This is a genomic window from Corynebacterium sp. HMSC08C04, assembly GCF_001807495.1.
In the GTDB taxonomy this organism is placed as follows: domain Bacteria; phylum Actinomycetota; class Actinomycetes; order Mycobacteriales; family Mycobacteriaceae; genus Corynebacterium; species Corynebacterium simulans.
In genome coordinates, this window is sequence record NZ_KV789205.1 from 172,709 (window position 1) to 227,912 (window position 55,204).

The window sequence follows — 55,204 nt, forward strand, 5'->3', positions numbered from 1 at the left end:
GGATGCTGGAGGGAGATGAATTCGGATGGGAATTGCAGCTGCCGACGAAGCGCTAAAGGTGGTGCTGGTCGATGACGAGGCGCTATTGCGCAGTGGCCTGCGGCTCATGCTGGCCAATGCCGGTATCGAGGTGGTGGGGGAGGCCTCTAATGGCAAGGATGCGATAGCAGCGGTGCTGGACGCGCTTCCCGACGTCGTGCTCATGGACATTCGCATGCCCGTCATGGATGGTATCGAGGCGCTAGGGAAGTTGCCGGCGTCGATTCCCGTGGTGATGTTAACCGCTTTCGATACCGACGAATTTATTGTCGATGCGCTCCAAGCCGGTGCCGTTGGATTCCTATTGAAATCGACGCCACCGGAAGCGCTTGTTGCTGCCGTTCGCGCGGCTGCGGCAGGCCAACCGATGCTCAGCCGTGAGGTACTTGAACGCCTGCTCTCCCCGCGGCCAAAGCGGAAGAACAGGCGGCTGGCGCACCTTAGCGACCGCGAGATGGAGATTGCGGAGCTGGTGGCAGATGGGTTAAGTAATCAACAGATTGCAGAGCAGCTTTTTATTTCGCTACCGACAGTAAAGACTCACGTGCAGAAGATTTTGAAGAAACTCGGCGGGACGAGCCGCGTTCACGTCGCGATCGCCGTACTTGGCGGACGATAAACCAGAGCGACGCGATCCAGATTGCCCCCACTACCACTAAAGTTGCAATGGGCAGCCAGAGGCTCTCCGGGAAGGTGGCATCCAGCGAGGGAAAGAGGTTCGTGAAGAAGTGAACCGTGACGCCGCCCATCCAACCGGCGAGTGCGCGGCCACGGGCCAAGCCATATGCCGCGATGCCGGTAAAGAGGGAGTGTGCGAAGGTGCAACCAATAAACCTGATGAGCACCCCAGTAGTTGCGCCCATGAGATCTGAGTCGAGGTCTTGCAGCGTTAGGTGTGCGATGAAGGTGCAATCCTCCACGATCGCAAAGCCCATGCCTACGGCGATACCGACGTAGACGAAGTCGCGAGTGCGTTGGGGCTTAATGAAGTAAGTACAGATGAGCAGAACACCAATGAACTTCAGAGTCTCTTCAGTAATTGGCGCGAAGCCAGCGGCATCTAGCCACTGCAATTGCAGTTTTTCCAAGATGGTGGTGAAGTGCGAGTTGAAGAAGACAGCCGGGCCGGTGCACGCCGCGCCCCAGAGCATGCCTAGGGCCGTGCCGCGGTGGCCTCGGAACGCGAGCCAGGAGGCACAAGTCCAGATCGCCACATGGATGAGTGCAGCGATGAGGCTGGCGGTGACGTAAGACTGGTTAAACTCGAAGTGCACGGAGTAAGCGAAACCCGCGGTAGCGAGCACATAAAATAGGTATTTCATTATTTGACCTCCATTTTGTCTGCATAGCGGGCGGCGTCAGGCCCCTCGAGATGGAAGAACAGCTTCTTATCGTCGGAGTCGTACAGGATAGTTACCTTGTCGCCTTCGTCGAGGCGATAGAGATTTTTCTGAGGCTGACGTACCGGGGCATCCGAGAGGAAAGGGGTATCGAGAATATAGCGGTGCTTTCGTAGTAACGAAGTCTCAGGTTCCCCGAAGGTCTGGGCGGGGTCAGCGCCGATGGTGGTATCCCCGCATTCCCATCGGGGGGAGTCGTTAAGATATGTCGGGCTTTGCGCGCATTCCAGATCGGTGATGGCTACATCGTGGAAGGCGACGGCGCTTGTCGGGGTAGTGGGCTCAGGCAGCAGTGCGCTTGCCGCCGGCACTGCCACGAAATACGCAGTAGCTGCGGCTAGGGCTGTTAGTACTTTCTTGTCCATGTCTTCGACGCTACGGAGAATGGCTATGCGTTAAATCCACCCCAGGGTGGATTTGTGGCTCTAGGCCTCCTACTACTGTGGGTGGAGATGAGTACGGCACAGTCGAAGATTAAGAACTGGATTGAAAAGCAGCGGCATGCCACCTACCTCAACACGTTAAACGGGGTAACGCGGTGGCGGCGTGCCGCCATCGTCGCCGTGTGTGTGTTGGCTGATATAGCCACGATGGGGGCGATGCTCCTGCGCTTCGACGAGCGCTCTGGCAATTCGTGGGATGATCGCATCCTTACTGAGGCCGTTATTGGGACGTCGGTGAGCATCCTCACCTGGGTCTTGCTGGCCTTTGCGCTGCGGCACGTGCCGCGGGAGTTTAGCGTTTACGAACGCTATCCTGGTCCGGTCTCCGCGCTGGTCAGCGCGGTGATCATTTGCGCTTCGGCGGGAGTGCATCAGTTATCACTGACAGTCTTCGTTGCCTATGTTTCTTTGGTCTCGCGTGGAAGCAAGCGCTGGACATTGGTCGCAACGGCGGTGCTCACCTTAAGTTATGGCGTCAAGGTTTATAAGCCGGACTCTTTCGAAACCGTGCCGATGGCGTTGTTCGGGTATGCCTTTTTCTGGGCCGTGTTGGTTCTATCAGGGCTGTTGATAGGCGTCGCGCGCCATAGTCGCCGGCAACGTCAGGCCACGCTGGTGGCGCGCGCGGAGCTGAATAAACAGACCCTGGAAGCAGAAAACGAAAAAGTTCGCCAGGATGAGCGCAACCGCATCGCCCGCGATATGCACGATTCGCTCTCACATCGGCTAAGCCTTATCTCTGTATATGCCGGTGGACTGGCGTACCGGAAGGATTTGCCGCCGGAGCAGGTGGCGGAATCCGCTACGACTATCCAAAAAGAGGCCGAGCAGGCAGTGACCGATCTGCGGCAGGTCATTCGCTCTTTGCGTATCGATGATCGAATTGACCCGCGCACCAGCATCGACGATCACGTAGTGCGGGCGCGCGCCGCCGGTGCCAAGGTCACGCTTGAGTACCGCGATGATTGCTTAGATAAGATTTCGACTATGGGTGTACATACGTTGAGTCGCGCCGTGCAAGAAGGCCTGACGAATGCGCGCAAGCATGCGCCGGGGCAAAAGATTGCGATCGAGGTAGCCCAAGATGGTGCTTTGGCTCGGGTGACGATGCGCAACCGGAAGGTAGAAGGGGCGTCGGCAAGCGGCGGCGAGCATGGGCTTATCGGAATGCGCGAACGCGCACGCTTGGTGGGCGGGCGCCTAGACGTAGAAGATGGCGAAGAGTTTAGCTGGAGCCTGTATTTGCCAATGGAGGAACGATGATTTCTGCAGTGCTTGTCGACGACGAGGAGCTGCTGCGCCGCGGCATCCGTCTGATTCTAGAGGGCGCAGGCGACATCGAAGTGGTGGGCGAGGCCAGCAATGGGCGCGATGGCGTGCAGCTGATTACGCAACAACGCCCGGATATTGTGCTGATGGATATCCGTATGCCGGTCATGGACGGGATTGAGGCGGTGGCGCAGCTGAAGACGGCCGTGCCCGATATTCCTGTGGTGATGCTGACGGCCTTCGACACCGACGAATTCATCGTCGATTCCTTGCACGCGGGAGCGATGGGGTTTCTGCTGAAGGCCACGGGGCCTGAGGCATTAGTCGCCTCAGTGCGGGCGGCCGCGCAGGGCCAGCAGCTGCTTAGCCCTAAAGCGCTGCAGAACCTGCTGGCGATTCCGCATACCCAGCCGCAAGAGCCGCTCGTCCTGGCGGATTTGAGTGCGCGCGAAAACGAGGTGGCGCAGCTGGTTGCGAAGGGACTGGACAATAATGAAATCGCGGAGCAGCTTTATGTCTCTGTGGCCACGGTCAAGACGCACATCAAGCACATCTTGGAAAAGATTGGCGGCACGAACCGCGTGCATATCGCGATTGCGGTGCTGGAGCAGCGCTAGCTTATCCGCTAGTATCAGGGAATCAGAGTTTCTAATGGATTGGATTGCCACGAATGCAACTGCCAAATTTTGATGATTCTTCGTACGACGTCGCAGATGCCGAGTTGCTATCGGCTTTTGAGGTCTTTGAGCGCATCGAAGAGCATGTGCTCGATAAATCTCTACTTTTCGAAGTCTATTCGAGCTAGGGATACCAGCGCGTTGATGTCACCCGGAACCTCGTCTGGGTGAATTGAGCAATAGTCCAAGATGAAATAGCCCGCATGCTGCAGGGCAAGGTGGCGCTGCCAGAACTCACCCACGTGTTGCGGGTGGTTGACTGCAATGGACTGGATAGAGCGGCGCTCAGAAAGCAGCTCGTACTGCAGGTCGCGGCGAGCGGCTAGGGACTCGTCGGGGGTCGAGAAAAGTAGTGCGCCCAGCAGGCTGGTGATTGCTTCCTGGCAGCGGACCTGCAGACGGTAGTGGTTGGTCAGCTGGGCACGCGGCTTCCATAACCAGAGCACCAGCAAGGAAAAGACCACCGACAGCGCGATCTCACTGATGCGGGAGAAGGCCGTGAACGCCAAGTGATCGGCCGTATGGCCCATGAGCAGCGCCAGGGGCGTGGAGAAGATGACGCAGATGGCGTAGTTCTTGACCACGAAGATCTCCGCGCAGAATTGGCAGGCAGCGAGCGCGAGCAGCAGCGTCCAGCTTTCTAATCCGAAGGACGCAATGAGGTAGAACACGCACACACCGAGCAGCGAGCCCACCATTCGCTGCAATCCGCGGATGGTGCCGGGTACGTGGTCCGGGCCCCACTGCAGAAGAAGCAGCACGGAAACTGCGCCCCAGTCCGGGCGGTTTAGGCCCAGTGCAAGGCCCACGAGCGTGGTGGCGATGGCCGCAAGCAGAATCTTTTCTACCGTCACCACCGCATGCGAGTTGCCCACCGACGCGCGGTAGATGCGGTAGCGCATCGTCGGCTTGGTGTGCGGGATGGCGGTGCGGTTTGGGTCGACGTAGGTCGGGGAGTCAGAAAGCTCATCCGAGTTGGCAGAGAGATCCAGCGACTGGTTGTGCTGCACGATGCGGTTCTGCGCGGCAAGGGCACGCTCCACGAGGTGGCCTTGTGATGCTTGGACGACGCGGCCGCCGCGGACGATACCGGCGTCGGAAAGCGCTTGCCACGTATTCGCCAGCGCCGTCTGTGCTTGATGGTGGCGTGCCAAGACGTCGGTTGTGGAGTTCTCAAAGGCGGCAGTGGCCTTCTCTAGGGTCGCGACAGTGCGGGTCTCCGGACCGTGCGGGGAATGGAAGCGAGGCAGCATGCCCAGGCAGTACGCAGCGATGACACCCGCAACGGACCACGCAGCGACCGCAAAGGGGGTGATGTCGGTGCGCGCGAGCATGGTGGAGCCGCCGCCGACCATCACCACGAAGAAGGAACCCGGCGGCGGCAGGCGTAGCGCATTCTGCAGGAAGGCGCCGAGCGCGCCAATGGAAATAGCAAAGGCCGCAGACAGCAAAAGCCACCAGTGTCCGTGGCCCGGGGCGAAGACGAGCTCACCCACCAGCGAACCAACGGTAGCGGCCAAGGTAAGGAGCACACCCGCAGTGAGAATCACCCAACGGCGGGTGCGATAGGGGTGCCCCTCGCCGTAAATGACGGACATCGCGCCCGCGGTGACCAACAGCACGGCGTCGGGGTGGCCGGTGAGGATGGCGAGCGCGCCGGGAATGGCGATGGCGAGAGCAGCACGCATCGCGCCCGGCCAGCGAGTCACCGAAGAGTTGTAGGCGGTGAAAAGCTGTAGCGGGCGCGGGCGTTGCGGTAGGGGATGCTCAATCAATTCGCTCATATCGCGGCATACGTTACCCCTGCGCAGCCTCTAGAAGCGACTTGGTATACGGGTGCTGTGGGGCGGACCATACTCCGCGTTCGACCAGCTCACCATTGTGGATGACAGTCAGGCTGGAACACACTTGCTTGACCACACCCAGATCGTGCGAGATGAACACCAGCGTCAGGCCGTAGCTTTCAACGAGCTTTTCAAGCAGCTCGAGGACCTGGGCGCGCACGGAGACGTCGAGGGCGGAGACCGCTTCGTCGGCGAGGAGGATGTCCGGGTTGCCGATGACCGCGCGGGCAATCGAGATGCGCTGGCGCTGGCCGCCGGAGAACTCGTGGGGGAAGCGGTCCAAGGCATCCTCGTCGATGCCGACCTCCGCCAAGATTTTCGCAATCTCGGCACGCGTGACCTGTGTGGGCGAGCCCTCAGCCACGATCTTCCAGATCGGCATGCGCGGATTGAGGGAACCTTGCGGGTCCTGGAATACCATCTGCACGCGGCCTTCCACCTTCACGGACCCGGAGGTTGGCTGCTCAAGGCCGGTGATGAGCTTGAGCAACGTCGTCTTACCGGAGCCGGAACTGCCGACGACGCCGATGCGCTCGCCCTTGCGTACTTCGAGGGAGACGTCGGAAAGCGCAGTAGTGGAGCCGTAAGCCTTGGTGATGTGGTCGAGGGAAATGACAACCTCGCCAAGCTTCGGCTCAGCGGCAGCCGGCTTGGACTGGGAGGCCGCGATGAGGTGCTTGGTGTACGGGTGCTGGGGGGTGTCCAGCGCCGCGCCGGATTCGACGATCTGGCCGTCCTGCATAACCAACGTTTCAGGGCACATGCGGCGGATGACGCGTAGGTCATGGCTGATGAACAGCAGCGCGGTGTTGTGGCGCTGGGTCAGTTCCATGATGAGGTCCAGGATGCCGTCTTGCGTGGTGGCATCGAGGGCCGTGGTGGGCTCGTCGCAGATGAGCAGCTTGGGGTTGCGGGCCATGGCCATGGCAATCATTACGCGCTGGCGCTGGCCGCCAGACAGCTCGTGTGGGAAGCGCGAGGCAAGGGCCGGATCGAGGCCCACCTCGTTGAGCGCCTCAGCAGACGCGCCGGCGTAGCGCAGCTGCTTGCCCACGCTCATCAGCGGATCAAGCGCGCTCATCGGCTCCTGGAAGACCATCGCCATGTCGGCGCCGCGCAGCTTGCGCACCTGGCGGTCGCGCAGGCCCACGAGCTCGCGTCCGCCAAGCTCGATGGAACCCTCAGCGTGGAGGTTCTTTGGCAGTAAGCCCATGATGGACAGCGCGGTCAGGGACTTGCCGGAGCCGGACTCACCGATGATGCCCAGGCGTTGGCCGGGCTCAATGCTAAAGCTGAGCGGGCCAACGATGGTCTCCTTGCCGGTGCGGATACGCAGGTCTTGTACGGAAAGCATGGGGCGGTTCATCGCTGGCCTCCTTTCAGGCGGGGATCGAGGATGTCGCGCAGGGCGTCGCCAAGCAGGTTAAAGCCCAGCACCGTGGCGGCGATGGCAAGGCCCGGCCAGAAGGCCTGCATGGGATGGCTGGCCAGCAGGGACTGGGAATCTTGCAGCATGCGGCCCCACGACGCGGTGGGCGGGGTGGTGCCGAGGCCCAGGTAGGAAAGGCCGGCCTCGGCGAGGATCGCGAGTGCGAAGTAGACGGAGGACTGCACGATGATAAGCGGGGCGATGTTAGGCAGGATATGGCGCACCGCGATGGTGGGCGCTGGAACTTTGGACACGCGCGCCGAGGCGATGAAGTCCTGCGTGACCACCTGCAGGGTGCCAGAGCGCGCCACGCGGGCGAAGGAAGGGATTCCCGCGATGCCGATGGCGATCATGGCCGAAATCGTCGACGGACCCCATACCGCGCCGGCGATGATGGCCAGCAGCAAGGCAGGGAAAGCCAGCAGCAGATCGGAGCCACGCATGATGAGGGAGTCGAGGATGCTATTGCGGCGCATGCCCGCCACCACACCGAGCGGAACGCCGACGAGCGCGGCAATGCCGACGGCGATGACGCCCACGAAGAGCGTGATGCGTGCGCCGACCATCAGTCGCGAGGCGATGTCGCGACCAAAGCGATCGGCGCCGAGGAGATGCTCAGCGGAGCTGCCCGCCAGCAAATCGGGCGAGGCGATGTTCGGGGCATAAGGCGTCCAGAAAAGGGAGACCGCCGCGAGGAGGGCGGTGATACCGACGAGAACGAAACCCAACTTCTTCATCGCTTCTCCTTCAAACGCGGATCGATTACGCGGTAGGCCAAGTCGGTGGCCAAGTTGATGGCCAATGTGAAAAAGACCAACAGCATAACCAGGGTCTGCACGGTGGTGAGATCGCGGTTGGACACGGCGTCGAGAAGCATGCTGCCCAGGCCCGGAATGACGAAGACGGACTCGATGACCACCGCACCCACAATCAGCGTGGTCAGCTGCAAGCCCGTGACCGTGAGCACCGGCAGGGCCGCATTGCGCAGGCCGTGGCGGCGCAGCGCCTCCGCATGGGATAGACCCAGCGCGCGGGCAGTGCGGATGTAATCCTGGTCCATCACATCCACGATGGAGGAGCGCACGTAGCGGGTGAGCATCGCGCCCTGCACCAAGGCCAGGGAGATCACTGGCATGATGAGGCGGGCGATAAAGCCACCGAAGTCCTGGTCCGGCGGAATCCAGCCATTGGCCGGCAGCCAACCCAGCCGCACCGCGAAGAAGGCCACCATGATGATTCCCACGAGGAAGCTTGGGACGGCGATGCCGATCTGGGTCAGTGCCGAGACGAACGTGTTGCTCGTGCGCGCCAGCCACATGCCAATCGGCACGGCGCCGGCGAGGGCCAAGAGGATCGCCAGCCCCACCAAGATCAGTGAGACCTGCGCGCGGTCAACCACCAGCGGAGTGATGTCCTGTTGGGAGGCCAGGGAGGTGCCGAAGTTGCCGCTGAGCAGGCCGCCGACCCAATCGAAGTACTGCGTCAAAAGCGGGCGGTCGAGGCCCAAGGCGGTGGTCAGCTCGGCGACGGCGTCGTCGGTGGCGTTAACGCCCAGTGCAACGCGCGCCGGGTTGCCCGGGACTGCGCGCATGAGCAGGAAGATGGCGATGGAGGCGGCGAACAAGGTCACCACGAACTTGGCGAGAGCCTTGAGATAGGTCACGGTGCCTCCTTGAGATCTGCCAGCTCGATGGCGTCGGTTACCTGGTTCGGGTTCAGGCCCTCGATGCCATCGCGGTAGAGGACGATGTTGGGCATGTTCATCAGCGTCAGCGCACCGGCATCGGCCATGATTTGGTCCACGGCCTTTTCCATGCCCGCGGCGTATTTGCTCTCCGGGGCGGAATCCGCAGTGGAAAGGAGGTCGCGGGTCTTCTGCGAGTCATAGCCCAGGTAATAGTCCGGGTTGCCGAAGAGCGTCGGAATATCGCGCGGCTCCACGTGGGAGACCAGGGACATTTGGTAATCCTTCGCGCCCATGACTTGGCCCAACCAGACGGCGGGGAACTCGGCGGATTCGAGGGTGACGTCGAAGCCGACCTCAGTTAGCTGCGAATATAAAAGCTCAGAGACGCGCTGGGCATAGGGCAGGGTCGGCGCGGTAATCGTGATGTGCGCGCCCTCGGCGCCGGCTTCTTGCAAAAGCTCTTTCGCGCGCTGCGGGGAGTAAGGGTAATAGTCCTTCTCGTTGAACCATGGGTCGGTAGGAGGTACGGGCGCGCCGCCGGTGTCCTTGGCCAGGCCGTCCCACAGAATCTGATTCGCGGCCTTGCGGTCGACGGCATAGGCCACTGCGCGGCGCACGCGTGGGTCGTCGAAAGGTGCGGCGTTGTTGTTCATGGAAAGCAGCACCTCGCCGTTGGTGGTGCCCACGGCGGTGCGGATTCCTTCGCCCAAGTTATCGAGCAGCTCTGGGTTCTGCATCGCCCAAACCACGTCGACGCCGCCGGACTTTAGGGAATTGACCGAAGAGATTGCATCGGGGAAATACTGGATGGTCACCTGCTCTTTTGGCACTTTGCCCCAGTAATTCTGGTGCGGGCGCAGGGAGATGTATTCACCGGGCGCGAATCCGGCAAGCTCAAAGGGGCCCGTACCCACGGGCTGGGTGGCCAAGTCCATGGCGTTTGGCGTCATCATCGCACCGATTGCCGTGCCCATGGACCACAGCCAGCTATTCGAGTGTTTCTTCAGCTTTACCTGCAGCGTGTATTTGTCCAGCGCCTTGGCGCTTTCTACTACCTCCATCTGCTTGGAGATGCCGTTGGTCCACTTTTCCTTCACGTTGTTGATGGAATAAGCAGCGGTCTCGGCGGTGAATTCGTCGCCGTTGCTAAATTGCACACCATGGCGCAGGTGGAAGGTATAGGTGGTGTCTTTCGCATCCCAGCTTTCGGCGAGGCCTGGCACAATCTCGTCGCCTTCGATGCGTACGAGGGTTTCGTAGACGTTGCTCATGAGTGCGGCGGGGATGGCAGCTCCACCGACGTTGGTGAAATCGAGAGAGGTAGCAGCGCCGGTTGCGGCAATGGTCAGCGAATCACTGGCGGTGGGTTTGACCGCCGTGTGTCCGGCTGAGCACGCGCTTAGCGACGCCCCGAGAACCAGCGCGCTCGCTGCACGCGCTAGGTGTACTTTCTTCATGTAAGCAGGTTAAGCGTTTCGGCTCGGTTAAGCGAATGTCCCTCGGGGGGAGGGTTAGTCAGTAAGGATGACCTCAAGTGGGGAAGTAGTGCCGCGGACGTTGGTAATGCCGACCTTCATGCGATCCGCGCGCAGGAGATTGGTGGTGTACTCCACGGGGCGGCCAGCGTGATCGGAAAGCTCAATGTGGATGCGCCACAGCGGAGTGCCAGGCTCGCAGCTAAGGGCTGCTGCGTCCTCTTCGGAGGCGCAGGTAAGAGTCAGCTCGCGGTGCGCGTTATCGAATTCGACGCCTTGGGCCATCAGATGATTGTGGATGGAGCCGGAATCGGCATCGAAGTCCAAAATGTGCTTGCCCACGTGCAGCGGGAAATACATACGCTCGATGGCAACCGGCTCGCCGTCGATGCTGCGGATGCGGTGTACAAACACCACCTGTTCGTCCTCGCTGATGCGCAGGTAGCTTGCCGCCTCCTTGGGGGCAGGGCGGCGGGCGGTCCACAGGGTCTTTTGCCCAACGTTGTATCCGCGGCCGCTCAGCCAGTTGGTGATGGAGCAGATCGCGTCGAAGTTCTCCGCGGTGAAGCTGCCTAACACCACGGAGCGACGTCCGCGGCCGGAGCTTACTAAGCCTTCGGCGCGCAGGCTCGCAATAGCCTGGCGCACTGGGCCGCGGGAGGAGTTGAACTTCTCGCACAGTTCCGCCTCGCTGGGAAGAAAGTCACCCGCCTTGATGCTCTCGTCCTTAATGAGGCCGCGTAGATAGTCCGCGATCTTCTTGTGCTGCTGCACCTCGCGTGGTGGCATGCCTCCTCCTTACGTAGCGAAAATATTGGAAGCCAAATAATGGAAATGCTAATCAAGTTAAATCGAGCGTCTTAATCGCTCGAGACTAGAATATGCACAAGTTTTTAGGGGGTGTTTGGTGGGGGTATTTCTAGCCGAGTTCCCATGCATCCGCGAGCAGGTTCATGTTCTGCAGGAGGTTGTCATGACCGGTGGATTGCAGCGAGATCATCAGCTCGTCAGCTTGGGCTAGCTCCTGGAAGTCTGCGAGGTAGTCGCGCACGTGGTCGGTGGTGCCCACGGCGCTGTATTTCATCATGCCGAGAATCTGCGCGCCCTGGTGGGAGTTCTTGATCTGTTCGACTTGCTGATCCGTTAGATACTTGCCGCGGCCGGCGAAGGCCTTGACGCGGTTGAAGCACACTTTTTCATACTCGGCGTCGGCAGCCTCCTTGGTATCGGCGGCGGTGACGTTGACGCCTGCGATGACATAGGGCTCGCTGAGCGCCTCGGAGGGCTGGAAGTTATTGCGGTAATAGGCCGTGGCCTGGCGCAGGTGCGTGGGCGCGAAGTGGGAGGCGAAGGCATAGGGCAGGCCGTACTTGGCGGCCAGCGATGCTCCGAACATGGAAGAGCCCAAGATGTACAGCGGCACGTGGGTGTTTACGCCGGGAATGGCCTGCACGCCCGGGACCAAGGACTTGCCGGAGAAGTAGCCCTGCAGCTCTTTAACGTCTTCGGGGAAGCGCTCTGCTGCGTGGGCGTCGCGGCGCAGTGCGCGGCCCAGGGTGTGCATGTCTGTGCCAGGCGCGCGGCCCAGGCCGAGATCGATGCGGTTGGGGTAGAGCTCGGCCAGGGTGCCGAACTGCTCGGCCACGACGTAGGGGGCGTGGTTGGGTAGCATCACGCCGCCGGCGCCAAGACGGATGGTGTTGGTCTTGGCGCCGATGTAGGAGATGAGCACCGCGGGCGACGAGGAAGTGATCGTCGGCATGTTGTGGTGCTCGGTGTACCAGATGCGGGAGTAGCCAGCCTTCTCTGCAACTTGTGCAAGCTCGACGGAGCGAGCCATCGATTCTGCGGCGGTCTCGCCCTCGTAGATGGTGCAGAAGTCAAGCAGGGAAAGCTTTGCGCGGTTGGTCACTAATAGTCCTTAAGTTGCAGGTTGAAGTTGCAGGTTGGAAAGTGCTCTTATTTCCAACGCTACGCCCGGACTATTTATTTCGCTGTGCGAAGTCGATGCCCATGCCGATGAGGGCTGCAATCGCCGTCGGCGCGAACCAGCCCAGGCCCACGGCCTGGCCCGGTGAGATGTCCAACAGTTGCTGGATGCCTGCGAGCCAGCCCTGGCCCGCCAGGACGGACAGCGCAGACCAGATCACCGAGGTCCACAGTGCGAGCAAGAAGGCCCAACGGAAGCGCACGGCATTCTTGACCACTGGCTGCAGCAGCGTTAGTGCAATCAGGGTGATGGCCGGCGGGTACAGGAAGGTGATGAATGGAACTGCGATGGCCAGGACGGTCTCCAAGCCCTGGAAAGCAAAGGCGATGGACAGCAGGGTAAAGAGCACGGCCCAGAAATGGTAGGTGGTCTTTGGAACCAGCTGCACGAAGAACTCAGAGGTGGCGACGATAAGGCCGACCGCGGTGGTCATGCACGCCAGGATGACGATGGCTGAGAAGACTGCCTGGCCGATGTCGCCCATGGTGGAATTCGCGGCGTCGGCAAGCAGGGTGGCGCCGGATTCATAGCTCTGACCGTTCGGGATGGTCTGGCCGATCCAGCCCAGGCCGAGGTAGATGGCGGCCAGCAGGCCGCCAGCGATAACGGCTGCGGTGATGGTGCCGGAAACCACCGGCTTGCCTTCCTTGAAGCCCTTGGACTTCAGGGAGGTGACGATGACGATGGAAAAGGCCAAGCCAGCGATGGCGTCCATGGTGTTATAGCCTTCGAAAAGGCCGGTGACCATGGCGGAAGAAGTGTAGTCCTCCGAAGGGGTGGCCGGGACGCGTTCGGCGCCGAAGGAGGCCAGGGTGATCAGGACGAAGAGCAAGATGACCAGCGCAGGGGTCAGGAACTTGCCCAGGGTGTCGATGATGCTATTCGGCTTCCACGACAAGACGAGCGCCACGAGGAAGAAGATGATGTTGTAGGTGACGTTGGCGCCGAAGCCTTCCCAGCCGAACAGCGGGGTGATGGCGGTTTCCATGGAAACGGCACCGGTACGCGGCAGGGCGTAGAAAGCGCCGATGGCCAGGTAGGCCATGGCGGAGAATACGATGCCGAAGAACTTGCCGCCGTGGTTTCCGATGTCGCGCACGGATTGGCCGGAGATGGACACGGCGACGACCGCCAGGACCGGCAGTAATACGCCGGCTGCCAAAAAGCCCAGGATGGCTGGCCAGAAGTTGGTGCCGGAGGCTACGCCGACCATGGGTGGGAAGATAAGGTTGCCGGCGCCGAAGAACATCGAAAAGAGCATCAGCGAGGCCACCACGATGGTGGTGACGGAGCCGCCCTTTTTGCCGGTCGGAGTCGCAGGTGTTTGTGTTTGTGTTGTCATATCTTCCCTCTGGTTTCCCACTATTTGGGATAACTGTCTCATAACACGTTATACGGTGGAGGGAAGTCTGGCAAATTTCTAATTGCTATTAGAAAACCTTCTCCAAACGGTCTAGTGCTTCTTCCAAGATCTCGCGAGAAGTCGCGAAATTCAAACGAGCATGGTGGCTGCCGCCGGTGCCAAAGGTCTCGCCCTCGTTGAGGGCCACCTTGGCGTTCTCGCGCAGCCACTTCGCGGGCTGGGGGTTATCACCAATCGCGGTGTCCCGGAAATCGAGCCAAAGCAGGTAAGTTGCCTGCGGAACGGTGGTTTTCAGCCCCGGTATGTGCTTTGGCAGCTCCTCGACGAGCCAATCGCGGGTCTGCCGTAGATACTCAATCTCCTGGTTTAGGAACTCATAGTCGCGGTAGGCGGCCTCGGCTGCTAGCACGCCTAAAGTTCCGGTGCCGTCCTTGGCCACGCCGCTCAAGCTATTCCAGGTGGCAACGTCGCCAGCGTTAGAGAAAATGATCTGCGCGCACTTTAGCCCCGCAATATTCCACGCCTTGGACGTAGCGGTCACGGTGATGGTGCGCCGTGCGCCGGCCTCGCCCAAGGAAGCGACCGGAATGTGCTTGCCCTCGTAGACCAGAGGAGCGTGGATCTCGTCAGCGAGGATGCGCGCGTCATATTTCTCCGCCAGCGCCACCAACTTAGTGAGATAGTCTTCCTCAAAGACGGTGCCCAGTGGGTTGAAAGGATTGGCCAGCAAGATGGAGCCAGCACCCTGCTGGAAGGCGCGCTCGATGTCTGCAAGATCGAGGGTGGTCTCAATCTTTTCGCGGCCGGCGGCTTCTGGCAATTCCAAAAGCGGCGGGTAGGAAGGAACCGGAACCACCACTGGGGAATCGGGCCGCGTGAAGTAGTTCAGCGCCAAGAAAAGGCCCCGGACTACATCGCCGATCCAGAAAATCTGCCGCGGGTTGGGGCGCCAGCCGTAGCGCGTCCCATAAAAGTCAGCCACGGCGTCATTAAGCCCGGCCGACTTCGGCGAGGGGGTGTAGCCAAAGGCCTCGGCATCCACGGCGCGCTGGATTGCATCCTTGACCGCAGGAGAAGTTTCAAAATCGGACTCTGCAATCCACAGCGGCAGTACGTCATCGCCGTACACCGTCCACTTCCGGGTGCCGCGGGCTTGTAACTTTTCTAGTGATGGAAACTGCATAAGCCCCACACTAGCGCGGGGCAAAAGCAGGCAACAGGTTTATTATTCTTCCGTCTCAGCGGCGGTGTTTTCGACGAATCCGTAGCGCTTCAAACGCTCACGGTCTGCACGCGAGCTGGACTGGGTAAGGCGCAGCAGCTCGGCATAGATGCCGCCGGACTGGGACAACTGCGCCGGCGAACCAATCTCATCAATGCGGCCTTTATCCAGGGTGATGATGGTATCCACGTCGGCGATGGTGGACAGGCGGTGGGCGATGATCAGCGTGGTGCGATTCTTCATCAGCTCATCCAGGCCTGCTTGCACGGCGCGCTCGGCCTTGGTATCCAGCGCGGAGGTGGCCTCGTCCAGGACCAAGATCGGCGCGTCCTTGAGCATCGCCCGCGCCACGGCAACGCGCTGTTTCTGTCCGCCTGAAAGCTTTAGGCCGCGCTCGCCAATGACGGTGTCGTAGCCCTGCGGGAAAGCCTCGATGAAGTCGTGAGCATTGGCGCGCTTGGCGACGTCGATTATCTCCTGCTCGCTCGCACCGGGCTTGCCGTAGGCGATGTTTTCGCGGATGGTGCCCGAGAACAGATAGGACTCCTGGAAGACCACGCCGACAGAGGCGCGCAGGCGCGCGGCCTTGAGCTCGTCGACGTCGTGGCCCAGCACGCTAAGGCGGCCCGCGGTGGGGTGGTAGAGGCCGAGCAGCAGATTGACCAGCGTGGACTTGCCGCCGCCAGATTCGCCGACCAAAGCCACCTTGTGGCCTTTCTCGGCAGCAAAGGTGATTTCTTCGACCACGGGCTTGTCTTCTTCATAGGAAAAGGACACGTCCTGGAAAGCAAAGACCGGCTTGCCCGGCGTCGGCTCCAAAGGCTGAACCGGTTTGAGGTCAAGCACCGGGGCGTCGGAAGCCGTGGTGGCCTCGATGAGGCCCTTGTTCGCCGTCGGCTCGAAGTTTTCCTCCATGACCTTGAAATAGTCCTTGGAACCGGCGATGGCGCGCTGGGCCGTGTCCACAATCCAGCTCATCATGAACACCGGCTGCTTGGCCAGGTTGACCAGCTGCAAGATCATGACCATATCGCCGATGCTGAAATGGCCATGGAGGGTGCGCCAGAACACGATGGCGTAGATGCCCAGGAAGATGAGGGACATGGCCACGCCGCGCAGGGTATCCATGGAGTGCCACCAACGCGACTGCGGCTTGGTGGTATCGACGATGCGGCGGTAGAGCTTGCCAAAGCTATCTAGCTCGCGCACCTCCGCCACGAAGGACTTGGTCACCTTAACCTGGCCGATGACCTCAGCAAAGCGGCCATTGGCCTGGTCCACATCGGCATTCTTTTTCCCCTCGTATTTTTGCCAACGCGTCGAGGTCATGGCGGTAAGCCACATGTACAGCGGAAACAGCAGCGCGAGCAGGATGGCCAGCGGCCAGTAGTAAATGCCCATGATGACCAACACCGCGATGGCCTGAATCAGCATGGTGAAGAAGTTGTTGGAGAAGGACTGCACGAACTGCGTGATATTGGAGATCGAGCGATCCAGCCGGGCGATGATGGTGCCGGTGACCTGATTGTCGTAGTAGGCCTGCGGCACGGAAAGCAGCTTGGCAAAGTAGCGAGTGGACAGGATCTGACGCAGGCGCGCCACCATGACGTCGCCGATATAGCCGCCGACGTTTTTAATCAGGTTGCCCAGGGCGTCGGCAGCAAACAATGCGATGACGAGCCACATGACGGTGCGCAGGGCGCTTTCGGCCGGGGTGTCGCCCTGCAAGGACTCAACGATGGCGTCGGTTGCCTCGCGGACCAAGAAGGGCGAGATGAGCGAGAGCACCGCGGTCACCGTGGCGGTGGCAAGCACTCCCAAATAAAAAGGCCACAGCGCAGAAGCACTGCGAGTAATGCGCAAGATGGAATTCATAAAGCTAGCTAGCGCCTCTCAATTCTGAGGTAGGGGTGAGAAGGATTCGAGAAGGGACAGTATGCCACCTGTACGGCAATAAACACTGACTAGGTTAAGGTATTAAAGAAAAGTTTTGATCCGTCCCAAAAAGCAAAAGGAATTCGCGGTGAATAGGTCTCTGAAGTTGATTGCTGCTGTGGCAGCAATCGGTACCCTTGCCTCCGGTTGTGCCATCCTGCAGCCAGAGGAAACCGGATTGGGCGAAGACATCGTGGTTTCTAGCTCGGAAGAGCCGCCTTATGAGCCCAAAGATGTAGACAACAAGGAGATCTCCTCCGACTTGGGCGCCAAGGTCAAAGACGATGGTCTGAACGTCGAGTGGGATCTGCAGGGCGTATACAGCGACTCCGTGCAGGGATCCGTGGTGACCGTCCGCGTGCACAACCTGAATGACACCGCATTGCCGCCTGATGCCATCGAAGAGCCCGTCCTAGAGCGCGCTGACGGCAATGGCGGTTGGTCCAAGATTGAGCTTTTGCCTTATGACCCAGAGGCCAACGCCGACGTAGCCGCGCCGGGCCTGGACCTGCCTCTGGGCGCGGGTGCTTCGACGAACCTGCAGTACCGCTTCAACGTCACCCCGGGCAACCTCTGGAATGCCCGCTTTAGCATCGGCAACGTCACCTACGTGGGAGACCTCAACCTATGACAGAACTCGTAGTCCTCGCCGGCCCCGACGGACTACCTGCCGGAACAGCTGATAAAGCGGCCGTTCACACCACGGATACCCCGCTGCACTTCGCGTTTTCTGCGTGGGTTATAGCAGGCGGCAAGGTGCTTGTGACCCGCCGCGCGCTGGCAAAGCAGACCTGGCCTGGCGTATGGACCAATTCTTTTTGTGGCCATCCAGCGCCGGGGGAGGACAACGTCTCGGCGGTGCTGCGTCGGGCGCACTTCGAGCTGGGCATCCACGCGGAGGCGGACCAGGTGCGCGAGGTTCTACCAGACTTTTCTTATCGGGCCGTTGATTCCTCCGGCATCGTCGAGCATGAGATCTGCCCGGTCTTCGTCTTGGAGCTCCCGGAGGATGTGCAGCTGCACCCGAATCCTGATGAGGTGGATTCCATCGCGTGGGCAGCACCCGCCGCGCTTATCGACGCCGCGGTTGCCACTCCGTTTGCTTTTAGCCCCTGGATGGTTGAGGAAATTGCAGAGGCCCCGCTGCGCAAGGCCATTTCTGCGCTATAGCAGCCCGCCGGGGCGGGTGTCCTCGCTGAAAGCGGCGGCCACGTAGTCGAGGCTGGCGTAAGCAACTCGCTGCTTGCCGCTATCCATCTCGTATTCCCAGATGGCGTGGTCGGGGCGATACTCCGGAAAACCGGTCTCGCCGGTGCAGGTAAATTTTTGCAGCCAGCGGTTGAGCCTTTTCGTGGAGTCGTTGTTGTGCACGCCGAAGAGATAGCGCAGCTCGGCGCAGTGGAGTGCCGGGCCATCGGCGCGGGTGAATTCGATCATCCAGGTAGGGCCAGGGGCGTCGGCGCCTGCTTGTGCCACCCAGCGGCGAATATTGCCATCGCCAATCATGCGGCCCAGCGGGCGGGTTTCGTCCAAATAGTTGGCCACCTGCATCCAGGTATCTACCGAGTTGCGTGGGAAGCCGAACTTGGGCGCGAGATAGCGCGCGATAAGCCTGCGGAACGGGCTGGCGTCGGCCTTCTGTGCGGAGGCTACGTCGTAGAACTCATCGCGGGTAGAGCCGAGCACCAGCGGGATGTCGGCGAGCTCGCGGGCGTCGAAAGGCGCGGGGCCCAATGCCATGCCGTACTTGTACTTCTTTGCAAACTTGCGGTAGCCCGCCTCGAGCTTTTCTTGTGGCAGGCTCTCTAGCGAGCCGCGGGTAATCGCGGTGCCCATGGCTTGGCGCAGCGTGGCCTTGCGTTCCTCGAAGGGCTGCAACGGGAAGGCCGGGGAAAGCGCGACAACGCGGCGGAAAGCGCCACGGTAGTGGTCGCGGCGCATCAGCCACAACGCGGTGGTGGCGCCGGCTGATTGGCCGATGAGCGTGACGTTAGTGGGGTCGCCGCCGAAGGACTCGATGTTGCGCTGGATCCATTCGAGCGCCAGCTGGCAATCATCGATGCCGCGGAAGCGGAAGGCCTCGTCGTCGCGGAAGCTCGCAAAGCCTGGCAGCCCCACTCGGTAGCCCACCTGCACCTGCACGATTCCGGCCTGCGCGTTGGCGGTGCCTTCGGCGCGTGGATCCTCGTGGGTGCCATGCTCGTAGCGCCCGCCGTGGATGTAGACCAACACTGGGGCATCCGTGGTCTCGGCAGGCGCGGTGATAGTCAGCGCAACCGCCTCCGGACGCGGAACACGTGCGTCCTGGTTGCGCGGTGTCTGAAGCGGCCGCGCATCGGCGAAGTCGCTGGGGATCTCCGAATAGTCCACGGAGTGGAAGTAATTGACCGTATCAGTGGTGTATCCGGTGATCGTGCCTGCCGGGCAAGTGACGTGAACTGGCGTGTTAGTCATACGGGCTAGAGTACTCGGCTAAAATCCCGCTTTATGGAATGGTGGACAAATTTGACCGGTGCTCTATCGCAGGCGATGGTGCAGGCGCCGGTGTGGCTGCAAATGCCGGTGCTCATCGCGGTGGCGGTGCCGCTGCTTGCGCTCGCAGCCTGGGCATTGATGTTCGCCATCGACTTCACGGCCCGCCACCTGAAGGGGCCGAAGAAGACTTCCACTTCCGCCACCCGCTAAGCTTGGAAACCATGTCAACGCCCGAAGATCCGCGCGAAGGCCTCTGGGATCCCGAACGCAATCAAACTCCCGCACCCCGCAAGCGCGCCCTGCCAAAGTCACGCGTCAGCCTGACGCTGTGGACGATGATCGCGCTCGTCGTTGTGGTGGCAATCATCGGCCTGTTTATTTAATCGTCTTATTTAATCGCCGCGGCGGGCGCTAGCGCGTGCCATTTTCTGGAAGAACTCGTTGCTTTCCAAGTCCTCAATGAGCACGGGCGTGCCCGTTGAATCACACAACGGCACGCACCAGTTGGGGTAGAGATCCTTCGTGGTGCCGGGCTGGTTCTGCGCGCGAACGTCGCCCACCATGTCCACCAGGCTCGTACTTGTTAGCGCCGAAGGCGTGCCGGCGATGTAGCGGTGCAAAGCCAAGACAACCTCTTCCTCTGGCTCGCGCCGCGGCAGCAGCCCGGTGCGCTCCACCTCATTCAGAAGCCGTGCCTGCCACTTGCGGTCATCTGCTACTTCCTCGGCCACGGAGCGGGTGAGCACGCCCAGCCGTGCACGCAGCGCGATATGCTCGCCGCGCAGATAAGCCAGGGTCGGCGGAAGATCATGCGTGCCCACGGAGGCAAGCGCCAAGCGGCGATATGCGTGCTGCGGCAAGGGCGACTCGTTATCCTCGGCGCGCTCGAACCACACGATGGAAGTTCCCAGCACCCCGGTCTCTGCCAGCACATGCTGAATCCACGGCTCGAGAGTGCCCAAGTCCTCGCCCACGAGCACCGCTCCTGCCCGCTGGGCCTCCAGTGCGAGAATGCCGAGCATGGCCTCGTAGTCGTAATAGACATAGGTGCCGTTCTGCGGCGACGTCATGCGCGGAATCCAAAACAGGCGGAACAACCCCAAGATGTGGTCCACCCGCACGCCGCCCGAGTGACGCAGGATGGTCTGCAACATCTCTCGCCACGGCCTATAGCCCGACTCCGCCAGGCGCACCGGGTGCCACGGCGGCTGGGACCAGTCCTGGCCCTGCTGGTTGTAATCATCAGGCGGGGCACCCACGGAACTCTGCGGCGCGAGGTACTCGGCGAGGTTCACCGCGTCCGCGCCACCCGGGTGCACGCCCACGGCTAGGTCGGTGACCAACCCGATGCGCATGCCCGCCTCCTTGGCGCGACGCTGCGCGGCAGCCAACTGCTCGTCGCACAAGAACTGCAGCCAGGCATAAAAACGCGCGAGTTCGCCGGCCTCTTCCTCCACCGCGTGACGCTGGCCCGTGCGCAGCGAAAGCTCTTGCTCGGCACACCAGCGCGCGAAGTCCTGTAGGCCTTTTCCTTCTGCCTGCTGGAATTCCAAGAACTTATTTTGGCGCTCAGCAGAAAATTCCTGGTTATAGAGCTCTCTTAATACCTGGAGCTTGGCTTCGTAGATGCAATCGCGCTCAATTTCAGCGGCACTGCGGTTGCGCTCGCGGAACTCGGCAGCGAGCTCGTGGACGTCGTCAAGCAGCTCCGGGGAAAGCTGCTGCAGCTCCGGAATGGACTCGATGTTGAGGTAGAGCGGATTGATAAAACGCCGCGTGGTGGGAAGATACGGCGAATCCTCTACAGGCGGCACCGGCTCGGCGGCATGCAGGGGATTAATCAGCAGAAAATCGGCGAAAGGCGCCACGGTCTGTGCCAGGCGCCCCAAATCCTGGAAGTCGCCGATGCCCCAGGAATTTTCCGAGCGCACCGAATACAGCTGCGCCATCACGCCTGCGGCAGGGCGCTCTAAGTACGGGTCAGCAGTGTTAAGGCGTGCCGGGGTGATGATCAGCGGGCATGAATGCGCGCCTATGCCCGGCGAGGACATTTGGATTTCGTGAAAGCCCAGCGGCAGATCACCCGGAATGTGGAAGGTGGCCTCGCCCCAGTGGGTACCGGCGACGTCGGCAGGCGGGGCGTTGTTTTCGTCCTGATAGACCTGGCGGAGCTGCCCATCTTCGAGCTCTACCTGGATATCCACCGGCTGGCCCGCATGCACGTGCACTAGGAATTGCTTCTCGACGCCCTCTTTGGCCACCACGCACGGCGGCAACGGGCGCGATGCCCGCTCTAAGTAATCCTCGTAGAGCAGGTGCGTCAGGCGCTCCTCGCTCGCGCGGTCTTCCACCGCCACGCCCAATGCGCGCAGGGTATAGGCGATTGTTTCATCCGTTACATAAATCGGGTAGCCGGATTGGGAGGAGTACTTAGCGGCAACGCCATGGCGCTGGGCGAGTTCTTCGAGCAGTTCACGCGTAGTCACAGGCCACATTCTGCCACGGTTTTAGGCCACACGCCGGGGGATCGGTTGATAGAGTGGGCTGGAGTTATATAGATGTGCGAAAGGATATCCAGTGACTATGCAAGAAGCGCACACTCCTGCAAAGTTTGAAATCGAAGACGGTGAAACCTGTCTAACCCGCATGATGGCCACGGCGAAGGCGCGCCCACACGGCGTGATGTTTACCCGCCCGGCCAGCTATGAGTGGGTTAACGTCACTGCCAAGCAGTTCGTCGAAGAGGTCTATGCAGTTGCAAAGGGCCTTATTGCCGCTGGCGTGGAGCAGGGAGATCGCGTGGTCTTGCTGTCAAACACCCGCTACGAGTGGTCGCTTCTGGATTTCGCAATCTGGGCTGCCGGCGCAGCTTCGGTGCCCATCTACCCATCCTCCTCGCTGTCCCAGGTGCAGTGGATCGTGGAGGACTCCGGCGCGGTGCTGGCGATTACTGAATCGCGCGAGCACTCTGAGCTGGTGGCGCACCTGAAGCTGCAGGAGGACGGCAAGCCGGCGCTGAAGAATTCGCCTTCGCAGCTGCGCCGCATCCTGGAGATCAACTCCTCGGCCATCGATACCTTGATGTTTGAGGGCCGCGAGCTTTCCGACGACGTCGTTGACGCCCGCATCGCTGCCACCAAGACCGATGACCTCGCGTCTTTGGTCTATACCTCCGGTACCACCGGCCGCCCGAAGGGCTGCATCCTGACCCACCGTAACTGGCTGGCGGAGACTCTCGGCCTGCTGACTAACCCGATTGGCGGCATCGCGGTGCCGGGCAACCACGTGTTGACCTTCCTGCCGCTGGCCCACGTGCTGGCGCGTGCAGTATCCCTGGCCGTTGCCATGAGCGGTGCTTCGCAGAATCACTGGTCTGACTTCAGCACCATCACCATCGAGTTCCAGCGATCCCGCCCGAACCTGATTCTGGGCGTGCCGCGCGTATTCGAAAAGGTGCGCAACGGTGCGGCTGCCAAGGCCAAGGAGGGCGGCCCAATTAAGGCGGGCATCTTCCGCGAGGCCGAGAAAGTGGCCATTGAGTATTCCCGCGCGCTGGATACCCCGGAGGGGCCGGACCGCTTCCTGCGTGCAAAACGCCAGCTCTTTGACCGTTTGGTCTACTCGACCATCCGCAATGCCATGGGCGGCGAGGTGCGATACTGCATCACCGGTGGCTCCGCGATGAGCCATGACCTTCTGCACTGGTTCCGCGGCATCGGCGTGACCGTCTACGAAGGCTACGGCCTTACCGAGGTTGCGGCAGCTGCAGCCGTGAACTTTGAGGATCTGAAGATCGGCACCGTTGGCCCGCCACTGGAGGGCACCACCATCCGTGTCAACGAAGACGGCGAAATCTTGATCAAGGGCGACATCGTCTTCAAGGGCTACTGGAACAACCCGGAGGCCACCGCGGATGCGCTGGAAGATGGCTGGTACAACACCGGCGACTTGGGCGAAATCATGGATTCCGGCCACGTTGTCATCACCGGCCGCAAGAAGGACCTCATCGTTACCGCAGGCGGCAAGAACGTCTCTCCAGGGCCGATGGAGGACATGTTGCGTGCACACCCGCTTATTTCCCAGGCGATGGTCGTGGGTGACGGCAAGCCATTCATCGGTGTGCTGCTGACCCTGGATGAGGACCAGCTCAAGCGATGGAAGGCTGACCATAATATCCCGGCCAACCGTTCCATGCGCGAGGTGTCTACCGACGCCACGCTGCGTGCGGAAATCCAGGACGCTATCAACCAGGTCAACACCACTGTCTCCCATGCGGAGGCTATTAAGAAGTTCTACATTCTGGAATCTGACCTGACTGAGGAAGACAACGAGCTGACCCCAACGATGAAGGTCAAGCGCTATGTTGTGGCACAGCGCTACGCTAACGCGATTGACCACATCTACTCGAAGAAGCAGTAGGCATCTAGGGCCGGCGGGTGCTTCGCCGGCTCCCCGCAATTTTCAAGTCTGTGAGTTTGTTCGGAGTGTCGCGCAGATCGTTCACAGGATCTGGAATAAAGTCAGCACTCGTTACAGAGAAGTCTCAACCTCAACTAGAGGTTAGTTTGCGGAAAGGACCGGCATGCACAAAATCGCCGCCGAGCTACGTCACCGCGAGCTGACCCAGGAGATTTACAACATCGGCGACGAAGTTGTCGAGTATATCGAGCACCTCATCGAGGCGATTGAGGATTGGGACGATGAACTCGCACTGGACTGCCTGGCGGAACTCGGCGACATCGTCGAGGACGCCCGCATTGATTCCGGGCGCTGCGTAGGCGAACTGATTGGCCTGCGCCACGCGCTGGTCTCAGGGGTGCGCTCGGGCACTATCTCCGCCGCCGCATCTGGCAACAACGATATCGCCGAGCCAGAGCAGCTCACCGCGCGCAGCCTGGATGCCGCCTTTGCGATTGATTCCCCGACCATCGTGGTCTCCGAGCTCGCTGCCACGCTGCGCGGCCGCACTGGGGCGGTGGCGGATTACCTGCGCGAGCTGGTGGATTATGTGCTCGGCCAAACCGACGCCGTGGCCCGCAACTTGGACATGATTTCCCTGCCGCACCTGTACAAGCGTGCCGGTCAATCCGCGCTCATTGCGGTGCAGGCTTGGCGCCATACCGTCGTCGAAGCCCACCCGGCCTACGTGCGCACGATGCGTGGTCACAACCCGCCGCCGTTCTTAGAAGAGCGTGCCCGCGTTAACGCTGTGGTTGCCCGCGTCCGTGCCAAGCGCGAAGCCGCGCGACAGGCCGCGACTACCGCTTAAAAGCCAATAAATAGACTTCCTTGTTGCCAACACACAAGGAGACACCAACACCGCCGATTCCCTCGTTCGGCGGTGTTTGTCTTTTCTAGCTCGCCTTAACCGCGTGCGCCTGCGCCAGCATGTGCAGGGTCCTCCGGCAGGTATCCGGATCTATGGCTAATTGCTCGGGCGTAAATTGAACTACTCGGTATCCCAAGGAGCGCAGGTATGCCGTGCGGCTCGAGCGCCGAGATAGGACCGCTTGCGGGCCAATCTCGACGATGATGGCCTCTTCGATGAGCAATGCCTCGATGCCAGGGGCCACGCGTTGCCGCGGCTTGGCGTCTAAGCCCAGCTCCACAGCCAGTGCGCGCACGAGTGACTCGAAAGGCGAGCGCGATAGGGAGCTGGCGCAGGCAATTGCCTTGCGGGCTGCTGCGGCATTATGTACGCGCCCTAAGTCATCGACCTCGGCTTGCAGCCGGGCAGGGCTAATACCCATGTTTAACGCCGAGTCTGCGGCGATGAGGCCGTGGCGGAAGCCGTGGTAACGCGCGACGTCGGCAACCGCGCGGGCAATGCTAACCACGCGCGCACCGTCGATGGTTTCTACGTCCCCGACCATGGTCTTGCGGTAGCGGCGTCCCGGCGCATGGCGGTTGTGGCGGGGCAGGCTGCCGCAGGGAAGCGCTAGCTCGACCGGGTCTTCGGGGCAGGGGAGCAGCCAAAGGTCATGCAGGAGTGCGGCGGACTTGCTAATCAGTACCGCGGTATAAGAGCTGCGGGCTATGGCTATGCATTCGAGGCGCTGGCGTTCGACGGCGGATAGCGCTAAGTATTCCTCGCGGTCTACGGCCATGCGCGGTGCTAGCTGTAAAAGTGTGCCGGATTTAAGGTCGTTGGACGTGGCGGGTTTGGCTGGGTGGATGGTCTCAAGAGTGGTCATGGCACTAGTTTCGCCCGCCGCGGGTGTGTAGCTCTAGAGACAATTTTGAAAGCTGTGGATAACTTGTTGGCGGCGTCAACAACTGGGTGTGAAATCTTGTGGCTGAACCCCCAGCCCTAGAAAACCAGCCCTGGAAACCCAGACGCCGTGGTCGCGAAAAAATATTTTTCAACTCTGAAAATCGCGACCACGGCGTCTGGGCTTCCAGGGCTGGGTATTTGCGGGGAAGGGGTAGAGGAAGCGGGAAGGGGGGGCAGGAAGGAGGGCTGGGCGCTAGTTGGCCAAGTCCAACTGCTCCGTAATCTGCGGCCATAGCTGGCCCATGATGTCATCCCACGTCAGAATCCACATCGCTTTATCCTTGTCCGCCTTGCCCACGGCCACGAGCTGCTCGTTGCGAGCGCGCATGTGGTCCAAGGTCTTCTGGACAGTCAACGAGGAGGAAACCGTCAGCGCGGGGCGGGAGAACTCGAGCACTGGAGTGTCCGGTTCGGCGAGGAGCGTATCGCGCACGTGCACGATGCGCGGCACGCGGGAATCCTTCGGGAAGACCAGCACACGCATGATGGACTTGCGGGTGACCAAGTCATGGAGTTCAGCCACCGTAGCGTTGGGGGACAGCGGGACGACCTGGGAGCCGTGCTCGCGAGCCAGCGCGCCAACGGTAGAGGCCTCCAACTCAATTACGCCGGTGATCTGGTTCGCCGAATCATCGTCCAGAGTGCCCGTCTCGCGGGAATGCTCCACCAAGTGGCGCAGGGTATCTGCGTCGTAGCCGGCGGCACCGGCCCTGTCGACGGGCTCCTCGCCAGTCCAGCGCACCATCGCATTCGCCATGTGGTTAATCCACTTCAGAAGCGGGCGGAAGAGCCAGATGAAGCCGCGGGCAGGAACCGCGATGAGCTGCAGCGCGGTCTCCGGGTGGGTAATCGCCCAAGACTTCGGAGCCATCTCGCCGATGACCAGGTGCAGGAAGGTCACGATGAACAACGCCAAAATAAACGAGACCACGTCGGCCACGCCCAGCGGCAGGCCGAGTGCCTCCAGCGGGGTCATGAGCAGGTGGTGGACCCACGGCTTGGTCACTGCACCCAGCACGAAAGTTGTCGCCGTAATACCCAGCTGCGCGCCGGCGAGCATGATGGTCAGCTCGTTCAAAGAGCGCAAGCCCGAGCGCGAGGTGCGGGAGGTCTCAGCGGTTTCTTCCAAACGGTTGCGGCGCGCGCCCATCATCGAAAACTCGATGATGACGAAGAAGGCCGAGGCGGCGATGATGACAAGCGTGATGAGGAGGTTAAACCACCAAGTATCAGTCATTAGCTCTCCTCCTCCGTTTGATCGGCGTATTCCTCAACGAGCTCCAGTGCCAAGGTCGCCGGCACGTGGCGGTCAATCTCCTCGACACGCAGGTGCAGCTTTCGCACTGGGGCGTCGTCGCGCTCTACCCAGTCATCCGGCTCCGCCTCGAGCTCGATCGTGTACTCCTCGCCCTCCTCAGGCAGCGCGCCGGAGTGGGAAATCAGCAGGCCAGCCACGGTCTCGAAGTCGCCTTCCGGCAGATCGTGGCCGATGGCGCGCTCGATTTCGTCAATCGGTGTATCGCCATCGACGAGCCAGTGGGACTCATCCTGCTCGGTGATTTCCTCGGTCTCTTCGATGTCGTGCTCGTCGCTGACATCGCCCAGGATCTCCTCGGCTAGGTCTTCCATGGTCACGATGCCGACGAAGCCGCCGTACTCGTCGATGACGCAGGCCAGCTTGTCGTTGGCGTCGCGCAACTCGGTCACGACGTCGGGAAGCGGCATGAGCTCTGGCACCACAACGGCGGGCTGCATGATCTCGGTGGCCGCGGTGGCGTCGGGAAGTTGCGTTCCCAGCACGTCGAACAAGTGCACCACACCGATGGGGTTGTGTTCATCGTCGATGATGGGGTAGCGCGTGTGATCCGTGGACATCATCTCGCGAACCTCGCCGATGGTGGTCTGCGGATCGATGACGTCGACGCGGGAACGCGGAATCATCGCGTGCTCGACGTCGTGTTCTGGGAAGTCCAACAGGCGGTCCAACACGAGGTAGGTTGCCTCGTCGATGTCGCCGGCCTCGTGGGAGGCATCCACGATGGACTCGAGATCATCGGTGGTGGCGGAAGAATCCACGTCTTCTACAGGCTCGATGCCGAAGACCTTCAAGATCGCATTCGAGGCGTACTCAAAGAAGTGAATAAGCCAGCCGAAAATGCGCAGGTACCACATGGTGGAGGTGGACAAGAACAACGCCGTCTTCATCGGAGCTGCGATGGTGTAGTTTTTGGGGAATAGCTCCGCAAAAAGCATCGTGGCGATGGTGGAGATGAAAAGTGCTGCCACCGTGCCGATGGTGATGGAAACGCCGGCGGGAATGCCCACGCCGCCCAGCAGCTCACCCAAGCCGCGGCCCACCAGGGGTTCGGCCACATAGCCAATCAGCAGGCCCGTGATGGTGATGCCCAGCTGGGCACCGGAGAGCATGAAGGAGGTGCGCTGGGTAATTTTCAGGGCACGCTCAGCTGTCTTATTGCCCTCGGAAGCCATGGAGCGCAGTTGTGCGCGGTCCACCGACATGAAAGAAAATTCTTGCGCAACGAAGTACGCGTTCGCGACGATAATCAGGCCAATGACCAGAAATCCCGCCAAAATCATAAGGATTGCTTGCACCATGGCCTACCCCGCCTGCCATTCGGTGAGGCGGGGACATCGACTCGGAGGTTCCACTGAAGCTGCCTTTCTATTTATGGGAAACTGCAGAATAGATTACATCCTTCAACGTACCGGTGGGTTATTTAGTTCCTGGCCCAAGCTAGCCTAGAGGGCATGTCTCAAGACTTTGGCCTCTATATCCACGTTCCCTTTTGCTCTTCGCGGTGCGGGTATTGCGATTTCAATACCTATACCCCAGGTGAGCTGGGCGGCGATCTGACCGCCGCATACCTGGACGCCCTCGAGTGCGAGCTGGGCATGGCGGCGCAGCAGGTGGGAAGGCCGGCGCAGACCGTATTCATCGGCGGCGGCACGCCTTCGATGTTGGGCGCCGAGGGGCTTAGCCGCATTCTGGCCCGCGTGAAAGAGACTTTTGGTTTGGCCCCAGGGGCGGAGGTGACCACGGAATCGAATCCGGAGTCGACGGACCCGCGCTATTTCGAGCAGCTGCGCGAGGCGGGGTTTACGCGCATTTCGCTGGGCATGCAGTCGGCGTCGGATAGCGTGCTGCGAGTGCTTGAGCGTGCGCATACCCCGGGCCGGGCTTTCGACGCCGCGCGTGAGGCCCGCGCCGCAGGTTTCGAGCACGTAAACCTGGACATGATCTATGGCACGCCCACGGAGACTGACGACGACGTGCGGCTTACCCTTGACCGCGTTCTCGAAACGGGAGTCGACCACGTCAGCGCGTATTCGCTCATCGTAGAAGACGGCACCCGGATGGCGCGCAAGGTGAAAAAGGGAATCTTGCCTGCACCCGACGAGGACGTGCTGGCAAGGCGCTATGAGGCCGTCTCTGCGACGCTCGAAGCGGAAGGCTTCGAGTGGTACGAGGTTTCCAACTGGGCCAAGCCCGGCGGCGAATGCGAGCACAACCGCATCTACTGGGTCGACGGCAACTGGTGGGGCGCGGGCCCTGGCGCGCACTCGCATTTGAACGACGAGCGCTTTTATAACGTGAAGCTGCCGCGCCGCTACATCGAGATGCTAGGCCGCGGCGAGTTGCCGGTGAAGGAACGCGAGGTTTTAACCGAGGTCGAGCGGCACACCGAAAAGATCATGCTCGGTTTGCGCTTGCGCGAGGGCATTCCGGCTGGCTGGCTGGCTCCGGGTGCGGAGCCGGTCATCGCGGACTACATCTCCCGTGGGTTGCTGCAGCGCGCCGGCGACCGGCTGTGCTTGACCAAGCCGGGGCGCCTTTTGGCAGACGGCATCATCACCGACTTGTTGGTTGCCGAGGAAGCTTAAAGGCCACGGCGAAGGTAGGTAACATAGGGCGCATGTCCAATTCCACTGATGCTCGCCGCCGCGAGGTATTGCGCGCCATTGTGGCGGACTATATTGCCTCCCAGGAACCCGTGGGGTCCAAGACCCTGCTGGAGCGCTATCACCTGGGCGTTTCCTCCGCCACCATCCGCAACGATATGGCGGTGTTGGAATCGGAGGGCCTGATTGCTCACGAGCACACCAGCTCCGGGCGCGTGCCCACGCAGAAGGGTTACCGCCAGTTCGTCGATTCGCTGCACGACGTAAAGCCTTTGTCTGCGCCGGAGCGCCGTGCCATGCTGACCTTCTTGGAAGGCGGCGTCGACCTGGAGGATGTACTGCGCCGCAGCGTGCAGCTGCTTGCTCAGGTGACCAAGCAGGCGGCGGTGGTGCAGATGCCCAACCTCAAGGTTTCGCGCGTGAAGCACTGCGAGGTCGTGGCGCTTTCGCCAGTGCGCCTGTTGTTGGTGCTCATCACGGATAACGGGCGCGTCGATCAGCGCAACGTCGAGCTGGACAGCATCATCGACCCACTGCAGACCGCACGCCTACGCGACGTCCTCAACAACGCCTTGGAGGGCAAGACGCTAACCGACGCCTCGGTGGAACTTGCCAGCCTCGTCGAAACCTCCCCGCTGGACATCCGCCCGCACGTGCTCAATGCCGCCACGACTCTCATCGAGACGTTGGTGGAGCGCCCCTCCGACCGCCTGATCATGGCTGGTACCTCTAATCTCACGCGTATCGCGCGAGACTTCCCAGAAGGGCTGCCCTCGCTCATCGAGGCTCTCGAAGAGCAGGTCGTGGTGTTGAAGCTTTTGGCTCGCGTGCCGGATTTGGGCAACGTCTCCGTCGTCATCGGTGAGGAGAATGAGGAGGACAAGCTGCGGCAGGCATCCGTCGTCGCCACTGCGTACGGCGCCGGCAATGAAACGTTGGGCGGCCTTGGCGTTGTAGGCCCGACCTATATGGATTATTCGGGAACAATCTCGAAGGTTGGCGCTGTTGCACGCTATGTAAGCGAAGTTCTGGCCGGCGAGTAAGCTGGCACGGAAAACTTTTCCCAGTGACTCTAATTTTAGATAAGGACTTTCATTAAGTGGCTCGTGACTATTACGGCATCCTTGGTGTAGAAAAATCCGCAACCGACGCCGAAATTAAGAAGGCCTACCGCAAGCTCGCCCGCAAGTATCACCCGGACGTTAACCCGGGCGATGAAGAGGCGGCGGAGAAGTTCCGCGAGGCCTCCCTCGCGCAAGAGGTGCTCCTGGATCCGCAGAAGCGCCAAATCGTTGACATGGGCGGCGACCCAATGGAAGAGCGCGGCGCTGCCGGCGGCGGCTTCGGCGGTGGTTTCGGTGGCGGCGGCCTAGGCGACATCTTCGCTGAGTTCTTCGGCGGTGGAGCAGGTGGCTCCCGCGGCCCGCGCTCGCGCGTGCAGCCGGGCAATGACGCCCTGCTGCGCACCACCATTAGCCTGGAAGAGGCCTATTCCGGCCTGAAGAAGCAGGTCACCGTCGATACCGCTGTGCTCTGTGACCGCTGCGAGGGCACGGGTTCTGCCTCCAAGTCCAAGCCAGTTACCTGTGATGGTTGTGGCGGCATGGGCGAGGTTCAGGAGATGCAGCGCAGCTTCCTGGGCAACGTTATGACCTCCCGCCCGTGCCCGAAGTGCCAGGGCTTCGGTGAAGTCATTACTGATCCTTGTAACCACTGTGGTGGCGATGGCCGCGTGAAGAAGCGCCGCGATCTCACCGTAAATATCCCGGCCGGCATTGGTGATGGCATGCGCATCCGCATGGCTTCCCAGGGCGAGGTCGGCCACGGCGGCGGCCCGGCGGGCGATCTTTATGTGGAGGTTTCCACCAAGCCGCACGCCGTCTTTGAGCGCAACGCCGACGACCTACACCTGACCGTGCGCGTGCCGATGGTCGATGCTGCACTGGGCACCAACTTCACCATCGATCAGCTAGATGGCGAGGAGCTCAACATCGACATCGAGCCAGGCACCCAGCCGGGCGAGTCCATCAAGGTCGAGGGCAAGGGCATGCCGCGCCTGCGCACCGATGGCTTTGGCAACCTGTTTGCCCACGTCGATGTCGTGGTTCCGAAGGAGCTCGACAAGAAGACCCGCGAGCTGCTCGAGAAGGTCCGCGATTCCCGCGACGAGGGCGCCCGCGTGCGCGAGTCCGGCGACGGACAGGAAGAATCCTTCTTCTCCCGTATCCGAGATAGGTTCCGCCGTTAATGTCTCTGCCCGTCTTCATTCATCCTGATCTCTCGTTGGCTAGCGTTGGCGAGCCGGTGGGGCTCGAAGGTCCCGAGGGCCGCCACGCGGTGACGGTCAAGCGCCTTAGCGTAGGGGGGCGGCTCAAACTCATCGACGGCACGGGCACCGCCGCCCTGGCCACCATCCAGTCCGTTTCGGGCAAGGATCATTTGGCCGCGCTTGTCGACGCCGTGACTTTTGCGCCCGAGCCCAACCCCCGCGTTGTGGTGGTTCAGGCCATTCCGAAGTCGGAGCGCTCGGAGCTCGCGGTGGACCTTGCCACCCAGGCAGGCGCCGATGAGATCATCGCTTGGCAGGCAGATCGCTGCGTGGCCAAGTGGGATGGAAAGAAGGCGCCGAAGGCGCTCGCGAAGTGGGAGTCGGCGGCGGTTGCTGCCGCGAAGCAGTCCCGCCGCGACCGCATCCCGCAGGTTACTGGCCCCCTGACCACCCCGCAGCTGGCCCAGCTGATTTCCGGGCAGACCGCCTACGTGCTGCACGAGGAAGCCACCGACTCTATTCGGGATGTTCCGCTGGAGGGCACCATTTATCTCCTTGTCGGACCCGAAGGCGGAATCGGTGCCGAGGAGCTGGAGCGCCTGCAAGCCCATCCGGTTAAGTTGGGGCCGGAGGTGTTACGCACGGCGTCGGCAGCCATGGTGGCCCTTGCCGCAATCGGCGTGCGCACCGCACGCTGGTAGCCTGTTGGGGTGCCTATTATCACCAAGAAGTTTGAGCTTGACTCCGTCTACGTCGCGACCGTACTCGGCAACGCTGACGATAACCTGCGGGTGCTCAACAACCTACTGGACGCAGACTTCTTCGCGCGCGGAACCACGGTCACAGTAACCGGACCTGACTATGAGGTGGCCCGCGCCGCGAAGGTGCTCGACGAGCTCGAGGCGATTGCCCGCCGCGGCCATCACGTCAGCACCGATACCGTGAAACACACCGTGGACATGATTGCGGTGGAAGCGCCGCAATCGGTCTCCGCGGCGATGGCGGCGGACATCGTGCGCCGCCGTGGCAAGTCCGTGCGCCCAAAGACGGTGGGCCAATCCGAGTACGTCCAGGCCATTGATGACAACACCGTGGTCTTCGGCATCGGCCCCGCAGGCTCTGGCAAGACCTACCTGGCGGTGGCGAAGGCCGTGCAGGCCCTGCAGGCCAAGCAGGTCTCGCGCATCATCTTGACCCGCCCAGCAGTTGAGGCCGGCGAAAAGCTGGGCTTTCTGCCCGGCACGCTAAATGACAAGATCGACCCGTACCTGCGCCCGCTTTACGACGCTCTGCGCGACATGATGGATCCAGAGATGATCCCGAAGCTCATGGAAGCCGGCATTATTGAGGTCGCCCCGCTGGCATACATGCGTGGCCGCACGCTCAACGACGCCTTCGTCATCCTCGACGAGGCCCAAAACACCACGCCGGCGCAGATGAAGATGTTTTTGACCCGCCTGGGCTTTGGATCGAAGATCGTGGTCACCGGCGATGTCTCGCAGGTGGACTTGCCGCGTGGCCAGGTCTCTGGCCTGCGCTTGGTGCGCCGCATCTTGGACGGCGTGCAGGATATTCACTTTGCGGACCTGGGCTCGAGCGACGTCGTCAGGCACCAGCTGGTCAGCCGTATCGTGAATGCTTATGATGCTGCTGAAGCCGCAGCGCAAGCGGATAAGGAGAACTAAATGTCCATCGAATTCATCAACGAGTCCGGCTTCGACGGCGTCAACGAGGAGATGCTCATCGACGTCGCCTCTTATGCCTTCGGCGCCATGGACATCAACCCGGATGCCGAGTGCACGATCACCGCAGTGGACTTGGATACCATCGCGGACCTGCACGTGCGTTGGATGGACCTCGAGGGGCCAACCGATGTTATGAGCTTCCCGATGGATGAAATCACCCCAGGCGCACTGGGCGCGCGTCCCGACGCCCCCGAGATGGGACCGTCCATGCTGGGCGATATCGTGTTGTGCCCGGAGTTCGCGCTGCGCCAGGCCGATGCCGCCGGCCACTCTCTGGGCCACGAGCTTGCGCTGTTGACGGTGCATGGCTGCCTGCACCTTTTGGGCTATGACCACGCCACCCCGGCAGAGGAAAAGGAAATGTTCAGCCTGCAGAACGAGCTGCTGGCGGACTGGTACGACAACCTCGCCGCCCGCGGGGTGAGCTACCAGCCGAAGCCGTCTGGCCCCAAGGCCTTCCCCGACGCGGCCGAGCGCGCCAACCTTGACAAAGAGGTCCCCGGCGGTGGAATCCCGGCGGTGGGCGAGCCACAGGAAAATTAATTTCCCCGTTTCGTTGGTGACGTGTTGCGTTACGTTGCACAATAGACGGCATGAATATTCTGTCGATCCAGTCTCACGTCACCTTCGGCCACGTTGGCAACTCCGCCGCAGTATTCCCGCTCCAGCGCGCGGGCCACGAGGTATGGCCGGTGCACACGGTGAACTTCTCCAACCACACCGGCTACGGTGATTGGGGCGGGCCGATGCTTCCGGCATCGGATGTCACCAGCATTATCGACGGCATCGAGAAGCGCGGCGCCTTTGAGAAGATCGACGCAATCCTCTCTGGCTACCAGGGCGGGCCAGACATCGCCGGCGCAATTATCGATGCCGTTAACCGCATCAAGGCCGTCAACCCCAAGGCTTTGTACGCGTGCGACCCAGTCATGGGCAACGCGAAGTCGGGCTGCTTTGTCTCAGATGAGATTCCGCCGCTGCTGCGCGATAAGGTCGTGCCGGTGGCTGACATCATCACCCCGAACCAGTTTGAATTGGGCTACTTGACTGGCCACGAGGTTGGCACCTTGGAACAGACCCTGGAGGCGGTGAAGGCTGCGCAGGAGATTGGTCCGAAGACCGTGCTGGTCACCTCGGTAAAGCGCCCGGAGACCCCTGAGGACACTATCGAGATGCTCGCCGTGGACGGTGACCGCGCCTACATCGTTGCCACCCCGCACCTGCCGTTCAAGCGCAACGGCTCCGGCGACGTGACTGCCGCGCTGTTTACCGGCCACTACGTCGAAACCCACGATGCGAAGCTCGCGCTCAAGCGCACCGCGTCTTCGGTGTACGACTTGCTACACAACACTTATGAGGCAGACTCGCAGGAGCTGCAGCTCATTGAGTCCCAGGACGTGTTTGCGAATCCGCAGCTGCAGTTCCAGGTCGAGGAGCTTTAGCGCACCCGCCCCACGCCTTTGGGCAAATACCCAGACCTGGAAATACAGCTTTCTGGTGGATTGCGGGGCGTCGGCAAGCGCGGCGAAAAGCGAACAGGAGGTCTGGGTGCCCAGCCCTGGGAATTTGACCATCTTGGCCGCAGTTGCCGCGCGCCAGCACCTACCGCCGGTTAAAAGTAAGGCATGGACAACGCATTACTTTTTGACACAATCGACGCCCACCTTATTGACCTTCGCCAACTATCCAACGAAGACCCGCGCTGGCTGCAGCTGCACCACGGCAAAATCGTGCGCGCGGCCTGGTGCTTCGCGCTGCCGAAGCAATTCTGGAACCGGCTCAAACCCTGGGAACGCGACATAGCGCGGGTGTATATCCACGCACGGACCGTGCATAAAGCCGTGTTGATCGGAAAGCCCGCCGCTCTGATACACGGCGTTCCCACCATTAGTCGCCCCACCGAATACCCAGCAGTGCTGCCCTCGGGCTCGGTGCCGCAGAAATCCAAGGGGCATTTCTTCGCTTATAAAGCCGCCCGCCTGCACGGGCAAACCACTACGGTCCACGGCATTAAGCTCACCTCGCTGGAGCGTACCGCGATTGACATGGCCCGCCTGCACGGCTTCGAAGAAGGGCTGGTCGCCGCGGATTATGTGCGTGCACAGGTGGGCCGCCGTCGCATGCAGGATACGTTGGGCGCGCTGGGCCGCGTCAAGGGCGTGGCGACGGCGCGCGCCGTGGTGGCCGCGGCCGTGGTTGATTCTGAGTCGCCGTGGGAGTCCTACGCCCGCGCGTTGTTGCTGCGTGCGGGCATAAACGTGCGCCCGCAGTACATAGTGGGCAAGTACCGCGCTGACTTGGCAATTGACGGCTGGTTGCTCATTGAAATTGACGGCGATGTCAAATACCAAGACAGGCCTGTGGAGGCGATTCGCGCGGAGCACCGCCGCCAGAAGGAGCTGCTCAACATGGGTTATGTGGTCCTGCGCTTTAGCCCTGAGGAGTTGCGCGCCCGGCCGGAGGAGTTTGTCGCGACGGTGCGCCGAATGTTGGCGATGGGCCCGAGGCGCGCGGCATAGATACCCAGCCCTGGAAACCCAGAGGTCCTGTTCGCGTTTCGCCACGCGTGCCGACGTCGCGCAATCCACCAGAAAGCTGCATTTCCAGCCCTGGGTATTTGCGAGACGAGAACGCCGGTGAAGAGGCCCACGGGCAGCCTCAAACGCGTATGTACTACTGTGACGCGGCTGGGCTATGATGACTAGCAATGAGTACCGATTTTGACGCCGCCTTTGAGAACCTTCCCGCCGATGGGGAGGCGCTGGACTATACAGAATTCACCGACACGCCACAGGGCTTCCGCTCTGGCTTCGTGTCCTTCGTAGGCCGCCCAAACACGGGCAAGTCGACTCTCACCAACGCGCTGGTGGGGCAGAAGATCGCCATCACCGCGAACCAGCCCGAGACCACCCGCCACCCCATCCGTGGCTTGGTACACCGCGAAGACGCCCAAGTTATCGTCGTGGATACGCCGGGCCTGCACCGCCCGCGCACGCTGCTGGGCGAGCGTCTCAACGAGGTAGTCAAGGACACTTATGCCGATGTGGATGTTATCGGCCTGACTATCCCTGCCGATGAAAAGATTGGCCCGGGTGACCGCTGGATTCTGGAAAACGTCCGCAAGGTAGCGCCGAAGACCCCAATCATCGGAATCGTGACCAAGCTGGATAAGGCCAGCAAGGATCAGGTCGGCGCGCAGCTTTTGGCGCTGCACCAGCTGCTCAGCGAGGAGAACCCCGACGCCGTGGTCATCCCGGTTTCGGCCACCCAGCGCGTACAACTGGATGAGCTGACCCAGGTGATCATCGATCACCTGCCAGAAGGTCCGAAGTTCTACCCCGATGATCACATCACCGACGAAGAGCAGGAAAAGCGCATCGCTGAGCTCATCCGCGAGGCCGCACTGTCTGGTTTGAAAGACGAGCTGCCGCACAGCGTGGCCGTCGAGGTTGATGAGATGCTGCCCGATGAGACTCGCCCCGACGTTATGAACGTCCACGCGGTGCTTTACCTGGAGCGCCCAGGCCAAAAGCGCATCATCGAGGGCAAGGACGGCCGCCGCTTTACCCGCATCGTGGGCACCGCCCGCAAGGAGATCATCCAGCTGCTGGGCCAGAACGTCTACCTTGACCTGCGCATCAAGGTACTCAAGAACTGGCAGTCTGACCCGAAGATGCTGGGCCGTCTCGGCTTCTAAAACCCAAGGCTTAAAAATCTAGGTATGCCAAGGGAGAATTTTCGCGACCGCGCCTTGGTCATCCGCAGCTATGACTTCGGCGAGGCCGACCGCGTTATCGTGCTGCTTACCCGCAGCCATGGCTTGGTGCGCGCGGTTGCCAAGGGCGTACGCAGGGCGAAGTCGCGTTTTGGTTCGCGCCTCCAGCCCTTTGTAAACCTGGATGTGCAGCTGTATCCCGGCCGGAATCTATACACGATTTCGCAGGCCGACACCGTGGACTTTTTTGGCGCCGCCATCATCGGAGATTATGAGCGCTATACCGCCGCCTGCGCCGCACTTGAATCCGCCGAACGCCTGGCTTTTGCGGATTCTGACCAAGACCCATACCTTTATAACGCCTTGGTCGCCACGTTGCAGCGCCTGCAGCACGACGATCCGCTCCTGACGCTGGACCAATTCCTACTTCAGGCAATGGCGCATGCCGGCTGGGCGCCGGGGCTTTTCGATTGCGCGCAGTGCCAGAAGCCCGGCCCGCATCATGCTTTCCACCCGGCCGTTGGCGGCGCGATGTGCCACGAGTGCCGCCCGCCAGGCGCCGCCGAGGTGGACCCGGAGACGTTGCATCACATGTGGTTGCTTGCGCATGGACACCCCACGAGCCCTACCTTTGAGCAGCGCGGGGAGGCGCATCAACTCATCCGCGCGCATCTGCAGTGGCATTTGGAACGCAAGGTTACCGCGTTAGGGGTCATGGACCAGTAAGATAAGGCGCGTGATTACGCCAGATCCGAACCGAGTTTTAAACCCGCCTGCCATCCCTCAGGAGTTTCTGCCCCAGCACATTGCGCTGGTCATGGACGGAAACGGCCGTTGGGCCGAGGAGCGTGGCATGAAGCGCACCGAGGGGCACCGCCGTGGTGAGGCAGTGCTTCTCGACGTCGTCGATGCCTGCCTTTCCATGAACATCCCGTACCTTTCGGCTTATGCCTTTTCCACGGAAAATTGGCGCCGCAGCCCCGAAGAAGTGCGCTTTTTGATGGCGTTTAACCGCGATGTGCTGCGTCGCCAGCGCGAGTGGCTTAACGAGAAGGGCGTGCGTGTGGTCTGGGTGGGCCGCCGCCCGCGCCTGTGGCGCTCCGTCATCAAGGAGCTCGAGACCGCACAGGAGCTGACCAAGGACAATACGCGCATGACGCTGGCGATGTGCGTGAACTACGGTGGGCGCGCCGAGCTTGTCGACGGCGTTCGCAAGCTCGCCGATCAGGTGGCCAAGGGTGAGTTGAAGCCGAGCGCGATTAACGAGGCGTCGCTAAGCGCTGCGCTTTATGATCCCACCATGCCGGATGTGGATCTATTCCTGCGCCCGTCGGGGGAGAAGCGCACGTCGAACTTCCTGCTGTGGCAGTCGGCATACGCGGAGATGATCTACCAAGACAAGCTCTTCCCAGATTTCACTCCGGAGGACTTGTACGCCGCGGTAGAAGAATACGCGCGGCGGGATCGTCGTTTCGGCGGTACAAAATAGCTAAAGCTATTTGTTACGTGGTGCTGCCTAGTTCGCGCGGCAATTGGAGCAGATGCCGAAGATTTCGGCATCGTGGCCGGTTAGCTCAAAGTCGTGCTCGGCAGCCACGTTGGATGCCCACTGCTCGATGGGGCCGCCGTCGATTTCCTCGGTGCGGCCGCACTTGGTGCATACCAAGTGATGGTGGTGGTTAGCGGATTCGCAGTGGCGGTAGAGCGTTTCGCCCGAAGGCATGTGAAGCGCGTCCACTGCATCAATATCGGAGAGGGATTGCAGGGTGCGGTAGACCGTGGTCAGGCCTACTTTGTGCTCGCGGTCTTGCAACGCCCGGTGAATGTCTTTTGCCGAGGCGAACTTATCTAGTTCACGCAGAACCTCGACGACAGCGGTGCGTTGCTTGGTGTTGCGAGCCCCAAGCTTAGGGATGCTTTCATGGAGAGCCATGACCGCTAGTTTATCAATTAGTTTCCAATAAAGTTAACGGTTAAACAGTGCTGCAGCCTGCTCCAACAAAGGAAGCACCTCGGGAGAGGCCAGCGAGTAGCGCACTTCGCGGCCTGAACGCTTGGAATCGACGATTCCGGCATCTTTTAGTACGCGCAGGTGTTGGCTGATTAGCGGCTGGGATTTGCCGGTGGCGGCCACCAGCTCGTGAACGTAGTGATCGTGGCGGTTAAGGGCTAATACCAGGGTGATGCGCAGGGGTGAATCTAAAGCGCCAATGATGCGGGTAGCGGCGTCGATGTCGAGTGTGTGAAGCGCCGTGGAGGGCTGCGTCATGCAGATCACCTTCAATCCAATTTCTGTTAATCGCTTGAAACAGTACGATACCCCACATCTTGCACAGTGTTGTATAAAATACAAAATTTATTTTCACCCCTCCGCCCACAGGCGGAAGGAGGCAGGATAGACTAGGAACATTGTTCACGGCTGTCCCTTAACAGAGGAGTCTTTTTTAACCATGGCAAGCGTCATCGATACCGTTGTAAGCCTGTGCAAGCGCCGCGGATTGGTCTACCAGGCAGGTGAGATCTACGGCGGTTCGCGCTCTGCGTGGGACTACGGCCCCCTCGGTGTGGAGCTGAAAGAAAACATCAAGCGCCAGTGGTGGCGCCACATGGTGCAGTCCCGCGAGGACGTCGTGGGTGTTGATACCTCCGTCATCCAGCCGCGCCAGGTCTGGGTTTCCTCCGGTCACGTTGAGGTCTTCACCGATCCGCTGGTGGAGTCCCGCCACACGGGCAAGCGTTACCGCGCTGACCACCTGCTGGAGGCATACGAGGAAAAGCACGGCCACGAGCCTGCAAACGGCCTAGCAGACATCAACGATCCTGAAACCGGCCAGCCGGGTGACTGGACCGAGCCGAAGGCATTCTCCGGTCTGCTCAAGACCTACCTGGGACCGGTTGATGATGAGCAGGGTCTGCACTACCTGCGTCCGGAGACCGCACAGGGCATCTTCGTTAACTTCAAGAACGTGATGACTTCCGCTCGTATGAAGCCGCCTTTCGGCATCGCGAACATCGGTAAGTCCTTCCGTAACGAGATCACCCCGGGCAACTTCATCTTCCGTACCCGCGAGTTCGAGCAGATGGAGATGGAGTTCTTCGTCAAGCCGGGCGAGGATGAGCAGTGGCACCAGTACTGGATTGATGATCGCTACAACTGGTACGTGGACCTTGGCATCAAGGAAGAAAACCTGCGCCTGTACGAGCACCCGAAGGAGAAGCTGTCCCACTACTCCAAGCGCACTGTCGACGTCGAGTATGCATTCGGCTTCACCGGCTCCAAGTGGGGCGAGCTCGAGGGCGTGGCTAACCGCACCGACTATGACCTTTCGGTTCACGCGAAGGGCTCCGGCGAGGACCTGTCCTACTACGACCAGACCACCGAGGAGCGCTGGGTGCCATACGTCATCGAGCCGGCAGCCGGCCTAGGCCGTTCCATGATGGCCTTCTTGGTCGATGCATATGACGAGGAAGAGGTGCCAAACGCCAAGGGCGGCACCGATAAGCGCGTGGTCCTGCGCCTGGACCGCCGCCTTTCCCCGGTCAAGGTTGCAGTTCTGCCGTTGTCCAAGAAGGAAGAACTGTCCACCCCGGCCCGCGAGCTGGCTGCCAAGCTGCGCCAACACTGGAACGTTGACTTTGACCTCTCCGGTGCCATCGGCCGCCGCTACCGTCGTCAGGATGAAATCGGCACGCCTTTCTGCGTGACCTACGATTTCGATTCCCTGGAAGACGGCGCAGTTACCGTCCGCGAGCGCGACACCATGGAGCAAGAGCGCGTCAAGCTCGACGAGCTCGAGGCATACCTGGCCGCCCGCCTCATCGGCTGCTAAAGGCCAAGTAAAGAAGAAAGTAGCGATGCAATACACCAGCTGGGACCGCACTGACAGCCAAAAGCCTGTCCTGCTGAAGGAGGATGGGCCCCTGGCCTTCGGCGTCTTTTCTGCAGATCAGGCAGAAATTGACGGCGAGGTTTGGCAGCTTGCGGCGGACCCGAAAGAAGGCGCCACGGCCCGCGTGGATGGCCGCGTCTATACGCTGCAGGGCCCGCTGGGCCGCGCCAAGCGCCTAGAGGCGGATGCCGCTGGCCGCGCGTTTTCCTTCATCAATGAAAACGGCGGCGACTGGATCGTTGAAGACGCCGCCGGCCACAAGGTCGCGCAGTTTTCGGCAAAGAATTCCGGCGTGCGCAAGGCCATCTTGGAGTTCGACGCGGAGCCCGAGGCGGCCGCACTGAACGACGCCGAGATCATCGCCTTGAGCTGGTTTACCCGTCTCATTCTGGAGGCCAAGACCCGCGGCATGGCGGTGCCCGTTATTGCCACGCTGGGGCTTGCCTCCTTGGTGGCGTTGCTTTCCCTTTTCGTGTTCTAGGCATTTAGCGATATTCGTGAGTACAGAACACCGGCATTGGACGTGGGCCGAAGATTGCCTGCGTGATGAAGAGGGCACCGTATGGGCCACGGTGCGCGCTGACGTGCTGAACGTCAATGAATCCCAGCTGGCTGCGGCGCAGGAGCGCATTTTGCTGGAGCACTCCATCGACAGCGGCAGTCGCCATTTCTGGGTGCGCGGCACGGCCACCACGGGTGAGACTCTGCACGTGGGGCAGCAGGGCGTATCAATCAGCCATATGCAGGCCAAGTGCATGGGCCGTGAGTACACGCTGGATAGGCCTAATCCTTTCCGCAGGGAGCGCCGCATTTATGACGCTTCCGGAAACGAGATTATCCGCACGCGCCCCACTTTTAAGGGTGTGCTGGAGATTACGGATATGCGGCCGCAGCAGGTGCCGGACGTCGACGCCGCGTTTTTAACCTATTGCTGCGCGCTTGTCGACGCCCCGAAGCGCCGGCGGATCTAGAAGGAACCGCCGCGGAAGCCACCGCCCCCGCCGCCGGAGTTTCCGCCGAAACCGCCGCCAAATCCGCCGCCGAAACCACCGCCAAAGCCACCATGGCTGTGGCCGCCGCCGAGCATCTGGCCGATGACCATGCCGGTGATGATGTCTCCCGCGGTGGAGCCGGCAGACTGGACCTGCTGGCGGCGCTGATAAGAGTTGATGTCCTGCTGCGCGGTTCGCGCCGCATTTTGTGCGGCGTTAGCGGCTTGGCGGGAGGCGTCGATGGCGTTGCGCAGATCGGAGTTTTTCAGCTGCATGGCTTGGGCGTGCAGGCGTTTGGCGTCGGCAAGCTGGGTGCGGGCGGTGGCACCCACCACGCGGCCGCGGGTGGAGATGACGTCCTCGGCGGCCTGGATTGCGGCCTGCGCGGAGTGCATCTGCTGGTTGTACAGGTCGAGCTGGCGGGCACGGGTGGCGGTGGCCTCACGCACGGCGTCGAGGCGCTCGTCGAGCTCCGAGTCGATGGTGGTTAGCGCGGTGTAGTGGACGAGTGGGTCGCTGGCCTGGCTGGCCTCCGCCTCCGTAACGGCCGCCTCGGCGCGGGTGGCTACGTCTGCAAGTGCCTGCCAATCGGCCTCAGTGCCAAGCTTTTTGCCTTGCTGCTCCAACTGGCGGGCCTCGTCTGCCTCGCCGCGGACTTCAGCGATGAGCGCGGCGAGATTTGTCTTGGCGGCCGCGAGGTTGGACTCGGCGTGCTCGACGCCGGAAAGGAGGCGGTCTGCCACCTCGATGGCGTGCTCGGCCTCGCGGATGAGGCCCACCAGGCCGCCTTGCTGGCCGGCAGGTGCCGCGGCGAGTTCGCGGCCTCGGTCGAGCTGCTTTTCCGCCTCGCCCACGGAGATTTCTGCCATGTGCGGGTTATCGGCGATGGAGTCCAGCGCGCCCGGGTGGTCTTGCTGCAGTTGTGCCAGAATCTGCTGGGCCTGCGGGATGCGGGCGCGCACGTCCACGCTGCGGCGCGTGAGTTCGTCCAGTTTGGAATCGGCGTTGATCAGCAGATCGCGCATGGCGGCGAAATCCGCGGCTTGGGCATCCAAGGCATCATCGGCCTGGCCACACGAGGAGACGATCTCGATGAGCATCTGGCGGCGCTCGGCCTCGGATTCTGGCGCGGCGTCGTTAAGCCAGCGCTGCATAGCAAAGGCCTTCTGCAAGGTGGAGGTGGAGTGGTTCATCGCGCGGGTAAAAGGACGCGTGCGCTCGGGGCCGAACTCGGCGGTGGCGATGTCGAGCTCCTCCTTGCCGCGGCGAATGGACTCATCGGTAGAGACCAGCTCCTCGCGCGCCAAGGATTCGAGCGTTGCGGTATCAAGCTTATTCAGCGAGTTCGTATCGCCCGGCTCGATGGCGCGCGCTGACTTGAGCGTCTCCGCGGAATCTTTCTTGGTCTTGCGGCGGCCTGCCAACCATATGCCGCCGCCGGCCAGCGCCAGGGCACCGGCACCGCCGGCTAGCCAGCCGGCACCTGAACCAGAATCAGCGGAGCTAGAACTTGAAGAACCCTTCCCGCGGCCCGAGGCAGCTGCGACTAACTCCAAAGCAGAACCGCCGAAGTCATCGTCTGCCAGGCGTGCTGAAGCGGCTTCATACATGGCATTCAGCCGACTTTTTGGCCAGGCCCCACCCGTTTGCACGCCGACCTTGCGGTCTTCGACGGAGACAACATAAATGGCGGAGTTCGGGCCCTTGGAGGTGACGAATTGCTGCGCGAAGTCTTCCGCGGAGCCAGACAGAGTCTTTTCAAAGACTACGTAGAGCACTAGGCCCTCGTTCTTCTGCAGCGTCTTGATTTCATCTTCCAGCTGGTCTTTTTCCTCAGCGGAGAGCACCCCAGAGTTGTCAGTGACCTTAGAAGTAATGCTTGAGGGGGCAGCCTGCGCTAGCACCGCCGGCGCGTTGCTGTGGGGTGGTGTTGCTGCAAAAGCAGTAGGCTGCGATAGCCCTACGATGAGTGCCGCTAGGGCGGCTGAACCGATACGCGCAGAAGAAGTCATGCCCACCAGAATACCGTTAGGCTAGTGCAAATGAGACGCGTTAGCTGCTGCAGGAAAGCACGGAAATTCCGGGAAAAGATTGCCCAGAAATTTAATCTGATGGAGTCTGAAGCGCAGGCAATCATCGTGCTCGGTGCGGCTCAATACGATGGCAGGCCCTCGCGCATCCTGCAGGCGCGCCTCGACGAGGCCCGCCGCATTGCGGTTGCTATACCGGGCGTGCCCATCGTTACCGTCGGCGGCAAGTTGCCCGGGGATCGCTTCACCGAGGCAGAAGTCGGCGCCAAGTACCTTAGTGGCCACGCCACTGTGTTGCCCGTGCCGGAGGGCAACGACACCGTGGAATCCCTGCGCGCCATCCGCCGCAGGCATGGCTTCGAGCGCGTCATCATCGTGACCGACCCGGTGCATCGCTTGCGTGCCTGGCTCATCGCCCGCGACGAGGGGTTTGCGGCACGGGGGGTCGGTGCAGCCGGCTATCCCACGCCCACCTTCGCGCCGCCGTGGTGGCGCTATTTGGCCCACGAGTTGGGTGGCCTGGTGGTCTTCGGCGCGCGGAAGGTACTAGGGGAGGAGCGAGCTGAGCATCTGCGCAGCGGTCTACACCGCATCGAGGCGCTCATCCGCCCGACGCGACGCGCTCGACACGAAGAAATTCGCAATAAAACCGGGAAATAAAGCGCCTTGCCAGCGGCTTTTTGAATGTTTTGCCAGCTATCGCAGGAAATTCCCAGTTGATTTTGGTGGCAAAACCACTTCCTGCTTGCTAGCGTGGTTAATGCAAGTTGCGCATATCGAAAGGAAAACTCATGTTGGACATCATCAACAACGTCTTCAACCTCGTAGCAGACACCCTGCAGGCACTGGTTAACCTGCCTTTCTCCTTCGCTGACAAGCTTTCCAGCGCTTTGTCCAGCAAGTAAGCTCGGACACAGTTAGAGCTCCTGCCCAAGGTTTCCCGTAAAAGGGAGGCTGGGGCAGGAGCTTTTGCATTGCAATGGCAGCCAGACACCCCTACCAGAATCAGAAAAGTACAAGCTCGTTGCGCCTACACTGCACTATGTGAGCTATTCCTATACCCCGCACGACGCCGCCCGCCTCTTCGACGAGAGCCCCAAGGGCTCGGTTTTTAAAAGCAAGTCTGGCCCGGCTGACGCGGATCACCGTGGCGCCTTCGCCCGCGACCGCGCCCGCGTCCTGCACTCTGCTGCTTTGCGACGCCTCGCTGACAAGACGCAGGTGGTTGGCCCCCACGACGGCGATACGCCCCGCACGCGTCTCACGCACTCGCTCGAGGTGGGCCAGATTGCCCGCGGTATCGGCTCTGGGCTGGGGCTTGACCCAGATCTGTGCGACATGGCCGGGCTGACCCATGACATCGGGCACCCGCCGTATGGCCACAACGGTGAGAACGCACTCAACGAGGTAGCGGATATTTGCGGCGGCTTCGAAGGTAACGCGCAGACCCTGCGCATCCTTACCCGCCTGGAGCCGAAGGTGGTCGATGCGGAGGACAATTCTTTTGGGCTGAACCTCACGCGCGCCGCATTGGACGCGGCATGCAAGTACCCGCGGACCAAAACCAATCCGGATGGCAGCGTGAACCGCAAGTATGGTTGCTACGACGAGGACGCCCACATCTTGGCCTGGCTGCGCGAAAGACACGAAGACTCCCGCCCCTCGATGGAGGCACAGGCGATGGATTGGTCCGATGACATTGCCTACTCCGTCCACGACGTCGAGGATGGCATCGTTTCTGGTCGCGTTTCCCTCGCCGTGCTCTGGGACTTGGTGGAGCTGGCTGCCCTCGCGGAGAAAGGCGCCAAAGCTTTCGGTGGCAGTGCGGACGAGCTTCTCGACGCCGCGGATTCCCTGCGTGCCCTGCCCGTCATCCAGCAAGTCAGCGAGTTTGATTCCTCGCTGCGCGCCTATACCACGCTGAAAAAGATGACTTCGGAGCTAGTGGGCCGCTACGTTGGTGCCACGGTGCAAGCCACCCGTGAGGCCAATGGTCCGGAGCTGGTTTTGGGGCGCCAGCAGGGCAACCTTGCCGTGCCAGCGCGCGCGGCAAATGAGGTCAAGCTTTTGAAGACCATCGCGGTGCTCTACGTGATGGATGAGCCGGTGCACTTGGCGCGCCAGGATCGCCAGCGAGAGCGCATCTACCGCGTTTTTGATTATCTTTCCGCCGGCGCACCGGGCGCCCTCGACCCGATGTTCCGCCTGTGGTACAACCGCGCTGAATCGGATGCCGAGCGCCAGCGGGTCATTGTGGATCAGATCGCCTCGATGACCGAGTCCCGTTTGGAGCGGCTAGCGCGCCAGACCGCGGAGTTTTCTGGGTTTATGGGGTAATAGTGCGTGGCCGATACCTCAATCCATAATCCAATCTCTATGCAGCTTCTTAGACGGATTCAGCGTTAAGAGAGGGACTCCCCAAACCTCGTTTTGTTCCGACATTATGGGAACGCCCGGTTCGTGGAAAGCAACCCAGCGCAATGGAAAGTCATTGAATCTGTAAGCGATCCAGCTCGTCGCTGAGAGATACCAGGAATCGGGGTGGAGCGTATGGTTGGCTTTTATCTGTTCCTTGGCTTCCATGAGTTCTATGGAGTGGGAGCCAGACCGCAGCGCCATGCCGACATCGATTCCGAAAATCGAATTGTCAAGTTTCGCGCACCATTCAGGTTGCTAAATAGTGCGCGAAAGTCCCGCAGCTGAAGACTTTTCTTGTCCTTACACGGAGAGATTGTGGACGAGGCGAAGAGAAACCGCCAACGGCGTAGAACGAGGAGCTGACAAATTGACTATCATGCTCATCGTTACAGTTACCAGCTGGAATGTCTCCGTGGCGCTGGGCACCCTGACTCTGGAGGAGACACCTTAAATCCAAGCTCTTGAAGGGCCTTCATCGCCACTGCAGGGTTATCTCGAACGGCAGCTTGTAGCTGAATATCAAACCATGAATTGCGCGAAAGTTTCAGAGCCTTCTCCCAACCTTCATTTCTCTGAAAGCCGCACTCTTCAATCGTGAAATACAAGAAGTCTTCGAGTGAAGGCCGAAACCGATGACCGCCGACAGGAATGTGGAGAGCCTTCAGATTTCCGTCTTTGCGAGGGTCATTTTTCTTTGTCTTGCCGTTTTTCATTAGCGCAGGGCTCAACAAGCCGCCGATCCCAGAAAAATGGATATGTGCTGCTGGTGCGCGCTCTTTCTCACGTTCGTATTCAAATTTAATTGCAGATTGAGTGTGAACACGAATCTCGAATGCGCTGTTCCTGACGGTTAAGAACTTCGAATCGCGATCCTGCGTGAGTTTGTATTCCACAACTAGGGCATAAAGATCGCTGCGTTCTGATTCGACTCGCTTTTCTGCTGAGGTTGTTTTCCGTCCGTAGTAGAGCGGTGCTAATACCGACAAAACGAAGATGCCGTTGCTTTCATTGAGTATGAAATCGGCATCTAAATCGTTGTCTGAAACAGGTAGTGCAGCTTTGATCGTTGAATGTACTTCGTCCGCAAAATCTCGTGCTGCGTCCTCCCCGAAGATTCTCGGGTGTGGGTATTCACTCATCGAGGTCGAGCATCATTTCGACACGGCGAAGCTCATCATAAAGCTCACGCTCTTCAAGAGTGAGACATCCCATGGAGGCTAGGTCTCGCAGATCGCGTCGAGTGATTGGTTGTCCCTCTATAGAAGAGTACTTATCCACGAGCTGATGAGTGAGCATTTTTCTACGAGTTTGCAATTCTGAATTGTTTGTTCGACTGATGGTCAATGACATGGTGTACCTCCTCTAATTTGATTATCTCGCAATCTACATGTGGGGTAGACATTGTGAGTTGATGAATTCGAACAAATCTAAGTCCATTCGAAAATCCGAGCTGCGATTCCAGATAAAACTACATTTTAACCGCGTATTCTGGGCCATCGCATTTTCTTTTTATTTGCAGAAATGAGACGTAGACACGGCACCCCTGTTGACTGAAGAGTGAGGTTAGAGTTTTGGTTGGAAGTCTTACTACTTACTGCGCTTTGACTGGTATGGGCAGGTGAACTTGGAGCTCCCAGTGCAAGAAGATCAGCGGAAGAGACGAACGCCGTTGTCCCCGAGCACCTCGAGAACCGCCGCGGTGTCAGTGGTGGACAGCTTCCATGCTGAGGACACGATGGTTTCCACTTTGTGCTCGCGCAGGAAGTCCGCCAAGTCGTCGAGGTTGTGCGGGGCAGTGCAGGTATTGCAGCCACGGATGGTGCCGAGTGCGGAATACAGATCTGCGCGGCTTTCAAGCGGCTGAGTGATTAGAACTTTGGAGAGATTATTCAGCATCGGGGATCTCGCAGAAGGATTCGTAGTGATCGTCGGTGTAGTACCAGACATCGGGGTCGGTTTCGCTGCCGCCGCCGGTGACGATGCGCTTGGCGCCGCGGTGGTTTAGGCCGGGCGAATCCACGGTGTATTCGCGGTAGTAGTTCTTGGACTCTTTGGGCAGTACGCCCTCGTAGTTTCCAAAACGCTTGTTGTCATTATTCGGATGGTCGTAGGGCCCGCCTGCCAAGATATCCTCGGCCGTTTCTTCTGCTTCCTCGGGCAGGGTATCCATCGCGCACGAGGCGTAGTGTCCGGAAAAATTCGCGGCGTTGGATGATGAAGCGGAGCTTGCAGTTGAACTCGTGGACTGCGAGCTACCAGAATCACTGCCAAGGTCGATTCCGAAGTAGCCAGCGGCTGCGACTAAGAGCAAGCTGCCGAGGACGGCTAAGGGCTTCTTCTTGGAGGAGGGGGGATTGGCCATACCCCCATCTTTGCAGGGATTTTCCTGCAATGAAAATCTAGCTAGCACTGGGAAAACACTCGGACCTTCTGCATTTTCCAGGTTTGGCTTTTGCCGCTTTTTGTCTACCCCAAGGGTGGGTAAATTTCTGTTCTTTCCAGCAGCTTTTCCATCTGTAGTTGTTGGGCAACTGCATCTGCACCCCAAGGCAAGCCAGCAACCCACAAGCGGGGTAGTCTTTAGCGCATGGCACAAGGCAGAATTCCGGAGAGCGACATCCAAGCAATCCGTGAACGCGCGCCTTTGGAAGAAATAGTGGGCGAGTATGTACAGCTCAAACCAGCTGGCTATGACTCCTTGAAGGGTCTGTCGCCCTTCAAGGAAGAGAAAACGCCTTCCTTCCACGTGCGCCCGCAACGCGGTTATTATCACTGCTTTTCCACGGGCAAGGGCGGCGATGTTTTTAGCTTCCTGATGGAAATGGAGCAGGTCTCTTTCCCCGAAGCAGTCGAGGCGGTGGCTCAAAAGATTGGCTACCACATCAATTACCAAGGCGGCAGCACCGGCAATCGCAACGAAAAACCTGGCACTCGGCAGCGCCTTATCGCGGCGAACAAGGCGGCCCACCAGTTCTACCGAGAGCAGCTAGAGACCCCGCAAGCAGCCAAGGCGCGCGAGTTCCTACTCGATCGTGGCTTTGGCCGCGAGACCATATATGACTTCGAGTGCGGTTATGCCCCGGAGGGGTGGGACACTGCCACCAAGCACCTTCTGCGCATGGGCTTTTCCTTTGAGGAGCTAGAGGCTGCCGGCATTTCCAAGATGGGCAAGCGCGGGCCTATTGACCGCTTTCATCGGCGCCTGCTGTGGCCCATCAAGGACCTTTCGGGCAACGTCATTGGCTTTGGTGCCCGCAAGCTTTTTGATGATGACAACCTGGGCAAGTACATGAACACGCCTGAGACCATGCTCTATCACAAGTCCAAGGTGCTCTTTGGCTTGGATTTGGCCAAGCGCAACATCGCGGAAGCACACCAAGCGGTGGTGGTGGAGGGCTACACCGACGTCATGGCGATGTATGCCGCGGGCGTGAAGACCGCCGTGGCCAGCTGTGGCACCGCGTTCGGCGGCGATCACCTGCAGGTCCTGCGCAGGTTGATGCTGGATGATTCCTACTTCAATGGCGAGCTCATCTATACCTTCGACGGTGATGAGGCTGGACAGAAAGCCGCCATGCGCGCTTTCCAGGGGGAGCAGTCCTTTACTGGGCAGTCTTTCGTTTCGGTGGCCCCTGATGGCATGGACCCTTGCGATTTGCGCCTGGCCAAGGGCGACGCCGCGGTGCGTGAGCTCATCGCGGACCGCATCCCGATGTTCGAGTTCGTCATCCAGTCGGTGCTTAGCGAATACCGCATCGATACCGCTGAGGGGCGTCTGCAAGCATTGCGTCGTGCGGTGCCCGTGGTGGCACAGATTCGCGATGCCCCGCTGCAGCGTGAGTACGCCCGCCGCCTAGCCGGCTGGGTGGGTTGGCCCAACCCGGAGGAAGTCCTGCAGCAGGTTCAGCAGGAGGCTCGCCGACCTAAGAAAAAGGACAAGAAGGCACGGCTTGCCGACGCCCCGATTAAAGCCGGCACGCCCGCTCCCGCACAACAGAACACTCCGGTCTTCCACGTGCCAAGCCCCCGTGAGACCCACCTGTGGCCGCAGCGGGAGGCCCTAAAGCTGGCCTTGCAGTACCCGGGCCTTGCCGGTTCTTATTTTGACGGGATTACCGCCGATGCGTACTCGAACGAGTCTTACCGCATCATCCGCGAGGCAATCTCTACCGTCGGTGGCGTTGCTGCCGGAGCCAACCTGCCCAGCGTGGAATGGATCGCCGCTGTGGCAGGGGAGATGCTCGATCTCACTGCGCGCAACTTTGTCAGTGAGCTTGCCGTGGAACCCATCAAGGTGGGCGATGAGTCCGATCCCAAAGCTTGGGAGGTCTATGCTGACAGCGTGCTTTCCCGCCTCCAGGAAGCCCGCGTGGGCGACCAAGTAGCCCAAATCAAGGCCCAACTAGGCCGCATGCGCCCTTCCGACGACGAGCAAGCCTATAACTCGCTCTTCGCCGATCTCGTCGCCCTCGAGCAAGCCCGCCGCGAGCTCAACGACAGGGCGTTTCGTGGGCCGCAGCCTAGTTAGTCTTCGGCAGCCTAGCTAGTCTTCGTCGGGCTCGTAGATACGGTCGTGGCCGTCTAGCTGGTTTCCTTTGATGCGGCGGCCGCGGCTTAGATCCTTTACCTCTTTCATGCGGGGTTCTGGATCGAGCTTGTTTGCCACTGCCTTGCGGGTGGCGTTTACTGCGTTCTTGGTGACGGGGGAGTTGATCGCTTTTTCGTATGCGCCCTTGATCTGGTGATAACGCTTGCGGCCGGCCTTGGTGCCAAAGACATAACCTGCGGCGGCGCCTACTACGAATTGGATCATGGTTGGAGTATCTCACCCTTCAGGTAGTGATTTAACGCTAATAACCTCACCCAGCCTACCTGTATCGGTGGTGTAGTGGTGGGTACCCTCATTGATGAAATTTATTGTGACCGCTTCCCAACGCGGGTAAAGCACGATAGCTTAAAGACGTGACCGCTCGATCCTGTCTCTCGCAAGCGGCATCAGCCGCAATAGCCATGGCCGCCCTGACCACGGCCACCATCGGTGTTGTTCCTGTCAGCTCGGATTCGAACGAAGATAAAGTAAGCAGCGTCCGGACCTAAGCTCAACTCAGCTAAGGTCCTCACTTTGCCGCAAAAGATCATCTTTTAGCCGGAAAAATTTAACTTTCTCGCCACCTTATGCAGCTAGCGTTCTGTGCGTTCTTGTCGCTAATTCAATGGAGAAAGTAAATATGGTTCGTCATCGTTATTCGATAGTTGCTACTTCCCGCCGTTCTGTAGCGGCCGCAATTCTGGCAGTGGGTGTAGCGGGTGCAGGCGCACATGTGAATCCTGCGCCGGCTAGTGCACAGCTATCGTCTTCGATGCCAGCGCTTACGGGGGCTGTTACCGGCTCGAGCAGTGGTGCCCCAGCAGTCCAGCATGACGGCGCACCAACCCCAACTCCATTCACCACCGACTACTTGGTTGGCTTTCCTTCCGATGTCTCTTCCTACCAATACGGCGTCTACTGGGAAGTAGTCCGCATGTTTGACCATGTGAAGACCCAGCAGCCAATCATGGATGAGAACCTCGAAAAGGCCATCGCCATCAACAACGCTGCCTCCGATGACCCTGCGTTGATTAAGCGCGCTCAGCAAGATGCTGCTGCTGACACTGATGGAGTGATGCTTGCGGTTTCTGACGCACTGGGTGAGGAGTTTGGCGGCGCTTTCCGCGATGCTCTTGCCGAGCACCGCCTGCCAAAGACGGAGTACCTGTTGGGAAATGGCTACCTAGCTCGTGCGGGCGGACTAGCTAGCTCTACCTTCGCGGAAAAGTACCACTTCAACGTGCGGCGTCCTTTCCAGGTAGCACCCGATGCTATTCACAAGTACAACGACGGTAAGAAGGACTATTACGGCACCACGCCGGCTTTCCCGTCTGGCCATACAAACCAGGCAACGTGGATCACCACGTTGATGGCCCACATGCTTCCGGAGGTCGCACCGCAGCTCGTGCTGCGCGGCGCGGAAGCCGGCAACCACCGCGTGGTCATGGGCGTGCACTATCCGCTCGACGTTATCGGTGGCCGTATGACGGGTCAGGCGGCAGCGGCCGACCGTCTCAACGATCCACGTATGCACGATGCGCTTGACCAAGCAGCGGCCGAAATCCGTGCAGAGATGAAGTGGCGCACTGGCAAGGACATTTCCGAGCTCGTAGCCCAGCAGGCTGATGCGGGTAAGAATTACGCTACCGACGAGCAGGCAGTTGAGCGTTATGCTCCGATGCTGGACTACGGCTTTAAGCCTGCTTATGCCACCGATGCTCCAATGATTGTCCCGAAGGCCGCGCCGGTCCTGCTTGAATCAACCCATCCCGAGCTCACTTGGGAGCAACGCGCCGAGGTGCTTCGCCAAACCGCAAACCCCGCTGGCCACCCCCTCGACTGGCAGGGCGAAGCAGGATCCTGGCAGCGCCTAAATCTGGCAAAGGCCATGGCTGCGACGGTAACTGTCAATCCAGATGGAGCAGTTCAAGTCTCTAATTAAACAGATCGCATCAGGAACCTCCCCCAGTCTTGGTCATACCTGCGCGCGAAGAGACAGAAACGTGTAATCATTGGCGAAACAGCAAATGATGGTATGACACCTAAAACGCTTTCAAGGAGCACAATGGCTAAGCCGAAAATTATGACTGTGTACGGTACACGACCTGAAGCAATCAAGGTCGCACCGGTCATCAAAGCTCTAGAAGCTGATGATCGCTTCGAGTCCGTTGCAGTCTCTACTGGCCAGCACAAGGAAATGCTGGAGCAGGTAAACACCATGTTTGGAATTACCCCCAAGCATGACCTGGGATTGATGAAGCCGGGACAGACCCTCAATGAGATTGTTTCCCGTGCCATTGCCGGCCTCGATGAGATCATCGCTGCTGAGGAGCCGGACGTCATCATTTCCCAGGGTGATACATCAACGGCCATGGCAGCGGCTCTTGCTGGCTTCCACCGCGGTGTGCAGATCGTTCACTTGGAGGCAGGACTGCGTACCGGCAACATCTTGTCCCCGTTCCCGGAGGAAGCAAACCGTAAGATCATCGGTCAGGTTGCAGCCCTGCACCTTGCGCCGACTGAAGGCGCAATGGAGAACCTGCGCCGCGAGGACGTTCGTTCTAAGGACATCGTTGTAACCGGTAATACGGTGATTGATGCTCTCCTTGAAGCAGCAACTTGGGACATCGAATTTTCGGATCCAACTCTTGCTGAGGCCGCAAACTCGGACAAGCGTTTCGTTGTTGTCACCACACACCGCCGCGAGAACCTTGACGCGATGAAGGAGATCGGTGGTGCTGTACAGGATCTAGCAAAGGCATATCCGGATACTATTTTTGCGCAGCCGCTGCACCTGAACCCAAAGGTCCGCGAAGCAGTTCTTCCGGAGGTTGAGGCGCTAGAGAACGTCATCATTACTGATCCTCTTCCGTACGATCAGTTCACCAAGCTCCAGAACCGTGCGGCCATTATCCTGACCGACTCTGGCGGAGTCCAGGAGGAAGCACCTTCCTTGGGCAAGCCGGTTTTGGTCATGCGCCAAAACACTGAGCGCCCAGAAGCAGTGGTGGCTGGCACCGTTAAGCTCGTCGGTACCGACCGCAATCTGATCGTGGCGGAAGCGAAGCTTCTGCTTGATGACAATGCCGCTTATTCTGCAATGGCTAATGCCGTTAACCCATATGGCGATGGCAAGGGCGCTCAGCGCTCGGTTGCAGCAATTGCAGAGCTTCTAGAAGTGGGAAAGCGTCTGCCAGACTTTAGCACTGAGTTGGTGGCGGATGAGGTACCGCGTTTTGAAGAGGTCGTAGCTCCGGAGGAAGAGCTGGAAAAGTAATCAGCCCGCAGTTCACTCTGACATAAACTAACCGCCGCATTGGAACACCCATTGTGTTCCAATGCGGCGGTTTTGTATTTCTCAGTGGGTAGGCCAAATTTAAGTCTTCATTTGGGATTGGAACTAATCGCACTTTTGATCAGTCCAATAGAGCATGGAGGAAAATAGTGAGCCCAAGGTAGGCGGCGTTGTGATTGACAACGTAGTACGCACTGATACGGGGTGGAAGGCCATGGGGCGGACGAAGGACTTCAGCGGTGCCATCGTTGAACTTAGTGAGGTTGGCGCCAGCAGGGAAGAAGTGCAACGTCTGTTGGAAGAGCGTGGTTGGGCATTGGTGTTCAACGAGCAGCGCTTTGCCGTCACTGCGCGGATGACGGTGTTGGAGCTGGTTGACATTGCTCTGCAAGCATTGCGCACTGGGGAAATCGGGCAAGGAAATCGAATTCAAACCGTGAACATGTATCAGCGTGCACGGCGGTTTCTCGTAGGCGAGCGTGGCATTCCAGCGCTGGGGAATCTCCGCCTGGAAGATTGTGAGGCGCGCGTAGTCCATTCTTGGCTGTCACGAGTAGCGGACAGCTCGCTTGCTTCAGCGCGGCATCTGCGAATTCTGCTCTTACATGCCTTCTCGATAGCTGAGCGGCAAGGGCTTGAGCTATGGGCACAGAACCCCGCGCGGACTGCTCAGCTGCCGCATTTGCCGCGCGCTGAACCGGTTGAGGTTACACCGGAGGAGTTCAATGAGCTCCTTGCGCAGATCCTTGCTTGGGAAAGTCAAGGAAAGCGTACCGACCTTTCAGGGATTGTGTGCTGCTACATGGCAACCGGAATTCG

At 60.3% G+C, this 55,204-nt stretch carries 56 protein-coding genes (2 of these 56 cut by a window edge); 31 read left to right on the forward strand and 25 right to left on the reverse strand.

From position 1 onward, the window contains the following. A protein-coding gene (locus HMPREF3169_RS05735; protein ID WP_070455915.1) for a sensor histidine kinase crosses the window boundary here: on the forward strand, positions 1-56 show its 3' end. 1,048 nt of this gene lie to the left of the window's left edge; 56 of the gene's 1,104 nt are visible here — the last part of the coding sequence; its start codon lies off the left edge, out of view; its stop codon occupies positions 54-56. Next, positions 26-658 carry a response regulator gene (locus HMPREF3169_RS12680; RefSeq protein ID WP_082778636.1) on the forward strand — a complete coding sequence of 211 codons (633 nt, stop codon included), beginning with the start codon at positions 26-28 and terminating at the stop codon, positions 656-658. The genes HMPREF3169_RS05735 and HMPREF3169_RS12680 overlap by 31 nt, the downstream gene beginning before the upstream one ends. On the opposite strand, the gene HMPREF3169_RS05740 is transcribed toward HMPREF3169_RS12680, so the two are convergent. Continuing rightward, positions 555-1,361, reverse strand: coding sequence for a PrsW family glutamic-type intramembrane protease (locus tag HMPREF3169_RS05740; RefSeq protein ID WP_070455916.1), 807 nt, complete (start codon positions 1,359-1,361; stop codon positions 555-557). The two genes, HMPREF3169_RS12680 and HMPREF3169_RS05740, sit on opposite strands and share 104 nt — an antisense overlap. Further along, positions 1,361-1,804, reverse strand: a complete 444-nt coding sequence (locus HMPREF3169_RS05745; protein WP_070455917.1) for a hypothetical protein — start codon at positions 1,802-1,804, stop codon at positions 1,361-1,363. The genes HMPREF3169_RS05740 and HMPREF3169_RS05745 overlap by 1 nt, the downstream gene beginning before the upstream one ends. Positions 1,805-1,858: 54 nt before the next feature. Here HMPREF3169_RS05745 and HMPREF3169_RS05750 point away from each other — a divergent pair, with 54 nt between their 5' ends. The 3 genes from HMPREF3169_RS05750 to HMPREF3169_RS13505 are packed head-to-tail and all read left to right on the forward strand — an operon-like array spanning position 1,859 to position 3,956. Beyond that, positions 1,859-3,145: a sensor histidine kinase gene (locus HMPREF3169_RS05750; protein ID WP_246815604.1), complete on the forward strand. Its 1,287-nt coding sequence runs from the start codon at positions 1,859-1,861 to the stop codon at positions 3,143-3,145. Beyond that, entirely contained in the window at positions 3,142-3,768 is a 627-nt protein-coding gene (locus HMPREF3169_RS05755; RefSeq protein ID WP_070455918.1) for a response regulator, read from the forward strand. Before HMPREF3169_RS05750 ends, HMPREF3169_RS05755 begins: the two co-directional genes overlap by 4 nt. Before the next feature lie 53 nt (positions 3,769-3,821). After that, on the forward strand, positions 3,822-3,956 hold the full coding sequence (locus tag HMPREF3169_RS13505) for a hypothetical protein (RefSeq protein WP_256365590.1): 135 nt from the start codon (positions 3,822-3,824) through the stop codon (positions 3,954-3,956). Here the strand turns inward: HMPREF3169_RS13505 and HMPREF3169_RS05760 are convergent. The 10 genes from HMPREF3169_RS05760 to HMPREF3169_RS05805 form a co-directional block, all read right to left on the reverse strand. Next, positions 3,930-5,612, reverse strand: coding sequence for an FUSC family protein (locus tag HMPREF3169_RS05760; RefSeq protein WP_070455919.1), 1,683 nt, complete (start codon positions 5,610-5,612; stop codon positions 3,930-3,932). The two genes, HMPREF3169_RS13505 and HMPREF3169_RS05760, sit on opposite strands and share 27 nt — an antisense overlap. A gap of 13 nt (positions 5,613-5,625) precedes the next feature. Beyond that, positions 5,626-7,038, reverse strand: a complete 1,413-nt coding sequence (locus HMPREF3169_RS05765; protein WP_083286077.1) for an ATP-binding cassette domain-containing protein — start codon at positions 7,036-7,038, stop codon at positions 5,626-5,628. Then, positions 7,035-7,838, reverse strand: coding sequence for an ABC transporter permease (locus HMPREF3169_RS05770; RefSeq protein ID WP_070455920.1), 804 nt, complete (start codon positions 7,836-7,838; stop codon positions 7,035-7,037). The genes HMPREF3169_RS05765 and HMPREF3169_RS05770 overlap by 4 nt, the downstream gene beginning before the upstream one ends. Continuing rightward, on the reverse strand, positions 7,835-8,764 hold the full coding sequence (locus HMPREF3169_RS05775) for an ABC transporter permease (RefSeq protein ID WP_210386681.1): 930 nt from the start codon (positions 8,762-8,764) through the stop codon (positions 7,835-7,837). Before HMPREF3169_RS05775 ends, HMPREF3169_RS05770 begins: the two co-directional genes overlap by 4 nt. After that, the gene (locus tag HMPREF3169_RS05780; RefSeq protein ID WP_070455921.1) at positions 8,761-10,245 is read right to left on the reverse strand and encodes an ABC transporter substrate-binding protein; all 1,485 of its coding nucleotides are present in this window, start codon (positions 10,243-10,245) and stop codon (positions 8,761-8,763) included. Before HMPREF3169_RS05780 ends, HMPREF3169_RS05775 begins: the two co-directional genes overlap by 4 nt. Before the next feature lie 54 nt (positions 10,246-10,299). Beyond that, positions 10,300-11,052: a GntR family transcriptional regulator gene (locus HMPREF3169_RS05785; protein ID WP_070455922.1), complete on the reverse strand. Its 753-nt coding sequence runs from the start codon at positions 11,050-11,052 to the stop codon at positions 10,300-10,302. Between the two features lie 130 nt (positions 11,053-11,182). Then, the gene (locus HMPREF3169_RS05790) at positions 11,183-12,175 is read right to left on the reverse strand and encodes an LLM class flavin-dependent oxidoreductase (protein ID WP_070455923.1); all 993 of its coding nucleotides are present in this window, start codon (positions 12,173-12,175) and stop codon (positions 11,183-11,185) included. 70 nt (positions 12,176-12,245) lie between these two features. Then, a complete protein-coding gene (gene brnQ / locus HMPREF3169_RS05795) occupies positions 12,246-13,595 on the reverse strand; it encodes a branched-chain amino acid transport system II carrier protein (RefSeq protein ID WP_070455924.1) in 1,350 nt (449 codons plus the stop codon). A gap of 88 nt (positions 13,596-13,683) precedes the next feature. Beyond that, on the reverse strand, positions 13,684-14,799 hold the full coding sequence (locus tag HMPREF3169_RS05800; RefSeq protein ID WP_070455925.1) for a MalY/PatB family protein: 1,116 nt from the start codon (positions 14,797-14,799) through the stop codon (positions 13,684-13,686). 42 nt (positions 14,800-14,841) lie between these two features. Continuing rightward, a complete protein-coding gene (locus HMPREF3169_RS05805; RefSeq protein ID WP_070455926.1) occupies positions 14,842-16,713 on the reverse strand; it encodes an ABC transporter ATP-binding protein in 1,872 nt (623 codons plus the stop codon). A gap of 148 nt (positions 16,714-16,861) precedes the next feature. On the opposite strand from HMPREF3169_RS05805, the gene HMPREF3169_RS05810 reads away from it, so the two are divergent. Together HMPREF3169_RS05810 and idi are read left to right on the forward strand one after the other, a co-directional pair. Continuing rightward, positions 16,862-17,404, forward strand: coding sequence for a hypothetical protein (locus tag HMPREF3169_RS05810; protein WP_070433031.1), 543 nt, complete (start codon positions 16,862-16,864; stop codon positions 17,402-17,404). Next, on the forward strand, positions 17,401-17,943 hold the full coding sequence (gene idi, locus HMPREF3169_RS05815) for an isopentenyl-diphosphate Delta-isomerase (protein WP_070455927.1): 543 nt from the start codon (positions 17,401-17,403) through the stop codon (positions 17,941-17,943). The genes HMPREF3169_RS05810 and idi overlap by 4 nt, the downstream gene beginning before the upstream one ends. Here the strand turns inward: idi and HMPREF3169_RS05820 are convergent. After that, the gene (locus HMPREF3169_RS05820; RefSeq protein ID WP_070455928.1) at positions 17,938-19,227 is read right to left on the reverse strand and encodes a carboxylesterase family protein; all 1,290 of its coding nucleotides are present in this window, start codon (positions 19,225-19,227) and stop codon (positions 17,938-17,940) included. The two genes, idi and HMPREF3169_RS05820, sit on opposite strands and share 6 nt — an antisense overlap. 33 nt (positions 19,228-19,260) lie before the next feature. On the opposite strand from HMPREF3169_RS05820, the gene HMPREF3169_RS12935 reads away from it, so the two are divergent. Further along, on the forward strand, positions 19,261-19,458 hold the full coding sequence (locus HMPREF3169_RS12935) for a hypothetical protein (protein WP_070433034.1): 198 nt from the start codon (positions 19,261-19,263) through the stop codon (positions 19,456-19,458). 11 nt (positions 19,459-19,469) lie between these two features. Beyond that, the gene (locus HMPREF3169_RS13105) at positions 19,470-19,631 is read left to right on the forward strand and encodes a hypothetical protein (protein ID WP_162839579.1); all 162 of its coding nucleotides are present in this window, start codon (positions 19,470-19,472) and stop codon (positions 19,629-19,631) included. A 9-nt stretch (positions 19,632-19,640) separates the two neighbouring features. Here the strand turns inward: HMPREF3169_RS13105 and malQ are convergent, their stop codons facing one another. Next, the gene (malQ, locus tag HMPREF3169_RS05830) at positions 19,641-21,734 is read right to left on the reverse strand and encodes a 4-alpha-glucanotransferase (protein ID WP_070433035.1); all 2,094 of its coding nucleotides are present in this window, start codon (positions 21,732-21,734) and stop codon (positions 19,641-19,643) included. Between the two features lie 97 nt (positions 21,735-21,831). On the opposite strand from malQ, the gene HMPREF3169_RS05835 reads away from it, so the two are divergent. Continuing rightward, positions 21,832-23,667, forward strand: a complete 1,836-nt coding sequence (locus HMPREF3169_RS05835) for an AMP-dependent synthetase/ligase (RefSeq protein ID WP_061925796.1) — start codon at positions 21,832-21,834, stop codon at positions 23,665-23,667. 163 nt (positions 23,668-23,830) lie between these two features. After that, entirely contained in the window at positions 23,831-24,517 is a 687-nt protein-coding gene (locus tag HMPREF3169_RS05840) for a hypothetical protein (protein WP_061925799.1), read from the forward strand. Positions 24,518-24,602: 85 nt separating this feature from the next. Here the strand turns inward: HMPREF3169_RS05840 and HMPREF3169_RS05845 are convergent, their stop codons facing one another. From HMPREF3169_RS05845 to HMPREF3169_RS05855, 3 genes are all read right to left on the reverse strand, one after another. Beyond that, complete coding sequence (locus HMPREF3169_RS05845; RefSeq protein WP_070455929.1) at positions 24,603-25,442, reverse strand: hypothetical protein; 840 nt, start codon at positions 25,440-25,442, stop codon at positions 24,603-24,605. 273 nt (positions 25,443-25,715) lie between these two features. Beyond that, positions 25,716-26,759, reverse strand: coding sequence for a CNNM domain-containing protein (locus HMPREF3169_RS05850; RefSeq protein WP_070455930.1), 1,044 nt, complete (start codon positions 26,757-26,759; stop codon positions 25,716-25,718). After that, positions 26,759-28,138 (reverse strand): hemolysin family protein, encoded by a 1,380-nt coding sequence (locus tag HMPREF3169_RS05855; protein WP_070433037.1) that lies wholly within the window; start codon positions 28,136-28,138, stop codon positions 26,759-26,761. Before HMPREF3169_RS05855 ends, HMPREF3169_RS05850 begins: the two co-directional genes overlap by 1 nt. 153 nt (positions 28,139-28,291) lie before the next feature. Here HMPREF3169_RS05855 and hemW point away from each other — a divergent pair, with 153 nt between their 5' ends. From hemW to HMPREF3169_RS05910, 11 genes are all read left to right on the forward strand, one after another. Beyond that, positions 28,292-29,425 (forward strand): radical SAM family heme chaperone HemW, encoded by a 1,134-nt coding sequence (gene hemW, locus HMPREF3169_RS05860; protein WP_070433038.1) that lies wholly within the window; start codon positions 28,292-28,294, stop codon positions 29,423-29,425. Positions 29,426-29,457: 32 nt separating this feature from the next. Then, complete coding sequence (gene hrcA / locus HMPREF3169_RS05865; RefSeq protein ID WP_070455931.1) at positions 29,458-30,486, forward strand: heat-inducible transcriptional repressor HrcA; 1,029 nt, start codon at positions 29,458-29,460, stop codon at positions 30,484-30,486. A 56-nt stretch (positions 30,487-30,542) separates the two neighbouring features. Beyond that, on the forward strand, positions 30,543-31,691 hold the full coding sequence (gene dnaJ, locus HMPREF3169_RS05870) for a molecular chaperone DnaJ (RefSeq protein WP_062043676.1): 1,149 nt from the start codon (positions 30,543-30,545) through the stop codon (positions 31,689-31,691). Further along, the gene (locus HMPREF3169_RS05875; RefSeq protein WP_070433039.1) at positions 31,691-32,413 is read left to right on the forward strand and encodes a 16S rRNA (uracil(1498)-N(3))-methyltransferase; all 723 of its coding nucleotides are present in this window, start codon (positions 31,691-31,693) and stop codon (positions 32,411-32,413) included. Before dnaJ ends, HMPREF3169_RS05875 begins: the two co-directional genes overlap by 1 nt. 9 nt (positions 32,414-32,422) lie before the next feature. After that, positions 32,423-33,397, forward strand: coding sequence for a PhoH family protein (locus tag HMPREF3169_RS05880; RefSeq protein ID WP_061925824.1), 975 nt, complete (start codon positions 32,423-32,425; stop codon positions 33,395-33,397). After that, positions 33,398-34,000, forward strand: coding sequence for an rRNA maturation RNase YbeY (gene ybeY, locus HMPREF3169_RS05885; RefSeq protein ID WP_062037951.1), 603 nt, complete (start codon positions 33,398-33,400; stop codon positions 33,998-34,000). Between the two features lie 50 nt (positions 34,001-34,050). Continuing rightward, positions 34,051-34,899 carry a pyridoxal kinase PdxY gene (gene pdxY / locus HMPREF3169_RS05890; RefSeq protein ID WP_061923993.1) on the forward strand — a complete coding sequence of 283 codons (849 nt, stop codon included), beginning with the start codon at positions 34,051-34,053 and terminating at the stop codon, positions 34,897-34,899. Positions 34,900-35,082: 183 nt separating this feature from the next. Continuing rightward, positions 35,083-35,976: an endonuclease domain-containing protein gene (locus HMPREF3169_RS05895; protein ID WP_061923990.1), complete on the forward strand. Its 894-nt coding sequence runs from the start codon at positions 35,083-35,085 to the stop codon at positions 35,974-35,976. 188 nt (positions 35,977-36,164) lie between these two features. Then, positions 36,165-37,154: a GTPase Era gene (era, locus tag HMPREF3169_RS05900; RefSeq protein ID WP_070455932.1), complete on the forward strand. Its 990-nt coding sequence runs from the start codon at positions 36,165-36,167 to the stop codon at positions 37,152-37,154. A gap of 24 nt (positions 37,155-37,178) precedes the next feature. Continuing rightward, a complete protein-coding gene (gene recO / locus HMPREF3169_RS05905) occupies positions 37,179-37,898 on the forward strand; it encodes a DNA repair protein RecO (protein ID WP_070433042.1) in 720 nt (239 codons plus the stop codon). A gap of 10 nt (positions 37,899-37,908) precedes the next feature. After that, positions 37,909-38,661, forward strand: a complete 753-nt coding sequence (locus HMPREF3169_RS05910; RefSeq protein ID WP_082778635.1) for an isoprenyl transferase — start codon at positions 37,909-37,911, stop codon at positions 38,659-38,661. A gap of 27 nt (positions 38,662-38,688) precedes the next feature. Here HMPREF3169_RS05910 and HMPREF3169_RS05915 read toward each other — a convergent pair whose 3' ends face one another. Together HMPREF3169_RS05915 and HMPREF3169_RS05920 are read right to left on the reverse strand one after the other, a co-directional pair. Next, positions 38,689-39,105, reverse strand: coding sequence for a Fur family transcriptional regulator (locus HMPREF3169_RS05915; protein ID WP_061923981.1), 417 nt, complete (start codon positions 39,103-39,105; stop codon positions 38,689-38,691). A gap of 33 nt (positions 39,106-39,138) precedes the next feature. Then, positions 39,139-39,441 carry an ArsR/SmtB family transcription factor gene (locus HMPREF3169_RS05920; protein ID WP_070455933.1) on the reverse strand — a complete coding sequence of 101 codons (303 nt, stop codon included), beginning with the start codon at positions 39,439-39,441 and terminating at the stop codon, positions 39,139-39,141. A 181-nt stretch (positions 39,442-39,622) separates the two neighbouring features. On the opposite strand from HMPREF3169_RS05920, the gene HMPREF3169_RS05925 reads away from it, so the two are divergent. From HMPREF3169_RS05925 to HMPREF3169_RS05935, 3 genes are read left to right on the forward strand one after another with little or no spacing between them, the layout of a single operon-like run. Continuing rightward, the gene (locus tag HMPREF3169_RS05925) at positions 39,623-41,002 is read left to right on the forward strand and encodes a glycine--tRNA ligase (protein ID WP_061923975.1); all 1,380 of its coding nucleotides are present in this window, start codon (positions 39,623-39,625) and stop codon (positions 41,000-41,002) included. A 25-nt stretch (positions 41,003-41,027) separates the two neighbouring features. After that, positions 41,028-41,543, forward strand: a complete 516-nt coding sequence (locus tag HMPREF3169_RS05930) for a hypothetical protein (protein ID WP_070433043.1) — start codon at positions 41,028-41,030, stop codon at positions 41,541-41,543. Positions 41,544-41,559: 16 nt separating this feature from the next. Next, complete coding sequence (locus HMPREF3169_RS05935) at positions 41,560-42,033, forward strand: hypothetical protein (RefSeq protein ID WP_070433044.1); 474 nt, start codon at positions 41,560-41,562, stop codon at positions 42,031-42,033. Here HMPREF3169_RS05935 and HMPREF3169_RS05940 read toward each other — a convergent pair. Then, complete coding sequence (locus tag HMPREF3169_RS05940) at positions 42,030-44,066, reverse strand: TPM domain-containing protein (protein ID WP_070433045.1); 2,037 nt, start codon at positions 44,064-44,066, stop codon at positions 42,030-42,032. The two genes, HMPREF3169_RS05935 and HMPREF3169_RS05940, sit on opposite strands and share 4 nt — an antisense overlap. A gap of 99 nt (positions 44,067-44,165) precedes the next feature. Between HMPREF3169_RS05940 and HMPREF3169_RS05945 the strand changes: the two genes are divergently transcribed. Beyond that, positions 44,166-44,744: a YdcF family protein gene (locus HMPREF3169_RS05945; RefSeq protein WP_070455934.1), complete on the forward strand. Its 579-nt coding sequence runs from the start codon at positions 44,166-44,168 to the stop codon at positions 44,742-44,744. A 384-nt stretch (positions 44,745-45,128) separates the two neighbouring features. Beyond that, entirely contained in the window at positions 45,129-46,421 is a 1,293-nt protein-coding gene (locus tag HMPREF3169_RS05950; protein ID WP_070433047.1) for a deoxyguanosinetriphosphate triphosphohydrolase, read from the forward strand. A gap of 473 nt (positions 46,422-46,894) precedes the next feature. On the opposite strand, the gene HMPREF3169_RS05960 is transcribed toward HMPREF3169_RS05950, so the two are convergent. The 4 genes from HMPREF3169_RS05960 to HMPREF3169_RS05975 all read right to left on the reverse strand — a co-directional run bounded on the left by HMPREF3169_RS05960 (position 46,895) and on the right by HMPREF3169_RS05975 (position 48,864). Further along, complete coding sequence (locus tag HMPREF3169_RS05960) at positions 46,895-47,641, reverse strand: hypothetical protein (protein ID WP_061923954.1); 747 nt, start codon at positions 47,639-47,641, stop codon at positions 46,895-46,897. Beyond that, positions 47,634-47,852, reverse strand: a complete 219-nt coding sequence (locus tag HMPREF3169_RS05965; RefSeq protein WP_070455935.1) for a hypothetical protein — start codon at positions 47,850-47,852, stop codon at positions 47,634-47,636. The genes HMPREF3169_RS05960 and HMPREF3169_RS05965 overlap by 8 nt, the downstream gene beginning before the upstream one ends. A 297-nt stretch (positions 47,853-48,149) precedes the next feature. After that, positions 48,150-48,398 carry a hypothetical protein gene (locus HMPREF3169_RS05970; protein ID WP_061923951.1) on the reverse strand — a complete coding sequence of 83 codons (249 nt, stop codon included), beginning with the start codon at positions 48,396-48,398 and terminating at the stop codon, positions 48,150-48,152. Next, positions 48,388-48,864, reverse strand: a complete 477-nt coding sequence (locus HMPREF3169_RS05975; RefSeq protein ID WP_061923948.1) for a guanyl-specific ribonuclease — start codon at positions 48,862-48,864, stop codon at positions 48,388-48,390. The genes HMPREF3169_RS05970 and HMPREF3169_RS05975 overlap by 11 nt, the downstream gene beginning before the upstream one ends. A gap of 225 nt (positions 48,865-49,089) precedes the next feature. On the opposite strand from HMPREF3169_RS05975, the gene dnaG reads away from it, so the two are divergent. Then, complete coding sequence (gene dnaG, locus HMPREF3169_RS05980; RefSeq protein ID WP_070455936.1) at positions 49,090-51,030, forward strand: DNA primase; 1,941 nt, start codon at positions 49,090-49,092, stop codon at positions 51,028-51,030. 15 nt (positions 51,031-51,045) lie between these two features. Here the strand turns inward: dnaG and HMPREF3169_RS05985 are convergent, their stop codons facing one another. Next, positions 51,046-51,315: a hypothetical protein gene (locus tag HMPREF3169_RS05985; protein WP_062043721.1), complete on the reverse strand. Its 270-nt coding sequence runs from the start codon at positions 51,313-51,315 to the stop codon at positions 51,046-51,048. 415 nt (positions 51,316-51,730) lie between these two features. On the opposite strand from HMPREF3169_RS05985, the gene HMPREF3169_RS05990 reads away from it, so the two are divergent. The 3 genes from HMPREF3169_RS05990 to HMPREF3169_RS06000 form a co-directional block, all read left to right on the forward strand. Beyond that, a complete protein-coding gene (locus tag HMPREF3169_RS05990) occupies positions 51,731-53,032 on the forward strand; it encodes an acid phosphatase (RefSeq protein ID WP_246815605.1) in 1,302 nt (433 codons plus the stop codon). 123 nt (positions 53,033-53,155) lie between these two features. Next, positions 53,156-54,367, forward strand: a complete 1,212-nt coding sequence (gene wecB, locus HMPREF3169_RS05995) for a non-hydrolyzing UDP-N-acetylglucosamine 2-epimerase (protein WP_070455937.1) — start codon at positions 53,156-53,158, stop codon at positions 54,365-54,367. A gap of 190 nt (positions 54,368-54,557) precedes the next feature. Beyond that, positions 54,558-55,204 carry the 5' portion of a tyrosine-type recombinase/integrase gene (locus HMPREF3169_RS06000; protein WP_160330570.1) on the forward strand. It continues 499 nt past the right edge of the window, so 647 of the gene's 1,146 nt are visible here — the first part of the coding sequence; its start codon is at positions 54,558-54,560; its stop codon lies beyond the right edge, outside the window.

Excerpts from the sequence above, each read along its gene's own strand:
- HMPREF3169_RS12680 (WP_082778636.1), top strand. The coding sequence starts at position 26 with ATGGGAATTGCAGCTGCCGACGAAGCGCTAAAGGTGGTGCTGGTCGAT.
- HMPREF3169_RS05740 (WP_070455916.1), bottom strand. The coding sequence starts at position 1,361 with ATGAAATACCTATTTTATGTGCTCGCTACCGCGGGTTTCGCTTACTCC.
- HMPREF3169_RS05745 (WP_070455917.1), bottom strand. The coding sequence starts at position 1,804 with ATGGACAAGAAAGTACTAACAGCCCTAGCCGCAGCTACTGCGTATTTC.
- HMPREF3169_RS05755 (WP_070455918.1), top strand. The coding sequence starts at position 3,142 with ATGATTTCTGCAGTGCTTGTCGACGACGAGGAGCTGCTGCGCCGCGGC.
- HMPREF3169_RS13505 (WP_256365590.1), top strand. The coding sequence starts at position 3,822 with ATGCAACTGCCAAATTTTGATGATTCTTCGTACGACGTCGCAGATGCC.
- HMPREF3169_RS05760 (WP_070455919.1), bottom strand. The coding sequence starts at position 5,612 with ATGAGCGAATTGATTGAGCATCCCCTACCGCAACGCCCGCGCCCGCTA.
- HMPREF3169_RS05765 (WP_083286077.1), bottom strand. The coding sequence starts at position 7,038 with ATGAACCGCCCCATGCTTTCCGTACAAGACCTGCGTATCCGCACCGGC.
- HMPREF3169_RS05770 (WP_070455920.1), bottom strand. The coding sequence starts at position 7,838 with ATGAAGAAGTTGGGTTTCGTTCTCGTCGGTATCACCGCCCTCCTCGCG.
- HMPREF3169_RS05780 (WP_070455921.1), bottom strand. The coding sequence starts at position 10,245 with ATGAAGAAAGTACACCTAGCGCGTGCAGCGAGCGCGCTGGTTCTCGGG.
- HMPREF3169_RS05785 (WP_070455922.1), bottom strand. The coding sequence starts at position 11,052 with ATGCCACCACGCGAGGTGCAGCAGCACAAGAAGATCGCGGACTATCTA.
- brnQ (WP_070455924.1), bottom strand. The coding sequence starts at position 13,595 with ATGACAACACAAACACAAACACCTGCGACTCCGACCGGCAAAAAGGGC.
- HMPREF3169_RS05800 (WP_070455925.1), bottom strand. The coding sequence starts at position 14,799 with ATGCAGTTTCCATCACTAGAAAAGTTACAAGCCCGCGGCACCCGGAAG.
- HMPREF3169_RS05805 (WP_070455926.1), bottom strand. The coding sequence starts at position 16,713 with ATGAATTCCATCTTGCGCATTACTCGCAGTGCTTCTGCGCTGTGGCCT.
- idi (WP_070455927.1), top strand. The coding sequence starts at position 17,401 with ATGACAGAACTCGTAGTCCTCGCCGGCCCCGACGGACTACCTGCCGGA.
- HMPREF3169_RS05820 (WP_070455928.1), bottom strand. The coding sequence starts at position 19,227 with ATGACTAACACGCCAGTTCACGTCACTTGCCCGGCAGGCACGATCACC.
- HMPREF3169_RS12935 (WP_070433034.1), top strand. The coding sequence starts at position 19,261 with ATGGAATGGTGGACAAATTTGACCGGTGCTCTATCGCAGGCGATGGTG.
- HMPREF3169_RS13105 (WP_162839579.1), top strand. The coding sequence starts at position 19,470 with ATGTCAACGCCCGAAGATCCGCGCGAAGGCCTCTGGGATCCCGAACGC.
- HMPREF3169_RS05835 (WP_061925796.1), top strand. The coding sequence starts at position 21,832 with ATGCAAGAAGCGCACACTCCTGCAAAGTTTGAAATCGAAGACGGTGAA.
- HMPREF3169_RS05840 (WP_061925799.1), top strand. The coding sequence starts at position 23,831 with ATGCACAAAATCGCCGCCGAGCTACGTCACCGCGAGCTGACCCAGGAG.
- HMPREF3169_RS05845 (WP_070455929.1), bottom strand. The coding sequence starts at position 25,442 with ATGACCACTCTTGAGACCATCCACCCAGCCAAACCCGCCACGTCCAAC.
- HMPREF3169_RS05850 (WP_070455930.1), bottom strand. The coding sequence starts at position 26,759 with ATGACTGATACTTGGTGGTTTAACCTCCTCATCACGCTTGTCATCATC.
- HMPREF3169_RS05855 (WP_070433037.1), bottom strand. The coding sequence starts at position 28,138 with ATGGTGCAAGCAATCCTTATGATTTTGGCGGGATTTCTGGTCATTGGC.
- hemW (WP_070433038.1), top strand. The coding sequence starts at position 28,292 with ATGTCTCAAGACTTTGGCCTCTATATCCACGTTCCCTTTTGCTCTTCG.
- hrcA (WP_070455931.1), top strand. The coding sequence starts at position 29,458 with ATGTCCAATTCCACTGATGCTCGCCGCCGCGAGGTATTGCGCGCCATT.
- HMPREF3169_RS05875 (WP_070433039.1), top strand. The coding sequence starts at position 31,691 with ATGTCTCTGCCCGTCTTCATTCATCCTGATCTCTCGTTGGCTAGCGTT.
- ybeY (WP_062037951.1), top strand. The coding sequence starts at position 33,398 with ATGTCCATCGAATTCATCAACGAGTCCGGCTTCGACGGCGTCAACGAG.
- pdxY (WP_061923993.1), top strand. The coding sequence starts at position 34,051 with ATGAATATTCTGTCGATCCAGTCTCACGTCACCTTCGGCCACGTTGGC.
- HMPREF3169_RS05895 (WP_061923990.1), top strand. The coding sequence starts at position 35,083 with ATGGACAACGCATTACTTTTTGACACAATCGACGCCCACCTTATTGAC.
- era (WP_070455932.1), top strand. The coding sequence starts at position 36,165 with ATGAGTACCGATTTTGACGCCGCCTTTGAGAACCTTCCCGCCGATGGG.
- recO (WP_070433042.1), top strand. The coding sequence starts at position 37,179 with ATGCCAAGGGAGAATTTTCGCGACCGCGCCTTGGTCATCCGCAGCTAT.
- HMPREF3169_RS05915 (WP_061923981.1), bottom strand. The coding sequence starts at position 39,105 with ATGGCTCTCCATGAAAGCATCCCTAAGCTTGGGGCTCGCAACACCAAG.
- HMPREF3169_RS05920 (WP_070455933.1), bottom strand. The coding sequence starts at position 39,441 with ATGACGCAGCCCTCCACGGCGCTTCACACACTCGACATCGACGCCGCT.
- HMPREF3169_RS05925 (WP_061923975.1), top strand. The coding sequence starts at position 39,623 with ATGGCAAGCGTCATCGATACCGTTGTAAGCCTGTGCAAGCGCCGCGGA.
- HMPREF3169_RS05930 (WP_070433043.1), top strand. The coding sequence starts at position 41,028 with ATGCAATACACCAGCTGGGACCGCACTGACAGCCAAAAGCCTGTCCTG.
- HMPREF3169_RS05940 (WP_070433045.1), bottom strand. The coding sequence starts at position 44,066 with ATGACTTCTTCTGCGCGTATCGGTTCAGCCGCCCTAGCGGCACTCATC.
- HMPREF3169_RS05945 (WP_070455934.1), top strand. The coding sequence starts at position 44,166 with ATGGAGTCTGAAGCGCAGGCAATCATCGTGCTCGGTGCGGCTCAATAC.
- HMPREF3169_RS05960 (WP_061923954.1), bottom strand. The coding sequence starts at position 47,641 with ATGAGTGAATACCCACACCCGAGAATCTTCGGGGAGGACGCAGCACGA.
- HMPREF3169_RS05965 (WP_070455935.1), bottom strand. The coding sequence starts at position 47,852 with ATGTCATTGACCATCAGTCGAACAAACAATTCAGAATTGCAAACTCGT.
- HMPREF3169_RS05970 (WP_061923951.1), bottom strand. The coding sequence starts at position 48,398 with ATGCTGAATAATCTCTCCAAAGTTCTAATCACTCAGCCGCTTGAAAGC.
- HMPREF3169_RS05975 (WP_061923948.1), bottom strand. The coding sequence starts at position 48,864 with ATGGCCAATCCCCCCTCCTCCAAGAAGAAGCCCTTAGCCGTCCTCGGC.
- dnaG (WP_070455936.1), top strand. The coding sequence starts at position 49,090 with ATGGCACAAGGCAGAATTCCGGAGAGCGACATCCAAGCAATCCGTGAA.
- HMPREF3169_RS05985 (WP_062043721.1), bottom strand. The coding sequence starts at position 51,315 with ATGATCCAATTCGTAGTAGGCGCCGCCGCAGGTTATGTCTTTGGCACC.
- HMPREF3169_RS05990 (WP_246815605.1), top strand. The coding sequence starts at position 51,731 with ATGGTTCGTCATCGTTATTCGATAGTTGCTACTTCCCGCCGTTCTGTA.
- wecB (WP_070455937.1), top strand. The coding sequence starts at position 53,156 with ATGGCTAAGCCGAAAATTATGACTGTGTACGGTACACGACCTGAAGCA.